This is a genomic window from Adlercreutzia rubneri (assembly GCF_009755265.1).
GTDB lineage: Bacteria > Actinomycetota > Coriobacteriia > Coriobacteriales > Eggerthellaceae > Adlercreutzia > Adlercreutzia rubneri.
Genome location: NZ_WPOO01000008.1, coordinates 1 through 57,671, shown reverse-complemented (window position 1 = coordinate 57,671; position 57,671 = coordinate 1). Strand labels below are relative to the sequence as shown.

Annotated in this window: 46 protein-coding genes and 1 pseudogene (1 of these 47 running past the window's edge); 35 read left to right on the top strand and 12 right to left on the bottom strand. The window is 64.3% G+C overall.

Features of this window, described 5'->3' with window-relative positions; genetic code table 11:
• The 6 genes in view from GO707_RS06260 to GO707_RS06235 are tightly spaced (at most 10 nt apart) and all read right to left on the bottom strand, a layout consistent with a single transcriptional unit that may run on beyond the window.
• Positions 1 to 368, bottom strand: partial view of a hypothetical protein gene (locus tag GO707_RS06260; protein ID WP_157012554.1) — the 5' portion only. 43 nt of this gene lie to the left of the window's left edge; the window shows 368 of its 411 coding nt (coding positions 1-368); its start codon is at positions 366 to 368; the stop codon falls past the left edge of the window.
• A gap of 9 nt (positions 369 to 377) precedes the next feature.
• Positions 378 to 3,281, bottom strand: coding sequence for a protein kinase domain-containing protein (locus GO707_RS06255; protein ID WP_198161031.1), 2,904 nt, complete (start codon positions 3,279 to 3,281; stop codon positions 378 to 380).
• Positions 3,271 to 5,154: an AAA family ATPase gene (locus GO707_RS06250; RefSeq protein ID WP_227070160.1), complete on the bottom strand. Its 1,884-nt coding sequence runs from the start codon at positions 5,152 to 5,154 to the stop codon at positions 3,271 to 3,273. Before GO707_RS06250 ends, GO707_RS06255 begins: the two co-directional genes overlap by 11 nt.
• 10 nt (positions 5,155 to 5,164) lie before the next feature.
• Positions 5,165 to 5,839 (bottom strand): 4Fe-4S single cluster domain-containing protein, encoded by a 675-nt coding sequence (locus tag GO707_RS06245; RefSeq protein ID WP_157012551.1) that lies wholly within the window; start codon positions 5,837 to 5,839, stop codon positions 5,165 to 5,167.
• Positions 5,840 to 5,845: 6 nt separating this feature from the next.
• Positions 5,846 to 6,448: an FHA domain-containing protein gene (locus GO707_RS06240; RefSeq protein WP_157012550.1), complete on the bottom strand. Its 603-nt coding sequence runs from the start codon at positions 6,446 to 6,448 to the stop codon at positions 5,846 to 5,848.
• Between the two features lies 1 nt (position 6,449).
• Positions 6,450 to 7,985: a hypothetical protein gene (locus GO707_RS06235; RefSeq protein ID WP_157012549.1), complete on the bottom strand. Its 1,536-nt coding sequence runs from the start codon at positions 7,983 to 7,985 to the stop codon at positions 6,450 to 6,452.
• 100 nt (positions 7,986 to 8,085) lie between these two features.
• Here GO707_RS06235 and GO707_RS06230 point away from each other — a divergent pair, with 100 nt between their 5' ends.
• The 11 genes and pseudogenes from GO707_RS06230 (at position 8,086) to GO707_RS06185 (ending at position 18,418) form a co-directional block, all read left to right on the top strand.
• Positions 8,086 to 8,742, top strand: a complete 657-nt coding sequence (locus tag GO707_RS06230; protein WP_173113999.1) for a carbonic anhydrase — start codon at positions 8,086 to 8,088, stop codon at positions 8,740 to 8,742.
• Positions 8,743 to 8,835: 93 nt separating this feature from the next.
• Entirely contained in the window at positions 8,836 to 9,816 is a 981-nt protein-coding gene (gene nrfD, locus GO707_RS06225; RefSeq protein WP_157012547.1) for an NrfD/PsrC family molybdoenzyme membrane anchor subunit, read from the top strand.
• 82 nt (positions 9,817 to 9,898) lie between these two features.
• Positions 9,899 to 10,873, top strand: a complete 975-nt coding sequence (locus tag GO707_RS06220; protein WP_157012546.1) for a slipin family protein — start codon at positions 9,899 to 9,901, stop codon at positions 10,871 to 10,873.
• A 36-nt stretch (positions 10,874 to 10,909) separates the two neighbouring features.
• A complete protein-coding gene (locus GO707_RS06215; protein WP_157012545.1) occupies positions 10,910 to 11,308 on the top strand; it encodes a GntR family transcriptional regulator in 399 nt (132 codons plus the stop codon).
• Between the two features lie 268 nt (positions 11,309 to 11,576).
• Positions 11,577 to 12,872 (top strand): radical SAM protein, encoded by a 1,296-nt coding sequence (locus GO707_RS06210; protein ID WP_173113996.1) that lies wholly within the window; start codon positions 11,577 to 11,579, stop codon positions 12,870 to 12,872.
• A 114-nt stretch (positions 12,873 to 12,986) separates the two neighbouring features.
• Positions 12,987 to 13,139, top strand: a pseudogene (locus GO707_RS12875) (twin-arginine translocation signal domain-containing protein); the annotation flags it as partial.
• A gap of 186 nt (positions 13,140 to 13,325) precedes the next feature.
• Complete coding sequence (locus GO707_RS06205; protein ID WP_227081070.1) at positions 13,326 to 15,593, top strand: molybdopterin-containing oxidoreductase family protein; 2,268 nt, start codon at positions 13,326 to 13,328, stop codon at positions 15,591 to 15,593.
• Positions 15,594 to 16,226, top strand: coding sequence for a 4Fe-4S dicluster domain-containing protein (locus GO707_RS06200; protein WP_114539213.1), 633 nt, complete (start codon positions 15,594 to 15,596; stop codon positions 16,224 to 16,226).
• Positions 16,227 to 16,243: 17 nt separating this feature from the next.
• A complete protein-coding gene (gene nrfD, locus GO707_RS06195) occupies positions 16,244 to 17,515 on the top strand; it encodes an NrfD/PsrC family molybdoenzyme membrane anchor subunit (protein WP_227070122.1) in 1,272 nt (423 codons plus the stop codon).
• A 112-nt stretch (positions 17,516 to 17,627) separates the two neighbouring features.
• The gene (locus tag GO707_RS06190) at positions 17,628 to 17,990 is read left to right on the top strand and encodes a hypothetical protein (RefSeq protein ID WP_114539212.1); all 363 of its coding nucleotides are present in this window, start codon (positions 17,628 to 17,630) and stop codon (positions 17,988 to 17,990) included.
• Positions 17,987 to 18,418 (top strand): DUF4405 domain-containing protein, encoded by a 432-nt coding sequence (locus GO707_RS06185; protein ID WP_157012542.1) that lies wholly within the window; start codon positions 17,987 to 17,989, stop codon positions 18,416 to 18,418. The genes GO707_RS06190 and GO707_RS06185 overlap by 4 nt, the downstream gene beginning before the upstream one ends.
• A gap of 98 nt (positions 18,419 to 18,516) precedes the next feature.
• Here GO707_RS06185 and GO707_RS06180 read toward each other — a convergent pair whose 3' ends face one another.
• Positions 18,517 to 19,893: an LCP family protein gene (locus GO707_RS06180; protein ID WP_157012541.1), complete on the bottom strand. Its 1,377-nt coding sequence runs from the start codon at positions 19,891 to 19,893 to the stop codon at positions 18,517 to 18,519.
• A gap of 182 nt (positions 19,894 to 20,075) precedes the next feature.
• Between GO707_RS06180 and GO707_RS06175 the strand changes: the two genes are divergently transcribed.
• A complete protein-coding gene (locus GO707_RS06175) occupies positions 20,076 to 20,831 on the top strand; it encodes a TetR/AcrR family transcriptional regulator (protein WP_371317474.1) in 756 nt (251 codons plus the stop codon).
• Positions 20,797 to 25,563 (top strand): 2-hydroxyacyl-CoA dehydratase, encoded by a 4,767-nt coding sequence (locus GO707_RS06170; RefSeq protein ID WP_157012540.1) that lies wholly within the window; start codon positions 20,797 to 20,799, stop codon positions 25,561 to 25,563. The genes GO707_RS06175 and GO707_RS06170 overlap by 35 nt, the downstream gene beginning before the upstream one ends.
• 216 nt (positions 25,564 to 25,779) lie before the next feature.
• Here the strand turns inward: GO707_RS06170 and GO707_RS06165 are convergent, their stop codons facing one another.
• Together GO707_RS06165 and GO707_RS06160 are read right to left on the bottom strand one after the other, a co-directional pair.
• A complete protein-coding gene (locus GO707_RS06165; protein ID WP_114539208.1) occupies positions 25,780 to 26,478 on the bottom strand; it encodes a response regulator transcription factor in 699 nt (232 codons plus the stop codon).
• The gene (locus GO707_RS06160) at positions 26,456 to 28,144 is read right to left on the bottom strand and encodes an ATP-binding protein (protein WP_157012539.1); all 1,689 of its coding nucleotides are present in this window, start codon (positions 28,142 to 28,144) and stop codon (positions 26,456 to 26,458) included. The genes GO707_RS06165 and GO707_RS06160 overlap by 23 nt, the downstream gene beginning before the upstream one ends.
• Before the next feature lie 266 nt (positions 28,145 to 28,410).
• Between GO707_RS06160 and GO707_RS06155 the strand changes: the two genes are divergently transcribed.
• The 8 genes from GO707_RS06155 to GO707_RS06120 all read left to right on the top strand — a co-directional run bounded on the left by GO707_RS06155 (position 28,411) and on the right by GO707_RS06120 (position 35,845).
• Positions 28,411 to 31,044 carry a molybdopterin-dependent oxidoreductase gene (locus GO707_RS06155; protein WP_198161030.1) on the top strand — a complete coding sequence of 878 codons (2,634 nt, stop codon included), beginning with the start codon at positions 28,411 to 28,413 and terminating at the stop codon, positions 31,042 to 31,044.
• Between the two features lie 9 nt (positions 31,045 to 31,053).
• Positions 31,054 to 31,614, top strand: coding sequence for a 4Fe-4S dicluster domain-containing protein (locus GO707_RS06150; RefSeq protein WP_114539205.1), 561 nt, complete (start codon positions 31,054 to 31,056; stop codon positions 31,612 to 31,614).
• Between the two features lie 127 nt (positions 31,615 to 31,741).
• On the top strand, positions 31,742 to 32,419 hold the full coding sequence (locus GO707_RS06145; protein WP_157012537.1) for a TorD/DmsD family molecular chaperone: 678 nt from the start codon (positions 31,742 to 31,744) through the stop codon (positions 32,417 to 32,419).
• A 171-nt stretch (positions 32,420 to 32,590) separates the two neighbouring features.
• Positions 32,591 to 32,956, top strand: a complete 366-nt coding sequence (locus tag GO707_RS06140) for a type II toxin-antitoxin system Phd/YefM family antitoxin (protein ID WP_157012536.1) — start codon at positions 32,591 to 32,593, stop codon at positions 32,954 to 32,956.
• The gene (locus tag GO707_RS06135; RefSeq protein ID WP_114539202.1) at positions 32,953 to 33,258 is read left to right on the top strand and encodes a type II toxin-antitoxin system RelE family toxin; all 306 of its coding nucleotides are present in this window, start codon (positions 32,953 to 32,955) and stop codon (positions 33,256 to 33,258) included. The genes GO707_RS06140 and GO707_RS06135 overlap by 4 nt, the downstream gene beginning before the upstream one ends.
• A gap of 29 nt (positions 33,259 to 33,287) precedes the next feature.
• Positions 33,288 to 34,151 (top strand): 16S rRNA (cytidine(1402)-2'-O)-methyltransferase, encoded by an 864-nt coding sequence (rsmI, locus tag GO707_RS06130; RefSeq protein ID WP_157012535.1) that lies wholly within the window; start codon positions 33,288 to 33,290, stop codon positions 34,149 to 34,151.
• A 43-nt stretch (positions 34,152 to 34,194) separates the two neighbouring features.
• A complete protein-coding gene (locus GO707_RS06125) occupies positions 34,195 to 34,776 on the top strand; it encodes a M48 family metallopeptidase (protein WP_232325650.1) in 582 nt (193 codons plus the stop codon).
• A 124-nt stretch (positions 34,777 to 34,900) separates the two neighbouring features.
• Complete coding sequence (locus tag GO707_RS06120) at positions 34,901 to 35,845, top strand: sortase domain-containing protein (protein ID WP_157012534.1); 945 nt, start codon at positions 34,901 to 34,903, stop codon at positions 35,843 to 35,845.
• A gap of 99 nt (positions 35,846 to 35,944) precedes the next feature.
• Here GO707_RS06120 and nifU read toward each other — a convergent pair whose 3' ends face one another.
• Complete coding sequence (gene nifU, locus GO707_RS06115; RefSeq protein WP_321203145.1) at positions 35,945 to 36,403, bottom strand: Fe-S cluster assembly scaffold protein NifU; 459 nt, start codon at positions 36,401 to 36,403, stop codon at positions 35,945 to 35,947.
• Positions 36,404 to 36,460: 57 nt separating this feature from the next.
• Positions 36,461 to 37,687 carry a cysteine desulfurase NifS gene (gene nifS, locus GO707_RS06110; protein ID WP_157012533.1) on the bottom strand — a complete coding sequence of 409 codons (1,227 nt, stop codon included), beginning with the start codon at positions 37,685 to 37,687 and terminating at the stop codon, positions 36,461 to 36,463.
• Positions 37,688 to 37,868: 181 nt separating this feature from the next.
• Between nifS and GO707_RS06105 the strand changes: the two genes are divergently transcribed.
• The 13 genes from GO707_RS06105 (at position 37,869) to GO707_RS06045 (ending at position 54,253) form a co-directional block, all read left to right on the top strand.
• Entirely contained in the window at positions 37,869 to 38,288 is a 420-nt protein-coding gene (locus GO707_RS06105; RefSeq protein WP_302223924.1) for an RrF2 family transcriptional regulator, read from the top strand.
• A gap of 64 nt (positions 38,289 to 38,352) precedes the next feature.
• Positions 38,353 to 40,953, top strand: coding sequence for a hybrid sensor histidine kinase/response regulator (locus GO707_RS12725; RefSeq protein WP_157012531.1), 2,601 nt, complete (start codon positions 38,353 to 38,355; stop codon positions 40,951 to 40,953).
• Positions 40,954 to 41,153: 200 nt separating this feature from the next.
• Complete coding sequence (gene metG, locus GO707_RS06095) at positions 41,154 to 42,731, top strand: methionine--tRNA ligase (protein ID WP_157012530.1); 1,578 nt, start codon at positions 41,154 to 41,156, stop codon at positions 42,729 to 42,731.
• A gap of 78 nt (positions 42,732 to 42,809) precedes the next feature.
• Positions 42,810 to 43,718 (top strand): TatD family hydrolase, encoded by a 909-nt coding sequence (locus tag GO707_RS06090; protein ID WP_157012583.1) that lies wholly within the window; start codon positions 42,810 to 42,812, stop codon positions 43,716 to 43,718.
• Positions 43,711 to 44,628, top strand: a complete 918-nt coding sequence (locus GO707_RS06085; RefSeq protein WP_157012529.1) for a flavodoxin family protein — start codon at positions 43,711 to 43,713, stop codon at positions 44,626 to 44,628. Before GO707_RS06090 ends, GO707_RS06085 begins: the two co-directional genes overlap by 8 nt.
• Positions 44,612 to 45,781, top strand: a complete 1,170-nt coding sequence (locus GO707_RS06080) for a ribosomal RNA small subunit methyltransferase A (RefSeq protein ID WP_227070090.1) — start codon at positions 44,612 to 44,614, stop codon at positions 45,779 to 45,781. The genes GO707_RS06085 and GO707_RS06080 overlap by 17 nt, the downstream gene beginning before the upstream one ends.
• Before the next feature lie 46 nt (positions 45,782 to 45,827).
• Entirely contained in the window at positions 45,828 to 46,688 is an 861-nt protein-coding gene (locus tag GO707_RS06075; RefSeq protein WP_157012527.1) for a hypothetical protein, read from the top strand.
• A gap of 2 nt (positions 46,689 to 46,690) precedes the next feature.
• A complete protein-coding gene (locus tag GO707_RS12720; protein ID WP_198161028.1) occupies positions 46,691 to 47,320 on the top strand; it encodes a helix-turn-helix domain-containing protein in 630 nt (209 codons plus the stop codon).
• A 45-nt stretch (positions 47,321 to 47,365) separates the two neighbouring features.
• Positions 47,366 to 48,910 carry a cellulase family glycosylhydrolase gene (locus GO707_RS06065; protein ID WP_157012525.1) on the top strand — a complete coding sequence of 515 codons (1,545 nt, stop codon included), beginning with the start codon at positions 47,366 to 47,368 and terminating at the stop codon, positions 48,908 to 48,910.
• 105 nt (positions 48,911 to 49,015) lie between these two features.
• Entirely contained in the window at positions 49,016 to 49,612 is a 597-nt protein-coding gene (locus tag GO707_RS06060) for a GNAT family N-acetyltransferase (protein WP_157012524.1), read from the top strand.
• Positions 49,613 to 49,793: 181 nt separating this feature from the next.
• On the top strand, positions 49,794 to 51,860 hold the full coding sequence (locus tag GO707_RS06055; protein WP_227070087.1) for a RecQ family ATP-dependent DNA helicase: 2,067 nt from the start codon (positions 49,794 to 49,796) through the stop codon (positions 51,858 to 51,860).
• Positions 51,861 to 52,085: 225 nt separating this feature from the next.
• Complete coding sequence (locus GO707_RS06050; RefSeq protein ID WP_114539190.1) at positions 52,086 to 53,288, top strand: NADP-dependent isocitrate dehydrogenase; 1,203 nt, start codon at positions 52,086 to 52,088, stop codon at positions 53,286 to 53,288.
• Between the two features lie 275 nt (positions 53,289 to 53,563).
• Complete coding sequence (locus GO707_RS06045) at positions 53,564 to 54,253, top strand: peptidylprolyl isomerase (RefSeq protein ID WP_114539189.1); 690 nt, start codon at positions 53,564 to 53,566, stop codon at positions 54,251 to 54,253.
• A gap of 232 nt (positions 54,254 to 54,485) precedes the next feature.
• Here GO707_RS06045 and GO707_RS06040 read toward each other — a convergent pair whose 3' ends face one another.
• Entirely contained in the window at positions 54,486 to 56,045 is a 1,560-nt protein-coding gene (locus GO707_RS06040) for a LuxR C-terminal-related transcriptional regulator (RefSeq protein WP_114539188.1), read from the bottom strand.
• A 591-nt stretch (positions 56,046 to 56,636) separates the two neighbouring features.
• Here GO707_RS06040 and GO707_RS06035 point away from each other — a divergent pair.
• On the top strand, positions 56,637 to 57,671 hold a 1,035-nt coding region (locus GO707_RS06035), incomplete at its 3' end, for an FAD-binding protein (RefSeq protein WP_157012523.1).

The window sequence follows — 57,671 nt, the reverse complement described above, 5'->3', positions numbered from 1 at the left end:
TCCGCAGCTTCGATGGCCCCTTCTTGGGCGGCGAGTTTCTCCAGCTCGGCGAGGAACTGGTCGGCCTCGGGGGCGTAGCTCAAATGCTCGGGGCGGGGAAGCGACCCGGCGGCGAAATCGCCCAGAGGGCCGCCGAAGCAGTCGTCCCAGTAGGCCTCGCCGAGCAGGTCGGCGGGAACGTCGGGCTCCAGCTCGATGAACGAGCACACCCAGCCCGGCACCGGCGTGAGGTTGAGCAGCAGCACAAGCGCCACGAGGGCGGCGAAGGTGGCGAGGATCTGCAGGTTCTGGCGACGGTGCACCAGGGTGGCCAGAGAGGCGGCGGAGCTTACGTCGGCAGTGTCGGTTGAAGGCGTATCGGTGCTCATGGGGCGCTCCTAGCGGCGGAAGAGGGAGAAGATGAAGTACAGGACGACGATGAAGATGCCGATGGTGCCTGCGAACAGGACGAGGAAGGGGATGACGCAGGCGATGGTCAGGAGCGTCAGCGTGACCATGGTGGGATGCTCGCGCCGCGCGACGGCGATGACGGCGAAGGAGAGGGCGGCCAGGCCGCAGTAGGCGATACCCCAGATGAGCTGGTCCTGCAGGAAGTACCAACCGGTCTCGCTGGCCAGGTCGGCCCAGGCGCCATAGCCCAGTCCCGAGGCGGTGACGATGGTGACGCCGGCCGCCGCGATGAGCGCCCCGCCCCAGAAAAACCCTTTGGAAAGGGCCGTGGCGGTGGCCTCGGGGTGCCGGCGCGCCCGGGTCTTCGCGATGAACGCGCTCGTGTCTCGGGCCACCGGGACGGGCCCTTCCTCGTTGCCGGTGATCCAGCAGGCGGCCTCGCCGCCGCCTTCCGCAATGCGGGCCGCCTCCTTGCGCAGGGCCGTGGCGCGCCGGCGCGTCTGCCCGCGGGTGCGCACGCCGCGGATGGCGAAGGCGGCGCTGGCGAACTTGGGGGCGAGCACGGTGGCGGCCGCCGCCAGAAAACCGAGGAGCGCCGCTCCGGTGAAGGTGGCCGTGGGCACGGCCGAGATGTCCCAGAGCGCGTCCGGGTACACCGAGCCTTCTCCCATGCCGGTAGGGGAGATGAGCACCGTGGCCGCTGTGATAAGCGGCTCGCCGGCATTCACGACGCCGCTCCGCCAGCTTCCGAAGGTGAAGCGGGGCGTGACGAAGCACACGAGAAGGACGAAGGCGACGGCCAGAATGAGCCGTCCGAAGAAGGCGGGTTTGGAAAGCCCGTCCACAGGGGCGTGCTTGCCCTCGGCATCGGCCAGCGCATCTATCTGGGAGGCGGCCTCCTCCAGAGCCGCGGTGGCATCCTCGGCAAGGGCGTCGCTGCGGGCACTGCGCAGATGCTTGCGGGCCCAGGCCACGGCGGCCTTATCGGCGGCGGAGGTTTCCATGAGCTCGGTGGCGAAGCCCCGGGGCACGGGGCGCCCGAACAGCTCGGCGGTGAAGTAGTCGGCGGCTGTGGCGGGCACCACCGTCTCGCTCTCGCGGATAATACCGAAGTGGTGGATGTGCGGGCTCCCCTCGGTGTGGGCGGCCATATCGTCGGCACGCTGAACCAAGCGCGCGCGGGCCTCGACGGTATCAGCCAGGGGTGCCGAGGTGTTCACGGTCGCGGAGCCCACGGCCCGGATAAGCCTATCGCCCGCGCCGGTGCGTCCGTGGTAGGCCTTCAGGTTCCGCTGCACCCAGAACGCCCAGCCGTCGCTTCCGTAGCGTGCGGCGAAGGAGCGCACGGCGCTTTTGTTGGCCGCCGTGGCCTCCAGTACCGCCAGCACGCGATCCACCTTCTCGCCCGCATTCGCGTCCTCGTGCTCGCGCAGCCACTTAAGTCCGGCGCGGGCCGGGCCCGAAAAGCCGGCCACGGCCACGATGCCCAGAAGGTCGCGCACCGCTTCCTCGTCGGCGATAAGGCGGTAGAAGCCGAGCGGCGTGGCCGAGGCTCGCGCAAACAGGGCATCTACGGCGGAGGCCCCGGGCACGACGGCCTCGCCCTTCCAGAAGACAGCGCCGCGCGCCGGGTCGATGAGCGTAAGCGCCCGGGAAAGCCCCAGATCCTCGTCGCCGTTCTCGTCCTCGGGCAGCGTGTCCGGATCGCGGTCGGTGATGTCGTTCAGGGCCACGGCCAGATCTGTCTCGCCGAGTTTGCGGAAGTAGTCTTCCAACCCGTGGGTGTACAGGTGGCGCTTGGCTTTCTCCCAATTATTCGCCAGCGCCGTGACCAGGGTGGCACGACTCTCGTAGACCTTGCCTTCGAACTGATAGCCCGCTGGCCCCGCCATGGCGGCGGCGTCCAGCGGGTCGCGGTAGCGAAACGCGTCCGGGTCGGCCAGCCAGCGCTGGATGTCCTCGTAACCGAGGCGCCCCTGGGGATGGGCGTAGGTGAGCCCGTAGATGAGCTGGCCCAGCGTCTCATGCTCGGGCGCGCGGGCCTCGAAGGCTACGGGACGGCCGCCGGCGAGCACCGCCGACAGGTCGTCGCCGTCGATGAGCGTCTGGTGCGGGTGACGGCCGCCGTTGTACAGCGTCCAGATGGTGTAGCCGAGCGCGTACCAGTCGTTCTCGCGCTGCACCACCGAGGAATGGGGCGAGTAGCCCGGCGTGCGGCGGTCCACCTTGGTGGCGCCGGTATCGCGGCCCTCTTCCAGCACCGAGGAGATGCCGAAGTCGCCGAGCACCACCTCGCCTTCTAGAAGATAGAGGTTCTTCGGCTTCACGTCGCGGTGCACAATGCCCTCGTCGTGCAGGTGCGCAAGCGCGCTGGCGGCCTGTGGAATGATCCTGTCGCGCAGCTCTTCGAAGGAGGCGCCGTCGCGGGTGAAGGCGTCGTCGCACAGGGGCATGACGACCACATCGTAGGTGGACTCGCCGAGCCCCGGCACCTCGTCGCTGATCTGGCCCGTGGCGTACAGGGGCATGAGGTGCGTCTCGCGGAAGTGCTCCTCACCGAGGGGGTGTTCGGCCATGAGGCGCCGCAGGTAGCCGAGCACGGCCCGGCGTGCGAGGCGGTCGCGCACGGCGTGGGGCTGGTAGGCGATCTTAGCGACGAAGGTGCGGCCCTCCTCATCGGTGGTGGCGACGACCGTGCCCTGGCCGCCGGCTCCGATGACGTCGGCGGTGTGCAGGGTGAAGGTGCGGTCTCCGTCGCCTTGGAAGGGAAGGTCGGCACCGGAGAGGACGGGGGCGGTGGAGTCGATGTCCACGAGCGTGGGAGCGGCGTCCACGATGGTGGGTGCCACGTCCTGCCGCGGCTCCCGCGAGATGTTCGGGCTAGCAGCCATCAGTGGCTCCGGCCCCCTCATCGGCCCTGCGGAACGTGACAGCGCCGGCGCTGGCGACGGCTTCTACGGCTTCGCCAGCTTCCACGTTTTCGTCGAAGATGAAGGTGGACAGCGGGTTCAGGTACGCATCCTCCACCAGGTTGCCGATGCCGCGGCCGCCGTTCTCGCGCACCTCGGGGGCTAGCGCGCGCTCGGCCAGAAGGTCGAGTGTGGCCTGGGCGGCGGCCACGGTGATGCCGCAGCGGTTCCGCACGTTTCCGTTGATCTTTCGGATCTGCGATTCCAGGATGAGGCGCGAGGCCTCAGGCGAGATGTAGTCGAACACGACGATGTTGTCGCCGATGCGGTTCAAGACCTCGGGCTTGAAGTGCGTGGCCATGGCCTGCTGGACCCGGGCGCAGATGACGTCGTAGGGCTCGCCGGGCTGCACGATGTTGCGGCGGCCGATGGTGCGCCCGTGCTCGTCGAGGAGCTCTTCGGAGATGCCGACGTTGCTCGTGAAGAAGATGAGGGTCTCGCCGAAGTACACCGTCTGGCCCTGGCCGTCGGTCATGCGGCCGTCCTCCAGGATTTGAAGGAACTTGTCCATGATGGAGGGATGGGCCTTCTCCACCTCGTCGAACAGGAGCACCGAGAAGGGGTTGGCGCGCACGGCGTTGGTGAGCTGGCCGCCGGCCTCGTAGCCCACGTAGCCCGGCGGGGCTCCGAAGAGCTTCTGGTCGGAGGCGTCGGCGGCGTACTCGGACATGTCGAAGCGCAGGTAGCTGCGCTCGTCGCCGAACAGAAGCTCGGTGACCGCCTTCACGATCTCCGTCTTGCCCGTGCCCGTAGGGCCGGCGAGGAAGAGCACGCCTTTGGGCTTGGTGCCCGATGAGTGCTGCATGCCGGAGAAGCCCAGCACCGAGCGCTTGAGCACCGAGACGATCTTGGCGATGGCGGGCTCTTGGCCCTTCACGCGGCGGCGCAGGGCGGCCGCGGGGTCGTCGCGCAGCTTGTCCATCATGGCGCTCCAGCGGTTCTCGCGGATGCCGTACTTGTAGAGGTCCACGAGCTCGGTGACATGCTCCGGCGCCGTGCCGCCGCGGGCGTACAGACGCCGCAGCTCGTCCAGCTCGGTGAGCAGCATGCGGTCGGTGGTGTCGACGAGTTTCTCGCGAGGACGGTCGAGCTCGGGCGCGGCAAGGTCGGGGAAGGCGATGTCGAGATAAGCCTCGCGGGCCGGGCGATCGGGGCTGGGCAGTGCGATGACGCGCACGTCGGGGTTGCCGCGCACAAGCCAGGAGGGCAGGTCGGTGGCCTTGTTGGCGACAAGGACGAGGGTGTTCACGTGCTCGCCGTCCCCGCGAATGGCGTCTTTCGCGCCGAGGAGCAGGTTCATGAACACGGCGTTCTCCTCGGGAGTGAGGTCCTCCGGCGAGGAGGCGAGCCGGCTCGCGAAGTCGAACACGCAGGCGACGGAGCGGGGTTCTTCCTCTCCGAGCCGCCGCGAGAGGGCCGCGCGCACGAGCAGGGAGTCGTGGACGAGGCGGTTGGCGGCAAAGGGCTGCTGGCGGCTCGCCGGGTCGGCGCCGGGGTTCAAGGCCTCGGCCTCGGCGGTGAGGCGTTCCGCTTCGCGCTGGGCCGCCTGGGCGAGCGCGCGCACCTCGCCGGTGCCGAGGGGATCGTGCACGCCCCGCAGCGGATCCACGTAGAGGAACCGGTAGGGCCGTGTGCCGTCCGGCGCGGCGAACAGCTCCGGCAGGATGTGGGCGAGGGGAAGGAACTGGGTCTGCCCTTCGCAGTCCCACGGGTAGAGGTCGGACACGTTGCCCTCCAGCACGAAGAGCGGCTTGATGCCGATGAAGTTCTCCAGCTCGCGCTGCCAGGTAGGCATGTTCACGGGGCTACTCCTTCTCGCGGGTCGTTTGGGGCCGGCCGTGGATGCCGATGGATATCGCCCGGCCGTCGAACACCGCGTTCTGCACCGAGCGCGGTTTCTGCATCTCCTCGTGATACAGGGTTTCCAGTGCCGGATTGAGCACGATGACCCGTTGGTTGGTGGAACCGCGCAGCGCGCAGACGCCGTCGTTTTCCGCCTCGACATAGGGCCCGTCGATGAGCACGTCGATGAGCGGCGCATCCTCCGGGTGCGCGCTGGGGGCGGCCCCGGCGCTTCCTTCGTTGGGAAGGCCGCCGCTGCTTGGTTGCGGGGAGGAGGGGAGGGGAAGCAGGCCTTTCGGTAATTTGGGCATGGCGGTGAGCTCCCCGAAGGTGTAGCCGGTGTAGATGAGGATGTCGTCGAAGGCGGAGCGGATAGCCGCGAGCACGGAGGCGAGGGCCGGCGCCTGTTCCAGCGGATCGCCGCCGGTGAAGGTGATGCGATGGGCACCGGTGCGCCCGGCAAGGTCGTTCAGAACGGCAGCGAGGCGCGCGGGCTCGATGGCGGCCTCGGGGCGCGTCTCCCACAGCTCGGGATTGGCGCAGCCGGGGCATCGCTTCGTGCAGCCACAGGTCCACACGACGACGCGCTCGCCGGGACCTAAGGTGGTGACGGGGAAGTAGATGCGGTCGACGAACATGGCGGCCTACCGGCCGGACATGGCCCGCGCCGCGACGCGCGCGATCTGCCGGGCATCCAGCGGATCCTTGCAGAACGTGCAGGCGGCAACGCGACCTTCGGGGCCTTCCACGGCATATTCGGTCCCGCACACGGGACATCGCACGGACCAGGCAGTTTCGGCGGGAGCGTTCTGCGCGTCCGATTCCACGGCGGCCCCGTCCGCCACGGCCGCCTGGGTGCCCACCTGCACGCGGAACACCATGTCGGCCAGCTTCAGCATCTCGCCGCCGAACAGCGGTTGGGGCGCGCCGCAGCGCAGATCCGACCAGACGCCACCACGCTCCACGGCCGACGCGTTGCGGCCCGTGTGCTCGATGGTCCAGCGCCCTTCGCTGTCGACGGCCACCACGGCATGGACGCCGGACACCCTCGGCGAGAAGAGGTCGGGCGAGAAGTCGCCGGCGCGCCCAAGGATGCCGCCTGGGGCCGGTATGCGGACGACCTCCCCGCTCCGCACGTCTTCCAAAAGCAGGGTATCACCTGCGCTTTCGTGCGAAAAAGCGCCTCCGCAAGCGGCGCAGCGCATCGCATCGTCGGGGTTGGCGAAGCCGCAGGAGCACAGGCGCATGCTATCTCATCTCCCTTGTCGCGTTGCCGCTGCGCCTGCGCTTCCGCGCTTCGCGCCTCGCCGCCGCATCTTCTCCGTAGGGGCTGACCTCGGTCAGCCCTGGCCCGCGAGATTCGTTGGAGGCGCGGATTCCGTCGCGCTCCGCCATTCCCGCCCGCGCCTCGACGTCTGCGACGGCTCGCATCTCGCGGCAGAAGGCGGTATCGGGTGCGGCCTTGTAGCGCACAGTGTTGGTGATGCCGAAGGCGGCCAGATCCTCCGCGATCTCGTCGTAGACGGCGCAGAAGTCGTGCTGGTCGGCGAGGAGTCGCTCGGTGCGCGCCCCGCCAGGAGCCGCCTCCATGGTCACGACCTCGCCGTCTTCCACTGCCTCGATGCCGCCAGGCAGCCCTGCCACCTGCAGCATGAGGTCGCCCGCATCCGACACGAAGGCGTGCAGCCCCTCGGTGGCGTCTTCTCGGCCGAAGAGCCGATGGGTGCCCATGAGGTCGCGCCCCATAGTGACCGAGCGGGCGATGGTGTAGCCGTGGCGTGCCATAACGGTGTCGATGCAGGCCTTCAGGTAGGCGTTGCGATCGACTTGAAGCTGGAGGGCCCGCAGCGTCTCCAGGCGGCCGACGGCCTCCTCCAAGGTAGCGAAGGTGCCGAACGCTTCCGCGAAGGGGACGCTCTGGGCGCGCAGGTCGGCCTCGGCGTCCTCGATGAGGGCGATAAGATCGGCCATGGCTGCGGCGTTCGATTCCATGGTGGGGAGCAGAAGCGCCAGCTGCGCGGCGGCCTGCGGGCCCAGCTCGCGCGTCGTTTCCAGGAGCAGGGCGCGATCGGCAGGTAGGGTGCAGGGGGAGGCGATGAGCGCGAGCGCCCGACGGGCGACCTCTTGCACATGGTTGCGGGCGATCAATGTCCCGCTTTCGTCCACAGCAGCGGGCGAGGGGCGACCGAGGTTGCCCCCTACGGGCTCAACCTGCATGGCCGTCCCCTCTGCAGCAGCCTTCTCCATAGGGGCGGATCTTGATCCGCCCTGGGCTTCGACGGCCGATGATTCCGACGGCAGACAATGCTCATCGGCCATGAAAGAGCGGGCGGCCTCCACAGCGGCCGCTGTGGCGCTCTCTTTGGCGGCCTTGGCCAGCACGGCGGTGAAGTCGCGTGCTTCGGACGCGGCTGCGGCTTGGGCGCGGGCTCGCTGGATGCGTTCGGCCAGGGGGTGCGCCTCGCGCTCGAAGGCATCAGCGATGGCTACGGCTCGCGACGAGCAGCGCTCGGTCCGGGCGACGGATTCCGCCATGGCCGTTGCCGGCGTAAAAGCGCATTCCGCTGTCAGCTGCGCGAGGGCCGCCTCGGCGAGCTGCCGCAGGGAGGCAGCGGCTTCCTCGGCTTCGGCACAACCTTCGGCCTCGTTCAGAAGCTCGTTCAGGAGCGCCGCGATGCGCCGCCGCGCCCGGGCCCGACTGTGATCCACGTCGGAGCGCAGCGCCTCAAGCTGCGCCCGGATCATCCGCTCGATTTCCAATTGACTCGTCTTCGGCCCGCTCATGGATGTGCCCCTTTGCCCAAATTCTCTCTTCGGGCCATTATAGAGCCATCAGAAAGAATCGCGCGGGAAGATGGGAGACGGTATGAGCGAGGATGAAGCTGTGAAATTGACGACGGCGGGCTATACCGCTGACGACTACGACGGGGATGCCCATGTGCCAGCCGAGGAGGCGCTGCGGCGGCTTGTGGAGGGCAACCGCATCTACGTGGAGGCGCTCGACCATGAGCGCGATCTGTCCCAGGAGCGCATTGCCGACCTGTTCGAGAACGGTCAGCGCCCCTTCGCCTGCGTCATCACGTGCGCCGACTCGCGGGTGGTGCCCGAGCACGTCTTCATGACCGGGTTGGGCGAGCTGTTCGTCATCCGCGTGGCGGGCAATGTGGTGGGGCCCATCGAACTGGCCAGCGCCGTGTATGCCTGCGAACACTTGCACACCCGTCTTCTGCTGGTGCTGGGGCACACCCACTGCGGCGCCATCAAGGCGGCCCTCGATGGGGAAGCGGGGCCGGTGGCCGCCATCACCGAGCGCATCGTCGCGGCCCTGGGCGACGTGCGCGACCCCTACGAGGCCAGCGTGGCGAACGCCCGGGCCGCGGCAGCCGAGCTGGCCGCCTCGCCGGAGCTGGCGCGCCTTGCCGCCGAGCACGACCTGGACATCCGCGTCGCCATCTACCACACCCACTGCGGCGTCGTCGACTTTCTGCAGCGCGGCTCTGAGATCCTGACGTTTGACGGGGAGATTCCGCTCTTGAAATGATTATCGTAATAACTTGCGATAAAGTGATTGAGGGGATACACTTGCACGTGATGATTCGCGAAATGTAGGGGCGGCGTTGGAAGGCAGGGGAGAATGTTGTTCAGCGAACTTGCCGTAGCCTACTTGTTTTTCGGGGGAGCGGGGGCTGGCACCTGTGCTGTTATGGGCGTATTGGAATGCGCCAATTTAGGACGCTACGGTACGAGAGCGACCTATCGCACTACAAAGAAATCGCAGCCCCGTTTGATTCGGTGGGTGCGAAGAAACTTGCGAGTGCCCCATGAGCTGTTATCCCGCGGCTGGGTGCTCTGCCTGGTGCTGCTGGCGGTGGGATCGCTTTGCCTCATGGCCGATGCCGGCCGTCCCGAGCGGGTGCTCTCTCTGTGGCTGGCCCCTCGCTTCACGGTCGTGACGGTGGGTGCGTGGGCACTTTTGGCCTCGGGCGCTTTGGCGACTTTCTTCGCTCTTGCCTCGAATGGTATTGGCGCGCGATTGCCTCTCTTCGTAGTGCTCGTCGCCTCCGTTGCCGCTGTGATCGCAGGAGTTATCACAGCGGTCTACACGGGAGTGCTCCTCATGCAGCTGCCCTCGGTTGTCGCCTTTGGGTCGTGGCTTGTGCCGGCACTCTTTTGTCTCTCGTCGCTGTCATGCGGGGTGGCCGTGGCCTTCGGCGTTGCGTCTTTCGTTGATTCTCGCGTGCCGTTCGGTTCAGCGCTGCGATGCTTAAGCCACATGGACCGTGCGATAATCATCGCAGAGGCAGTGGCTCTGGCCCTCTTTGCGACGTTTTTGCTGACTGATATCCGAACAGAGGCGGGGGGCCGCGCCCTTCTGACGGGTGATGAGGCGATTATGTTTTGGGTGGTGCTCGTGCTAGCCGGTTTGGTCGCGCCCTTTATCTTGGAGTGTCGTTACCCTGGAGGAGATCGGCGCACAAAGGGCCTCTGGATTGCCGTCTGTGTGCTCCTTGGCGGGGCGGCCCTGAGGGTCTGCGTGACAGGGCTCGCCTCTTTCGACGTTTCCCAGAACCCCGAGCTCGCGATGCGTATGGCGTTCGCGGTAGCTGGAGGCTGAGCTGTGCCCTCGCAGCGGGAACGCTGGAATACGATGAACAATAAGGCAACTTGCTAAGCAAGATGAGAGGAAGGATCGACCGATGACGAAAAGCGCAAGGGGTCGCAAAGCGCGCCGCACTGAATGGGAAGCTGCGCCGGGCCCGTGGAGCGACAGCGAAGCGGAAATGCTGGCGGCAACCTCCTATGTGCCCAAGAAATCGTCGCGCAACGGCGCTCTCGTATTCAGCGTCGCCGTGTTCATGGCCGCGGCCGCTGCGGCGCTTGTCTGCGATCTTCTTTTGGAGGGGCGCATCTCGCTCGTGGGCATTCTTGCGGCTCTGCTCGCGGCACTTGCGGCCTCTTCTTCGTTGCATATTGCTCTGGGGTGGGAAAAGGTGGTCGTGCTGCGGCTCGGCAAGTTGAACCGCGTGGTGGGACCTGGTTTCTATGCCACCATTCCCATTTTGGAGCATGGGACCATTCGCGTCGATCAGCGCATTATCGCCACCCCCTTCCGTGCTGAGCGTACGTTGACGGCCGATCTTGTGCCTGTGAACATCGACGCGGTGCTGTTCTGGGTGGTGTGGGATGCGGAAAAGGCCTGCGTGGAAGTGGAGGACTATTACGCGGCCATATCGTATCTTGCTCAGACGTCGCTGCGCGAGGCAGTGGGGCGCTCAACGGTAGGGGAGGTGGCCTTGCGTCGCGATCAGCTGGATGAGGAGATCAAGGCCGATATCGAGAAAGAGGCCTCGGGGTGGGGCGTTGACATCATCTCCGTAAAGGTCCGCGACATCGTGATCCCGGCGGAGTTGCAAAACGTCATGTCCTTGGAGGCTCAGGCCGACCGCGAACGCAATGCTCGCATGACGGTGGCGAGTGTCGAAGCCGATTTGGCGGAGATGCTTTCTGAGGCTGCCCGCATCTACGGGGATGAGGACGCGGCCCTGAAGCTGCGTACCATGCTCATGCAATACGAGACGGTGAAGGGATCCGGTAGCGCTGTTGTCACGGTGCCCACGGCCGTAAGCGATGGTTTTGCTGAAGGCGTCCAACGCGAGGGGCGAGGGCTCTGATAGGATATAAGTACCGTTTCGCGAGAAAGAAGCATCATGGGCGTCCTTGAATCTTTCGCTATAGACCACAACTCCGGCCTTCCGGTGTGGATACAGATTAAGAACCGCATTGCCTATCTTATTGGCTCGGGAGCCTTTGTCCCCGGCGATAGGCTTCCTACGGTGCGCGCCTTGGCGGTGGATCTGGATATCAGCTACAACACGGTGAATCGCGCCTATATGGATTTGGAACGCGAGGGCTACATTTCTACTCGCAAGGGGCGGGGCACTTTCGTGGCCGAGCGCCACGATTTGGGTGCTCATACGGCTTCAGATTCTCCCATCGAGCTAGTAATCGACGACATGATCCGCGTATGTTCGAACGCAGGGCTCGCCGATGACGACATTGTCGCCATGGTACAGGCTCGCCTTGCTCACCGGGATTTCATGCGATAGGCCCCATTTGCCTTCAGGGGCCAGGGCGCGGAACGGCGCGTCAACGTGCGCAGGAAACATGCCTGGGCAAAGAGGGACAAGTCAAGTCTTTATTGTCGCAAGATATTGTGATAATGTGACACTGTGACGTTAAGACGACTACATCGAGCTTTCGTATCGATGCTATCCAGGGGGAAAGATGGCGGTCGGGAAGGAAACCGAAAAGGGAGCGGGCGACGAGGGGCGCCGTTCGGCCCTCGCCCTGTACGAGGACATCGAGGCCGAGCACATGGCCGCCCTGGAGGCGACTGGCATAGCGTTCGCCCCGTACGATAGCGAACGACTTGAACGCGAGGGACTGCTTCGCCAGTTGCGCGAGCGGGGGGCTCGCATCCGCAATGGAGGAGCGAGTGTGGCCATCGGCCCCATGAGCGTTGCCTGCGAGGCGTGCACCGGCTCCTGCGTGAGCCGCAGTTTTGCCTTGACGAACAACTGCCATCGCGACTGTTTCTTCTGCTTCAATCCCAATCAGGAGGATTTTGCCTACTGGTGCGAGCGACCTTTTCCATGGCGTCGCCAGCTGGACGATTTGGCTGCAGAGCCCGGCTCCCCGGCCTGCATTGCGCTTACTGGCGGTGAGCCTCTTTTGATGGCAGACGAGGCTGTGGCTTTCTTCTCCCGTGCCTCCGAGCTGTTTCCCGCGGCTCATCTGCGCCTGTACACGTCCGGGGACCTGCTGAGCCGCGAGCTGATCGATCGTCTCGTGCGGGCGGGCCTTCATGAGATTCGATTCTCTGTCAAGCAGGATGACAAGCCGGAGCTTTTGGAAAAGGTGCTGGAACGTATGGCTTGGGCGCGCGAGCAAGTGCCCACGGTCATGGTGGAGATGCCCGTCATTCCGGGAACCGACTCGTTCATGAAAGAGCTTTTGGCGAAGCTCGATGCCCTAGGCGTTGACGGCGTTAATTTGCTGGAGTTTGCCTATGCCATGTGGAACTGGCCCGTGTTTGAGTCCTTGGGCCTTACGCTGCGCAACCCTCCCCAGCAGGTGATGTTCGACTACACCTATGCGGGTGCTTTGGCGGTGCAGGATAGCGAGGAGGACTGCTTGCGTCTGATGCTGTGGGCGCGCGAGCAAGGCTTGGGACTGGCGCTGCATTATTGCTCATTGGAGAACAAGCATCGAGCTCAAGTGCGAAACATGAACGAGCCCTTCGCCGACATTCACGCCTGCTATGCCTTCGACTACGACGACTTCTTCCTAAAGACCGCGCTGGCTTTCGACGGCGATCGCGATCTGGTGAGACGAGCCCTAGAGAGGGAGGGCTGCCGCCAGGTTCTCGAAGACGCCGAAGGGGGGTCGTTGGCCTTTCATCCTCGCTGGCTCTCCGTTGCTCGTCGTGCTGTGCCGGAACCCGGGCGGCTGTGCGTGTCTTTCAACGTCGCGGTGGACGAGGGGCGTTCCCTGCGGGAGCTGAAAGTGGTACCCGCAGGCGAACTTTCTGTGCAGCTTACCGACAGTACAGGATCTGCCGATGCGTGTGAGCCTTGCCTCCAGGGGTTTGAAAAGAGCTGGAATCGCTAAACAGAGAAAATAGGCTCAAATTTATTGTCACAATGTATTGCGACAAAGTAACAAAGGGTTTATACTGCGCACTGAGAGCGGGGAGGGGCCGACCCCGCGCGAGGGCGGGCGCTTATGCATGGCGCCCGAATGGAGAGCGGAGAGATTCCGCTGCATTTGGAGATAGGAGGAGAAATGTCGGAACTGAACGTACCGGTCAAAGGCATTTCGCGCCGAAGCTTTCTCAAAACTACAGCTGCTGTAGCCGGAGCCGCTGCAGTGAGCGGAGCCACGATGACGGCTCTTGCTGCAACCGATGAGGAGACTGCGGGCGACGAGGAGCATGAGGTCGTTTGCGTCTGCGGTTGCAACTGCCAAGGCAATTGTTCGATGGTTGCCACGGTTCGCGAAGGCAAAATGGTAAACATACGATCTAATGAGGATCTTCCGTATCCCGCTTACGAGCGAATCTGTATGCGTGGTTTTAGCCATGCGAACCGCATGTACGACTTCAACCGCGTGCTGTATCCCATGAAGCGGAAGACGTGGAGCTTGGAAGAGCCCCATGTCGAGAACCGCGGCACCGACGAGTGGGAGCGCCTGTCGTGGGACGAGGCTACCCAGCTTGTCGCCGATACGCTCACCTACAACACGGAGAACTACGGCGTGCGCTCGAACTGCGTGCTTGTGTCTGCCGGCAACTCTTTCGCCGCCTACGGCGGCTTGATCGCCGGTCTTGGTTTCGCGAATGCCTTTGGGTTCCAGGGGCTTGACGTGTGCCTGGACTACGGCGATCTGGTCGGCATCGGAGAGGTGACCGGCAGCGGTTGGGACTTCAACCAGCGTAACATGGCTGGCGACTACCGTTTTGCCAAAACGCTTTTGATCTGGGATACGAACCCGCCCAACTCCCAGCCCCATAGCTGGCACTTCTGCATGGAGGCCAAGGACGCTGGCGCCAATCTGGTCGTCATCGACCCTACCTACACCATCGCGGCCCAACAGGCCACAAAATGGGTGCCCATCAAACCCGGTACCGATCCGGCGCTCGGCATGGCTATGCTCAACGCTATCATCGCCAACGAATGGTACGACCTGGACTTCATGCGCGAGAAGACCTGCGCTCCCCTGCTCGTGCGCGAGGACAACGGCCATTTCCTCCGCGCGACGGATTTCGGCGAGGAGGGCCCGGCACAGCTGCCCGAGTACCCGTTCTTCGGCACACTGCTACTCCAGGGCGTGAAGGCCGGCAAGGTGCCCACGTTGGAGGAGTCGGCCCACTATGTGGTATGGGACGCCGACAAGGACGCCTGGGGCCTCATCAATGACGTGGCCAACCCCGCACTCGAGGGCAGCTTCGAGGTAAACGGCGTGAAAGTTACCACGGCCTGGTCGCTGTTCAAGGAGCATATGGCCGAGTGCACGCCAGAGTGGGCTGAGGGCATCACCGAGGTGTCGGCGGATACCATCGTGGAGCTTGCCCGCATGTACTCCCAGGACACGCCCTCGACCATCTATGCGGGCTACCACCTGTACGATAACTGCGAGGAGATGGGCATGACCTGGGCCTGCCTCGCCGCCCTTACGGGCAATATCGGCAAGCGCGGCGCCTCTATTGGGCATTTGGGGAAGAGCAAGCCGACGATCAACATGGCCGGCCTCGCCTTCCCGGCGGGACTCAAGGGCCTTCACGACGAGCTGCCGTGGCTTCATCTGCCCGAGGTCTTGGAAACGGGCAAGCTGAAGGGCGAGGATTTCCCCGTGCGCCTTCTCTACAACATAGGGGCGAACCCGGTCGGCAGCTATGCGGCCCAGCGCAAGACCATCGAGGAGATCTTGCCGAAGATCCCCTGCATCGTGACGAACGACATGGAGTTCTCCGAAACCTGCGAGTACAGCGACATTGTGCTGCCCTGCGCCCACTACTTCGAGTACGACTGGATTCAGGCCAGCTCGCACACTCCCTTCCTGTACATGGCGAACAAGGTGGCCGACCCCATCGGTGAGGCGAAGGAGGACGTGGAGATCTTCCGGGCCATTGCCGAGCGCATGGACAACGAGGCGGCCAAGGCGTTCTACGCCAAGTCCAACGAGGAAATGATGCGCATGGTGGTCGATACCGAGAAGGGCGAGCCGGTGGGCATTACCTTCGACAACCTCAAGGAGAAGGGCGTGCTGGCCGACCGAGACGAGAACTGGATTCACTGGGAAGAACAGCGCTGGCCTACGCTTTCCGGCCGTCTGGAATTCTACGTGGAGAATCCCGGCGCTCGCATCGACATCGGCAAGCCCATCGACAAGGACTTTTACCATATGCCCACCTACCATACGCCCTTCGAGGCCTACGATGAGAGCGAGCAGCACGAAAAATATCCCCTGTACCATTATTGCGAGCGCACAAGATGGCACTTGCATACCCAGTACAACCATGCTCCTGTGCTGCGCGAGCTTGATCCGGAGCCCTATTTGCGCATGAACCCCGTTGATGCCGAAGCGCGCGGCATCGCTGAGGGCGACTACGTCGAGGCCTACAACGATCGGGGCCACTGCGTGTGCAAGGCGAAATTCGATATGGGCGTCAGGCCGGGCATGGTCTCCTCGCCCAAGGGATGGCACCGGGGAGCCTATGTGGCGGGCAGCTATCAAGAGCTGACCTGCGACCATTTGAATCTGCTTCATATGAACACGTCGTTCGACGACACGCTCGTCGAAGTGCGCAAGTACGAGGGAGAGGTGAGATAAATGACCCGTTATGGAATGGTGATCGACACTAAGAAGTGCATTGGCTGCCACGTATGTGCCATGGCGTGCAAAACGGAGAACAACTTGCCCAACGATGTATGGTGGAACCGCATCTTCACCGATAACGGTGGCGAGATGGGGTTCGACATGGTGGGCGGCTCGTATCCTGACAATTTGCAGTTCGGCTATATCCCCGTCGCCTGCCAGCATTGCGAGAATCCCGCCTGCGTGAAGGTATGCCCGGTGGGAGCGACCTACAAGGATCCCGAAACGGGAGTGGTGCGCCAGGATTACGACAAGTGCATCGGCTGCCGCATGTGCATGAGTGCTTGCCCTTACAACGGTGTGCGTTCTTTCAACTGGGAAGAGCCCGTATTCCACATGGACTATGCCATGGGCAGCAAGGATGCGCCCGAACATCAGCAGCACGTCGTGGAGAAGTGCACGTTCTGCTACCACCGCACGTCTCAAGGCATTGAGCCGGCTTGCATGCACCTTTGCGTGGGTCGAGCACGTTTTTGGGGCGACTTAGATGACCCGACTTCTGAGGTAAGCCGTCTTCTTGCGGAACGGTCGCACAAGCGGCTCTTGGAAGATCGTGGCACGGAGCCTTCAACTTACTATCTCGTCTAGCAGAGGGGAGTGACATTATGTCCGAGTATATGCAGGGTGGAGCCCTTGCCAGCGATGACCTCGATTTCTCAGCGTCCAGCGATCGAGGGCGTGCTAGTGAGCACGCGTCGACGGCCGTCAAGAGTCCTGCTCTCAATGTTGCCATCGGCGTGAGCGCCGTGGTGATGGTGGTCGGCTTGGTGCTGTGGTTTATGCAGCTGTCGGGCGGCATGGTGCAGACCGCCATGCGCAACCTCGACAGCTGGGGCCTCTACATCACGGGCTTCATGTTTTTCGTGGGCCTGTCGGCCGGCGGTCTTATCATCTCGTCGGTGCCCAAGGCCCTCGGCATCCGCGGCTTCGGCGGTATCTCGAAAGTGGCGGTGTTCTCATCCATCGCCTGCACGGTGGTCGCCATCGGTCTTGTAGTGGTGGATATGGGCCAGCCCTTCCGCGTGTGGGAGCTGTTCGTTTACTCCAATCTGGGCAGCCCGCTTATGTGGGATATCATTGTCCTTTCCACCTACCTCATCCTGTCGTGCGTATACCTGTGGGCCCAGATTCAGGCCGAGCGCGGCAAGGTCAGCGCTGTGGCCTTGCGCGTCATCTCGGTGATCGCTCTCGTTACCGCCGTGCTCGTCCATTCGGTAACTGCCTGGATCTTCAGTCTTCAGCAGGGGCACGAGATGTGGCATACAGCCCTTCTGGCTCCTTGGTTCGTGTCCTCCGCTCTGGTGTGTGGTACGGCGCTCGTGATGGCTGTTGTCATTGGATTGCGCCGTGCCGGTTACCTCAACGTGGAGCAAGACAACATCGTGCGTCTCGCCAAGCTGCTCGGAGCCTTTGTGCTGGTGGATTTGTACTTCTTTGGCTGTGATCTGCTTACCGAAGGGTTCCCGGGTGGCGCAGGGGCAGAGGTAGTGGCCATGCTGACCCAAGGTCCTCTGGCCCCCTACTTCTGGTTCGAGATCATCGGCTGTGTCGCGTGCGCCGTCATCTGCCTGACTCCTGCCCTGCGTCGCAACGGTCTTCTGGTGACGGCTTCGTTGCTGGCCATCGCCGGCATCTTCTGCAAGCGCGTTCAGCTGCTGGTGGGCGGATTCCAAATCACTAACCTGGCCGACATGGCACCTGCAGTGAATTCCATGAGCATCACCTACGCCGATGGCACGCTTGCCGATGCCTATGCGAACCTCGTCTACTGGCCGACGCCGCTGGAGGCGGGCGTGACGCTGGGCGTCGTGGCCCTTGGGTTCCTCGTGTTCTTCTTGGGGCTCAAGTTTCTCCCGTTGCGTCCCTCCGAGAAGTAGTCAGTTGCGCGGACGCGAGCCGAGCCCTCCAATCAGCCCTGCGTCTTTCTGACATGCGGGCCGCCTGCCGCAGGGCGGGCGGCCCTTCTCTTTCGGAGGAGGAAGGAGTCCTATGAAAAAGATCGCCGTGACGGCGGCGGTGTTTCTGCTGGCCGCAGTCTGTTCGGTCGGTGCTGTGATGCTTGTTCAGCCTGAGGCGTTGAGTGTGCGACCCATTACGGAGACTTCACCCTGTCCTGTGGTGGGATGCGCTTCAGGAAGCTGCCACGGTTTCGACGACGTGCCCGAGCCGGATGGCGTGCACGAGATGACGTGCCCGGAAGCTTCCTGCGCATCGGTGGAGTGCCATGGTTGGGAAACTCTCGGCTCGCGCTACCACCAGGCATCGGATGCGAGCTTGAACCTGTGGATACTTATGCCGGTGGCCCTTGTGGTGGCGCTTGTCGGCATCGTGCGGAAGGTGGGACGCTCATGAGAGTGCTCGTTGTTGATGCGCTGGCGCTGGTTTTGTATATCGTGGTGTCGCTGCCTGCGATGACGGGCGTTGGCGCGCACGAGTGGCTGGGGCTTGGTATCGGGTTGGTCCTGCTTGTGCACGGGGCCCAGCATGTTGATTTTGCCGGCCACCTTTTGACGAGTCGGGGCGCCTGGCGAGCAAAGGGACGAATTTTGCTCGATGCTGCGCTGGTGCTTTCCGTTGCAGTTGTTGTCCTGTCGGGTCTCATGGAATCGGGAACAGTTCTGCCTGCCTTTGGCTTTTATGCCGAGGGCTATTACTTTTGGGGGCCGCTGCATGCTGCTTCCGCCAAGGTGCTTCTCGCGCTTCTTGTTGTGCATGGGGCGCTCAATCTCGGCTCGGCGTGGCGTCTGGCCCAACGCGCCCGTGCGAAGGAAGATGAATGAACTTTCGGCAGCTATTTGACGGTTGCCTTTGATCTTGCAAAAAAGAGCGGCCCGGGCGAGTGTCCGGGCCGCTCGGCGTTTCTGGTGCGGATTCGTGCCTACTCCACGTCCACGACGTCGTCGGTGGTGAGGGCGTCGGCCATGAGGTCGCGGTACTCGGCGGGGGAGGCGGCGTTGGTGGCGGCGCCCAGTTCGGTATCGCTTGCCTGGGGCTCGGGGATTTCCGCGGAGGTGTCGGTTGGATCAAGCCCTGCGTCTACCCGGCGCATCATGTCCTGCCACTCGGCGTACTGGGTGCCCACGTAGCTGATGCCGTCCTGGTTCAGGGTGTAGCTGGGGCAGGCGGCCGAGTACATGGTGAGTCCCTTGTCCTTGAAGGTGAGCGCGAGGGACACCAGATCGGTCACGGAGTAGTCGGTGGTCACGCAGCGGGCGAGGGATTCCACGGTACCGGGGATCTCGGTGATGGACTTCGAGAGCACCTTCTCCACGATGGCCTCGATGATCATGCGCTGGGCCTGGGCGCGGGAGAAGTCACCGGCGCGGGTGGCGTGGCGCTCGCGGGCGAAGGCGAGGGCCTGGTCGCCGTCGAGGGTCTGCTCGCCGGCCTCAAGGGAGATGCCGCTCGTGTCGGAATAGAAGCTCTCGGGCACGTTCACCTGAATACCGCCGAGTTCGTTCACAACGTCCTTCAGCTCCTCGAAGTGCACCTCCACGTAGTGGGTGATGGGCACGCCGGCGAAGGTGGAGAGCGTTTTCACGGCCTCGGACGGGCCGCCGAAGGCATAGGCGGCGTTGATCTTCTGGGTGCCGTGACCCTCGATATTGATCATGGTGTCGCGGGGCACCGAGATGAGATCGCCCACGCCCTTGTCGGGATCGATGCGGGCGAGCATGGTCACGTCCGAGCGGCTGGCTGTCTCGCCCTTGCGGGCGTCGCTGCCGAAGATGCCCACGTAATAGGAGCCGTCGGCCTTGGCCGGGGCCAGCTGCTCGCCGAGCTCCTTGAACTCGGCGTCATCGAGGCCGCCCTGGATGGTGGCGTTGATGCCGTTCAGGTAGAGCGCGAGCGCCGTGCCGGCACCGGCGAGGATGACGACGAGGGCCGCGGCGATGCCGAGAGCGATCTTCTTACCGCGCGACTTCTTGCGAGCCGCTTTGGCGTGGGCAAGGCTGTCCGTGGCAGCGAAGCTTTGGGAGCCGCCCGCGGCGGAAACGGGGCTTGCGGTCGGCGCGAAGCCGGTGCCCTCGAAGGAGGAGCGGGCGCGGGAGGCGCGAGGCGTCCGCGAGGCGTCCGCCTGGGCGCTGCGAGAACGGGCGGCCTGGGCGCTCCGGGTGCTGCGGCCGGCGCTCGTTACGGGGGCGGAGTGGGAACCGCGGCGTCCCTGCGTGGAGCCGAGCGGCGCCGAGTGGGCGCCCCGGCGCGAGGTGCCGGAGTTGAGCGGAGCGGAATGCTTGCCAGGTCTGTTTGCCATAGGGTTCGGCGCGCAGGCGCCTGCCTCCTCGATAAACGCGGTGGTACGAATGCGAAACCCCAAGATACCAGGAAAAGAGCAACTGCGGGCCGCCTTCGACAAGAAAACAGGCTTTTGGAAGGGTGGTGGAAGGGGAAGGAAGGGGTTGCCGAAAAGGGCGGCGCTCTCTATAATGCGAGCTATTGAACAGTGTGTCCAATTTTGGCCGTTCTGTCGAAATCCGACCGCTGTATCGCAACCGAACGAAGGAGACCGTCATAGCCACGGCAACCTGCGCGCCGGCCGCCCCCTGCGAGGATCGGCGCATCGCGAAATCGAGGCGGGCCCTGCGCGGCGCCCTCATCGAGCTCATGGAGGAGCGCGGCTACGATGCGCTCACCGTGAACGATCTGTGCGAGCGGGCCGATACGTCCCGTGGCACCTTCTACAACCACTTCCGCGACAAGGACGGGCTGCTCGCCGTGCTGGAGGACGAGGTCATGGCCGACCTCGATGCCCTGCAGGGACGCATGCAGTCCATCACCTTGGCGGATATGCTGGCCTTCCGCGCGACGGGCCGGCCGCTGCCGTTTCTCGTGGAGCTCTTCGACTACCTGCGCGAGCAGAGCGATTTTTTGCACGCGGTGCTCGGCCCCGGGGGCGATGTGCGCTTCGGGCCGCGGCTGCGCGAGGCGGTCTGCGAGAACCTGGTGCAGAACATCCTGCATGAGAAGTATCGCGACAACCCTACGGTTTTCGTGGAGTACTATGTGGCCTTCTACGCCGCCGCCTACCTGGGCATCATCGCCCACTGGATCGAGCGCGGCTGCCCCGAATCCTCTGAGACCATGGCGCGCATCGCCATGCGCCTTCTGTTCATCAAACCCGGCGAATCCATCGAGCTGCAAGTTGGGAGAAAGTCCGATGAAGAAAAACACCAAGAACAGCAAGTACACTGAGATCATCACCGAGGCCTCAACCTCGGCGAAAGAGCTGGCATCTGCGGCGTGCGCCTCTTGCGCGCCGCGGGTGACCACGGTGGAGACGGCCCAGACTTCCGCCGAGGCCAGCGCCGCTGCGGAGGCGTGCCCCTTCCATATCGGCATCGACGTGGGATCGACCACGGTGAAGCTGGCGGTGCTGAACAACGACAACGAAATCCTGTGGGCGGTGTACCGCCGCCATCACGCCGACGTGCGCGCCACCATCGTGGAGGTGCTGCGCGAGGCCGCCGCGGCCTATCCGGACGAGACCATGACCATCGCCATCACCGGATCGGGCGGCCTGCTTCTGTCCCAGTGGCTCGATGTCACTTTCGTGCAGGAGGTCATCGCGTCGAAGACGGCGGTGGAGACCTTCATCCCCAAAACCGACGTCGCCATCGAGTTGGGCGGCGAGGACGCGAAGATCATCTACTTCGACAACGGTATCGAGCAGCGCATGAACGGCACCTGCGCCGGCGGCACGGGCGCCTTCATCGACCAGATGGCGGCCCTTCTGGACACGGATGCCGGCGGCCTGAACGAGCTGGCGGCCGATCATGAGACCATCTACCCCATCGCGAGCCGCTGCGGCGTGTTCGCCAAGACCGATGTTCAGCCGCTTCTGAACGAGGGCGCGCGCAAGGAGGACATCGCCGCCTCCATCTTCCAGTCGGTGGTGACTCAGACCATCTCCGGTCTCGCCTGCGGCCGGCCCATCCGGGGGCATGTGGCCTTCCTCGGCGGCCCCTTGCAGTACCTGCCCGAACTGCGCAAGCGCTTCTACGAAATCTTGGAATTGACCGACGAGGCCATCATCGTGCCCGAGAACGCGCACCTGTTCGTGGCTGCCGGCTGCGCCATCGCCGGTGTGGCAGAGGGCGCGCGGCCCGAGAAGCTTTTCGATGTGCTGACGCGCCTGGAGGGCCTGGGCGACATGCAGGGCTCGGAGGTGGTACGCCTGGCGCCGCTGTTCGCCGACGAGGCGGAGCTGGCGGAGTTCCACGCTCGCCACGACGCCGAGCGCGTGCGTCGCGCGTCGCTTGAGGACTACCGGGGCGTGGCCTTCCTCGGCATCGACGCCGGCTCCACCACGTTCAAGGCGGCGCTCATCGGCGAGGACGGGGCGCTTCTGTGGTCCACCTACGCCTCGAACAAGGGCGACGTGCTGGGCTGCGCCAAGGCGGCCGTGGCCGAGCTGTACCAGGCGCTGCCCCGCGACCCGGAAACGGATGAGCCGCTCGTGCAGATAGGCCACGCCACGGTGACCGGCTACGGCGAGGGGCTTCTGCTGGAGGCCCTGCGGGTCGACTCCGGCGAGATTGAGACGGTGGCCCATTTGCGCGGCGCCCAGGAGATGCTGCCCGGCGTGGAGTTCATCCTGGACATCGGCGGCCAGGACATGAAGTGCTTGCGCGTGAAGGACGGCGTCATCGACCACATCATGCTGAACGAGGCCTGTTCCTCGGGCTGCGGCAGCTTCATCGAGTCCTTCGCGAGCGGCCTGAACCTGGACGTGGCCGAGTTCGCCGCCACGGCCATCTCCGCCGAGAACCCGGTGGATCTGGGCAGCCGCTGCACCGTGTTCATGAACAGCCGCGTGAAACAGGCCCAGAAGGAGGGCGCCACCGTAGGCGACATCGCCGCGGGTCTGGCGATTTCCGTTATCAAGAACGCCCTGTTCAAGGTCATCAAGATTCGCGACCCGCACGATGTGGGCACGAAGGTCATCGTGCAGGGCGGCACCTTCTTGAACGATGCGGTGCTGCGCGCCTTCGAGCAGCTCTCCGAAGTGAACGCCATCCGTCCCGACATCGCCGGCAACATGGGCGCCTTCGGCGCGGCATTGTTGGCCCGCGACCGCTTTGAGGAGACGCGTCGGCGCACCGAGAACGTGCCGCTGTCGCCGGATCTGGGCCCGAAGGTGCCCCTGAGTGGGCTTTTGTCCCTTGAGGAGATCGAGGCGCTCGCGCCGACGCATCGCACCGTGCGCTGCAAGGGCTGCTCGAACGCCTGCCTGCTCACAGTGAACGATTTCGGCATCGATGCGGCGACGGGCAAGCACCGCCGCTTCATCACCGGCAACCGCTGCGAGAAGGGCGAGAGTTTGGGCACCGGCACCGAGAAGTCGGCCGTGCCGAACCTGTTCGAGTACAAGGCCGAGCGCACCTTCGGCTACGAGCCCCTGGCGCCCGAGGAGGCGCCCCGCGGCACCGTGGGCATCCCGCGCGCGCTCAACATGTACGAGAACTACCCGTTCTGGTTCACCTTCTTCACGAAGCTGGGGTACCGGGTGGTGCTGTCCGACCCGTCCACGAAGAAGACCTACGAGGCCGGCATCGAATCGATGCCCTCCGAGAGCGTGTGCTATCCGGCGAAGCTTTCGCACGGCCACATCATGAACCTGCTCGACAAGCACCCGGACTTCATCTGGATGCCGTGTTCGAAGTGGGAGCGCCAGGAGGACGAGACCGCCGGCAACCACTTCAACTGCCCCATTGTGGCGAGTTACCCCGAGGCGCTGCGCCTGAACATCGACGAGCTGCGCGAGACCGATGTGGCCTTCGTGTCGCCGTGGGTGCCCTACCACGACAAGGACAAGCTGGCCGAGCGCCTGGTGGTGGAGCTGACCGAGAACTTTGCGAAAGAGACGAACGGGTGCGGCCCCGCGCTCACGGCTGACGAGATCCGGGCGGCGGTGGAGGCGGCCTGGGCCGAGGACGAGGCGTTCAAACGCGATATTCGCACGAAGGGTGTGGAAACCCTCGCGTGGATGGAGAAGACCGGCACGCGCGGCATCGTGTTGGCCGGGCGCCCCTACCATCAGGATCCCGAGATCAACCACGCCATCCCCGAGCTGCTCACGAGCTTCGGTTTGGCCGTGCTCACCGAGGACTCCGTGGCGCACTTGGGCCAGCTGGAGCGGCCCATTCGCGTGGTGGATCAGTGGATGTACCACACGCGCCTGTACGCGGCGGCCAAGGTGGTCACCCAGCGTAAGGATCTCGATCTCATTCAGCTGAACTCCTTCGGATGCGGCCTGGATGCCCTCACCACCGATCAGGTGCAGGAGGTGTTGGAAGCGGCCGGCAAGGTGTACACGGTGCTGAAGATCGACGAGGTGTCGAACTTGGGCGCGGCGCGCATTCGCGTGCGCAGTCTTTTGGCGGCCTTGAAGGACCAGGCCGACCGCGAGGCCGAGGCGGAAGCCGACGCCGCCGCCGAGAAGAGGGGCTGTCCGGCTGCGTGCATCGACTTGGACAACCTGGATAAGCTCGTGCCCGCCAGCTTCACCGAGAAGGCCGATGGCGTGGTGGCCGCGGCCGAGATCGAGCAGCGCGAGGGCGCCTCCACCGAGTTCGCGCGCCCCCAGTTCACCGAGCAGATGCGCGATGGGGGCTGGACGATTCTGGCGCCCCAGATGGCCCCCTACCACTTCGAGCTTCTGGTGCCCATCTTCAAGCGCGCCGGCTACAACGTGGCGCTTCTGCCCTCGGTGGACCACGGCGCGGTGGACGCGGGCCTGAAGTACGTGAACAACGACATCTGCTACCCGTCCATCCTGGTCACGGGCCAGATTATGGAAGCGGTGCTGTCGGGCAAGTACGACACCGACAAGCTGGCCGTGCTCATCACCCAGACCGGCGGCGGCTGCCGCGCCACCAACTACATCTCGCTCATCCGCAAGGCGCTGAAGTCCGTGGGGCTCGGGCACATCCCGGTCATCGCCATCTCCTTCAAGGACCTGGGCGAGGAGAACCCTGGCTTCAAGATCACGCCGAAGATGCTCTACCAGGCCATTTACGCGCTGCAGTACGGCGATTTGCTCATGATGTGCTTGTATCGCACGCGCCCCTACGAGGTGGAGCCGGGCAGCGCGAACCGCCTGTTCCAGTACTGGATGGACGCCTGCAAGCACCAGCTCGAGCGCGGCGTGCGCCAGTCGGAGTTCCGCCGCACGGTGCGCCGCATCGTGGAGGACTTCGACGCGCTGCCCCTGGCCGGCGAGGGCACGAAACCCCGCGTGGGCGTGGTGGGCGAGATCCTCGTGAAGTTCCACCCGACGGCCAACAACCAGATCGTGGACGTCATCGAGCGCGAGGGCTGCGAGGCCGTGGTGCCCGGGCTTATCGAGTTCTTCCTGTTCGGCATCGCCGGCGGCATCTTCCAGCAGCCTATCGGCAAGTCGAAGAAGAGCGCGCTCGGGAGCAAGATCGGCCTGGCCGCCATCAAGAAGCTGCGCAAGCCCGTGAACGACGCGCTGGAGAAGTCGAGTCGCTTCCACCCGCCGGCGGACATCTACGAGCTGGCCGACTACGCGAGCGAGATCCTTTCCCTGTGCAACTCCATGGGCGAGGGGTGGCTGCTCACCGCTGAGATGGTGGAGCTCATTCGCTCCGGCTGCCCGAACGTGGTGTGCACCCAGCCCTTCGCCTGTTTGCCGAACCACGTGGTGGGCAAGGCCACCATTAAGGAGCTGCGCCGCCGCTACCCGGAGAGCAACATCGTGGCCGTGGACTACGACCCCGGTGCGAGCGAGGTGAACCAGCTCAACCGCATCAAGCTCATGATCGCCGTGGCCAAGGCGAATTTGGCCGAGAAGGAGGCCGAGGCCCGTGCCGCCCGGGCGGTGGCCCGCGACGGAGCGCCTGAGGAACCCGAGACCGTGGCGGCATCCGTAGAGGTGGAGACCACCGAGGTCGTGGGGTAGGCGGCCGCTTCTTTCCTGAATTGCTTTCAAGAGAGGTGAGCTTCCCCGACAAATGTCAGGGAAGCTCTTTTTTTAATCATGTAGAGGATCGGGAGGAGCGCGACAGCGTTTCGTCGAAAATGCTGTCGACACACACGACGTCATCCCTGTGCGGGGCGGGATATGTCCTTTACGGTCGCCTTTCGACGTTGCGTCTTTCGAGAGCGAGGCGCAGCGTTAGACCAGCCGGTAGCCGATCCTCCATACGGTGAGAAGGTGGACGGGATTAGAAGGGTCGTCTTCGATTTTCTCCCTTATGCGGCGAACGAGCACGGTAATCGAGTCGAGGCTGAGCGGGTTCGATTCGTTCCAAAGGTGCTCGTAGATCTGCTCCTTGCTGAAAACATCCCCCAGGCTCGAGGAGAGCAAGTGCAGTATCTCGAATTCCTTGGCGGTAAGGCCAACGTTCTCGCCATGTTTCTCTACGAGGTATTGGCTCGGTTTCAGCACTAAATCGCCGAGAACCACATCTTGCTTGTTTTCCTTTGGGGGCTCGGGCTTTGCCTTCTGCGATCCCGTTCGGCGGAGCACGGCGGATATCCTCATGAACAGCTCCTCGGATTGGAAGGGCTTGGTCATGTAGTCATCGCCTCCGGCTTCGAAGCCGATGCTCTTGTCGACGATATCGCTTTTCGCCGTGAGGAATATAACCGGGGTGTCGCAGCCGGCTTCTCGGATCTTCCGACACAGGGCGAATCCGTTGGATTGGGGCAGCATCACGTCGAGGATGATAATATCGGCACCGCAGCTCTGCGCCATTGATAGCCCGGAGAGACCGTCGTAGGCCGAGAGGAGGCTGTAGCCGTGAGCTGCGGCAATCGGCCGGAGAGAATTGTGAATTTCTCGATTGTCGTCAATAAGCAGTATGTTGTTCACTGGGAGCCCCTTCTGGATGAGTGGGAAGTGCGAGGAAAAACGCAGACCCTTTTCCAAGCTCGCTTTCAACGGCTACCTCTCCGCCGAGGAGCTGTGCGTACTCTTTCACGATATAGAGTCCCAAGCCGCTTCCGTCTGGATTCGCGTTTCCCCAGTGACTCGTCTGGGAGAACCGATCGAAAATGGAGTCGAGATCTTCCCGCGCAATGCCGATCCCGTGATCCGTTACGGCGATCTGCACGTGTTTGCCGTCTTCGCAGATCCGTGCCGCCAATTCGACGATGCCCCCTTCGTGCGAGAATTTGGTGGCATTGCTCATCAGGTTGAGCAAAACGTGACGCAATTTGCCCCAGTCTGAGTAGATGAGGGGGCAGGCCGGGTCTGCTTTCCGCACAATGGTCACGTTTCTGCGCCGGGCGAGGGGGAGCGTTTCTTGCAGAAGGTACTCGGTAAAGTCGAGTACATCGATCACTTCCCAGTTCATCTTCTCCTTGATGTCTTTGGATCTGCTGGTTTCAAGGATATTGTTGATGATTAGCAGCAGCTCTTTGCTGCTGGCCTCGGCGCTTGAGGCCAGTTGCTTTTCCTCGTCTGATAAGTTGAATTGCTTCGATTGCAGCGCTTCCAGATAGGAGATAGTGGCAGTAAGGGGGGTTTTCAACTCGTGGCTCATGGTCGCGAGGAAGTCGGACTTGTAGGCCGATTCCTGCTGCAGGCGTTCGTTGACCTTCTTTATCTCCTCCCTCTGGGCGATGGCCTGCTCGCTTAGTTTCTGCAGCCTCTCGGTTCGGTCGGCAACTTGCTGCTCCAGATTGCCGTAGAGATCGTCCAGCTCGTCGGTCATAGTGTTGAACGCGTTGATCATGGTCGACATCTCTTTGGTCGACTGGCTGTTGTTCAGCTTCATGTCGATACGCCCTCGGCCCACTTCGCCCAAACTCTCAACGACCGAGTGCAAAGGCTTGGTGACGAGGTGGCGTACGGCGAAGAAAAGGATGGCCAAGGCGGCGCACATTGCCAAGGTGTAATAGACGAGATCTCGCGCAAGTGCGGCGTTGTAGGATTCGATGTATCGTTCCGCGGGGATGCTGATGCTCAGGGCGCCCGCGATATCGCCCATGCTCCATCCTTCCTTTGCATAGCCGGTGATATCTATCTCGCCCTTGGGCGCTCCGTGACACGACAGGCACCCCTCTTCCACGGTGAGCGGCGTGCAATAGCGGAGGCTCATCGCCTCATCGTTTTCCACGAGTTGGTAGTACTCTCCAATGGCGGGATCTTCCTCGAAGGAGGCCAGAGCGCCTTGTTCCCACTCATCAGGGGCATCTCCGGGGTTTCTCGGATCGGTGCGCGTGAACTTAACCACGTAGTCGGTGCTCCTGTTGAACAGCTGGGCTACCGCTTTTGCCGCAACTGAGCAGTGCAGTCCCTTGAATTCGTATATGCCGTCCGAAGTGTAATTGATGCGGTTTTGATTGGCGTCGACGAAAGTCCACACGGCATCCATCTGCTGGGCGAAACCTCGGGCTTGCTCAACGAGTTCCTGCCTCAGCTGCTGCTCGTGGGTTTTGGCCGACCAGAGGCCGACAACGGCAATAATGAGGGTGATGAGGACGGCGCTGAGCACAACGAGCTTCACATCGATGCGAAGTTCCTTCCCGCCCACAGTGCCCCCTTTCGTTCTCTAAGGAATTCTAGCATCTCGAGATGCACGTTGCCTCTGCTGACCTTCGTGTTGTAATTTGTTAAGGATTCATTGATCTGCCGTCTATTGAAGCCGTTTTCCCGCGATTCCATAATCCTTCCCGTAAGGCAACGAGGGCGGGTGAGCCGGCCTGAAGCGATGGCACATTCCCGAGTTCGTTGCATGGGAGCGAGAAAGAGGAGATGGGAATGCTGGAACGACGTGCATTTCTAGGAGCGGCTTCGCTATTGGCAAGCTCGCTTGCCCTATCGGGATGCGTTGGCGGCGATGTTGAGCCCACCAAGACGCCGAAAACGGGAGAGGATACGGGTATTCAGCGGCAGCCAATCGACGTCCTGCCGGAGGGCGGTCAGTGGATGACGCTTTCCTGCTGGCAGTCCTGCGGCGGACGTTGCCTGAACAAGGGCTATGTGGTCGACGGTGTGATTGTTCGCCAGAAGACCGACGATACTCATGATGATTCCCAGGATTACCCTCAGCAGCGCAGCTGTCCGCGCGGCAAAACGCTGTCCTCCACGTGGTTGGGGGAGGATCGCATCAAGTATCCCATGAAGCGCAAGCATTGGCAGCCGGGCGGGGTGGACTACCATCCCGAGCTGCGCGGGCAGGACGAATGGGAGCGCATCTCCTGGGACGAGGCGGTCGGGTACGTGGCCGACGAGGTTAAGCGGGTGTTCGAGCAGTTTGGTTCGCGTTCGTTTCTGGGCGTGTCGTGGGACGGGCTGCCCTATGCCAGCTATTTGGGCGGCAGCGTGGGCATCATGGCCACGGGATCCCGCGGCAGCGCGCGTTTGGCGCCGGCCCACCTGGGCGCGGAGCACGATGGCTGCGATGTGAAGCGCGGCCAGGCCAATGATCGCTTCGACTTAATGTACAACGCGGAGAACGTGGTGCTCTACAGCTTCAATCCTGCATGGAACGCCATGGGTTCTCCCATGTGGCACTTCATGAAAGCGAAGGAGAACGGCGCTACTTTCACCGTGGTGGGTCCCGACTACAATATGACGGCCAGCATGCTCGAGGCCGACTGGATTCCCGTTCGTCCGGGCACCGATACGGCTTTCCTGTTAGCCGTCGCCTACGAGATGCTGCGCTTGGATGAAGAGGGCGGCAACGTCGTGGACTGGGACTTCCTCCACAAGTACACCGTGGGATTCGACGCCGAATCGATGCCGGCCAATGCGGCGAGCGCCGAGAACTTCCTCGGCTATGTCAAGGGGGAATACGACGGCGTTCCGAAAACACCGGAGTGGGCCACGAAGATCTGCGGCACGCCGGTGGAGGCAATCACCAAGTTCGCCACATTGCTGTCGAAGGAAAACAAGGTCATGACGTTCAATGCCTTCGGCTGCATGCGCCATACCGCTACGGAGAACTTGGAGCAGCTCATGATCGCCGTCAACTCCATGGGCGGCCATTACGGCAAACCGGGGCAGTGCTGGGGCGGCTACTACTTCGATGGCGGAAGCGATGCGCCGTGCAACCTTATTTTGACGGGCAGCTCGGGAGTCGACGAGGCCAAGGAAAAGTTGGGAATCGCCCCGAAGAAGATGCTCGGCGAGCCGTGCGACGACGTGGTGAGCGCCGCACAGGTGTGGGATGCGATTTTCAACAAGAAGTACCATTTCACCGGAGACATTCGCAACGACGCTCCCGAGAGCGCCTGCGAGGAGCGCGACCTGGACGTCCGCTTTATGGATTTCGGCACGTGGTCTGCCATGCGCTCCTACCCCGATACCGTGAAAGCGGTGCGGGCCCTGCGCGAGGGCGGCATCGAATGCGTAGTGGGCCGCGGAATCCTTCCGAAGCTGGACATCCAGTTCTGCGATATCGTCGTTCCGGTCATCAGCGACTTGGAGAAGGAGGCCATCCTGGAGACGGGCGAGGGCGGCCGCGAAATTGTGTACCACTACGATAAAGTGTGCGATCCCCTGTACGAAGCGCGCACGAACCGGGAATTCGAGAGCGCCATCCTCACGGCGCTGGGGGAAGACCCCGCCGGCATGTATCCGCTTTCCGAAGAGCAGAAGCTGTACAACATCATGGCGGGCACCACGGTCATCTGCGACGACGGTGTGACCTATGAGCCCCTGCTTACCATAACCCAGGAAGATATTGACGCCATGGGCGTGGAGGGCCAGCCGCAACAGGGGCGCATCACGCTGCAGGAGTTCAAGGAAAAGGGCGTCTACCAGGTAGAGCGCAAGCAGGGCGACAATTTTGGCTTCATTGCGTACAAGGACTTCGTGGACGATCCCGTTGCCCACCCGCTGGCCACCGATTCCGGGAAATTCGAGATCTACTGCCAGTACAAGGCCGATATCCTCAACCAGGCGAAGCTTCGTGCAGGCGACGAGTGGAAGCCCTATCCCACCTACGTGACGCCCGTGGAGGGCATCGAGACCACTTACGCGGATTTCGAAGACCAGGTGAAGGGCGACTTTCCCTACCTGATGTACAACACGCATTACCCTCGTTTCGGCAACGGCGTATACGGCAACACCAAGTCTCTGGGCGAGGCGTTTGCCACACCGGTGTTCATGGGAGAGAAGGTGGCGAAGGAGAACGGTATCGCCACGGGCGACACGGTTCTGGTGGAGAGTCCTCACGGAAGCGTGCTTCGCATAGCGTGCGTCAGCCCCACCTATATGGACGACGTGCTGGCACTTCCCAATGGCGGTTGGTCGCAGTTCAATGAGGAGGGCATTGACGTCATGGGCGGCGTCAGCACCCTGAACGGCACCCTCATGCAGGGTATGGGGTGCACCTCGTTCAATTCGAATAACGTGCGCGTGAGCAAATATGCGGGCGATCCGCTGGGAAGCGACAGCAGTCGTCAGGTCGTTCTGAGCGCGGAATAGGAGAAGATCATGGGAAAGAAGGGCTTTCATTTCAACCAGAGTCTGTGCTCGGGGTGCCACAGCTGCATGATGGTGTGCAAGGAGAACCATCATCTTCCCGAAGGGGCGTTCTTCCGTCGGGTGAGCAGCTTCGTGAGCGAGAACGGTTCCAAACCGGGCGTCTTCCACCTGTCACTCGCCTGCAACCACTGCATGGATCCCGCCTGCGTGGCGAACTGTCCCGTAGGGGCCATGTACGTTGACGAAGAGGATGGAACCGTGCAGCATGATGACAGCGCGTGCATCGGCTGCCAGTCCTGCGTGAAAAGCTGCCCCTATGGGGCTCCCCAGTATCGCGTCGATCTGAACATCACGCAGAAATGCGATGGTTGCTATGATCTGCGCGCGAAGGGCATAGAGCCAGATTGCGTCCAGGCGTGCCTTATGAGAGCGCTCACGTTCGGCGATATGGAAGAGACGGGGACGAATTTGGGCAAAGTGGCCTGTGCGCCGGAATCGACCACCTCTCCTGCCACGTATGTCGACGAGAGCGCCTATGCAGCCAGCTCGTTTCGGGATTGGCTGATGTAGGAACTGAAGTCATCCAGCTGTTGTCGAGGTTGCACGAGTGGCCCTCCCGTATCCGCCGCGCTCCCAGGGGGCGCGGCGGTTTCTCAAAACAGGAGATTGGCCGTATGGCGAAGAAGGGGCTGTTGAGATGAACCAAGTTCAGAGTGATGCTCTTGATGAGGTGCTGGTCGCCCGGGCGGCAATGTACGGGTTGCTGCAGCGCGTGTTCTCGGATGTGCCCGACCGGGCTCTCGCGGAAAATGAATCCTGTGAGGTTATGGACCAGTGCTTCGAGGTTTTAGGCGAGGCCTGGGGCCTTCGGGATTGCCGTACTTGCAAGGTTGGCGAAGGCGCCGGCCCGAAAGTGCCTGAGCAGGATATTGATGCGGTGCCGCTTACCTTGGAAGGGGAGTACAACCGCCTCTTCGTGGGTGTGGGCAAGCCGGCGGTGTGTATGTGGGAATCTATCTACGCTACGGGGATCAATGCGCTCTTTCAGCCGAATACTCTCGAAGTTCGAAACGTGTATCTGCGCAACGGCTTTAAACCTCTCGGCATGGGCAAGGTCGCAGATGATCACATGGCCATCGAATTGGCCTTTATGCGGGAGTTGGCTCTTGAAACAACGAGGGCCGGCGAGGCTCAAAGGGCGTCGCTGCTGACGGAGCAGCGACTGTTTCTGGAGGAGCACCTACTTCGTTGGGTCGATGCCTTCGCAGAACGGGTCGTGGAGCACGACAGAAGCGGATACTATCGCGACTATGCCCGTTTGCTTGCCGATTTCGTGGACAAGGATGCCGCTTTCCTGCCGGGAGCCTCTGCTTAAGCGGTTCTGCAGGCGCAGATAGTCCAAGACCAGCTAGTACTCTGCGAAGGCGGGGGCCACAATGAGATAGGGACTTCGGGACAACTATTCGCTGCCTACCCATTTTCCGTGTTACAATACGCATAAAAATACGGTGTTAAAGTAGATTGCATACGCATAAGGAGCGAAATCATGGTTGTCGTCGCCGATGGGAAGCTGGCTTTCAGCAAGGATCGGGTGGTGAGCGCCACCCAGGCCTCTAAGAACTTCGGAGAGTGCCGCCGCCGTGCGAAGCGGGAGCCGCTGTTCGTGACCGATCGCAATGCCAGCATCGAGACGGTCATCGTGGACTACGACGAGTTCGAGGCCATGGCGGTGGAACTGGAGCAGCTGCGCCTCCAGCGCCTCTACGATGTCGCGGCGCAGCGGTTGGCCGCCATCGATCGCGATCCCTCGGGGGAGACCGTGCCGTTCAGCGAGATACTGGGCGACGAGGGCTATGATGCCTTCTTGGCCCTTGATCCCGATGACCTTCCTGATGGGGGGCTTTTCGCATGAGCGGTTACGAGCTCGTCTTCTCCCGTGGGGCCCGCAAGGAGTACGAGGCGCTCGACGGCTCGGTTCGCTCGATGCTCAACAAAGGGCTTGCCCGACTCCGCGTTCGTCCCGCGGAGATAGGCAAGGCGCTCAGCGGAGCTTTGGCCGGATGCCGGGAGTTGAAGTTTCGGGCCGACGGCCTTCGTGTGATCTACCGTATTCGCGACGGGCAAGTTCAGATCGTGGACATCCTCGCCATCGGGGCCCGCGATCATGACCGCGCGTTTCGCGATGCCGAACGACGCTTGGGCGACGAGGGCTAAGTGGCCGCCTCCTCATATATAATGTACCTATGAGCACTTCAGGAAAACTCGTCATCGTGCCGACGCCCATTGGGAATTTGGGCGATATGACGCTGCGCTCGCTGGAGGCGCTGCGCGAGGCCGACGTGGTGTGCGCCGAGGACACCCGGGTAACGGGGAAGCTGCTCGCGCACTTCGGGATCGAGAAGCGGCTCGCGCGGCTGGACGAGGCGATGATCGGCTCGCGGGCTGCGGGCGTGGTGGAGCGCGTGGCGGCCGGCGAGGTGGTGGCCTACTGCTCGGACGCCGGCATGCCCGGCGTGTCCGACCCGGGGCTGCGACTTGTGGCCGCCGCGCGCGAGGCCGGCGTTGCTGTGGAGGTGCTGCCCGGCGCCTCGGCGGCGGCCTGCGCCTACGTGGCCTCGGGAACGGTGTGCTCGCGCTTCTACTTCGGCGGCTTCTTCCCACGCAAGGCGACCGAGCAACGGACGGTGCTCGCAGAGCTTTCCGGGCTGGACGCGGCTCTCGTGTTCTACGAGAGCCCGAACCGGCTGGTGGCGGCGCTTTCGGTCATCGCCGAGGTGCTGCCGTGGCGCGAGGTGGCGGTCTGCCGCGAGCTGACGAAGCTGCACGAGGAGGTGGCCCGGGGGAGTGCCGCCGAGCTGCGCGAGCGGTTCGCGGCCCGTGCCGAGGAGCCCGGCGGCGTTCGCGGCGAGATCGTGCTCGTGATAGACGCCCCGGGCGAGACGGAGGCGGCCGTCGGTGCCGAGGAGGCCGCGGCATCGGCTGCCGAGCGCGCTGTCGAGCTGGTGGCGGAGGGCCTGCGCACCAAGGAGGTCACCAAGCACCTTGTCGCCGAGTTCGGCATTTCCCGCAACGACGCCTACAACCTGGCCATGGAGGCCGCGCGATGACTTCGGTGTCATTCTGAGCGAGCGAAGCGAGTCGAATAATTTCATGGCAGCAGCGAGAAAGCGTCCGGCAAAAATGATGCCTCCCGAGCTCGTCTTCATCGACGGGCTGGAGGTCTGGCTCACCCGCAAGGCCATCAAGAATATGCACCTGCGGGTAAAGCCTCCCGACGGGCGCATCGAGGTGTCGGCGCCCCTGCACTTGCCGCTCGCCACCATCCGGAAGTTCGTGGGGGAGAAGCGCGACTGGATAGAGCGCCAGCAGCAGGAGATCGCGCAATCGCCCCGTGTCGAGGCCGCCGCGGCCACGCCTACGGAAGTGGCCCAGTGGAAAGCGGTCGTTGCGGCCTGCGTGCCGGCGCTCATCGAGGCGTGGGAGCCCGTCATGGGCGTGAAGGCGGGCAAGATCGCCTACCGCAACATGACGAGTCGCTGGGGCAGCTGCCAGCCCTCGACCGGCCGCATCTGCATCAACGTGCGCTTGGCCCTCTACCCGCCGGAGTGCTTGGAATACGTGGTCGTCCACGAGCTGTGCCACCTGCTTGAGCGCGGCCACGGCCCTCGCTTCCACGCGCTTATGGGCACTTTCATGCCTGACTGGAAAGAGCGGCGCGCCAAGCTGCGCTAGCGTCGGGATTCGGCACTGCGAAATTGAAGCGAACTTTTGTACTAAAAGGGCTTTTCATTGGGCTTGTATTACATTACAATGCGAACAAACATTCGGTTTTGAGAGCGAAAGGCCTGGTGAGAGCATGGGAGAGGTTGTTGGACGCAAAAAGAAGGCTGTGGTGACAGGAGCGCTGGCGCTTACCTTGGGCGCCGGCCTGGGGCTTGGCGCGGTAGCTTGGGGAAGTGAGGGGTCCGTGCCTGAGGAAAGTGTGAGAGCCGGGGACGCTTGGGCTCCGTTGGTGGGCCAGAAGTTGGAGGAGAAGGTGGCCGCTGCGGCCCGTTCCCATCGCGCCGAAGTGCGGCAGGCGCTTGCGGCCTATAGGGTAACGGACGCGGCGGCGCGGGAAGCTGCCACGGAAGCAGGGGAGCAAACGCCGGCCGAAGCCGCCGGGGCGCAGGACGCTCATCTTTCTGCCGAGGGTCCAGGTGCCTCATCGGGCGAGGCTGCGGGTGCGTGTTCGGAAGAGGCGGATCGGGCGGACGAACAGCGCGGCGGCCAGGAGGCGTCGAAGGGGTCCGGAAGTGCGGCGGAAGGCGGGGGATTCGCCTCTCAGCCGAGCGCGCCCGGGCCCGAACCTTCGGTGGAAGCATCGGCGGAAGGCGACTCTTCCGCTTCCGAAGAGGTGCCATCTGATGAGGGATCGAACGTCGATGGAACGCTCAAGCCTGGCACGCTGGTGGTAGACGGTACCGCCATTCCCTACCGCGATGTGCGCGGCGGCACGACGCCGAGCTCCGGGGGAGGTCTGTGGTTGGGGTCGGACGCGGTGGATGACGGCAGCTGGGGCTATTTCGTCGGACATAACCCCGGCTCGTTCGCACCGGTGCGTTCGCTGTCCTCGGGCGATGCCGTCGTCGTGTGCGACCGCTCGGGAGGGCAGCGCACTTATACGGTGAGGGATGTGTTCCAGGTGGAGGAGACGGCCACGTGGAAGACCATCGCTTCGCGGGTAACCGGTTACGGCGAGTCGGTGGTGCTGCAAACCTGCGCGGGCGACGGCATGAACGTCATCGTCGTCGCAGCGTAGGGGTGGGCGACTTTGCGGCACGCGCCGGCTTGAAAAGAGAAGAGCCCGGAAGCCCTTGGGCTTCCGGGTCGAACCAGCGGCTTGTCGGAGAGCCAGCGGCTACTCGTCGTCCTCGTCGCCGTGGCCGTGGTCGTGCTCGGAGATGTCGCTCACGGGCTTCTCCAGGCCCTCGATGACGATGCCGTTCTTCTCGGCGTAGTCCCACAGCGCCGCATGGATGGCCTCTTCGGCCAGCAGCGAGCAGTGCACCTTCACCGGGGGCAGCCCGTCTAAGGCCTCCATGACGGCCTTGTTCGTGACCTCCAGCGCCTCCTGCACTGTCTTGCCCTTCACGAGCACGGTGGCCATAGAGCTCGTGGCGATAGCGGCCCCGCAGCCGAAGGTCTTGAACTTCGCGTCGCGGATGACGTTGTTCTCGTCGATGTCGAGGTACACGCGCATGATGTCGCCGCACACCGCGTTGCCCACGGTGCCGCAGCCGCTCGCGTTCTCGATCTCGCCGACGTTCTGGGGGTTGGTGAAGTGCTCCATCACTTTATCGGAGTAGTTCATGGCCATGAGGGATTCTCTCTTTCTATGGGTGGGGAGGACGATGAAGGAGGTGATAGGGTGATGTTAGTTCGCGTAGGGGAAGCCGTCGGCCTTGAAGCGCTCGATGACCGATTCCACCTTGCCCTGCTGGAAGTCCTCGTACAGGGGGCTCATCATGCGCAGGTGCTGCAGCGTGGCCTTAAGCGAGTCCACGGCGAAGTCGATGTCGGCCAGGGTGGTGTCGCGGCCCAGCGTCAAGCGCAGCGAGCCGTGGGCGATCTCGTGGGGAAGGCCGATGGCCAAAAGCACGTGGCTCGGGTCCAGCGAGCCGGAGGTGCAGGCGGAGCCGGAGGACACGCAGATGCCCCGGGCGGCCAGCTGCAGCAGCATGCCTTCGCCCTCGATGAACTCGAAGGAGAAGTTCACGTTGTTGGCCAGGCGGCTCTCCCAGCTGCCGTTGAGCTTCGCCGAGGGGATCTCCTCCAGGATGCGGCGGATGGCGTGGTCGCGCAGGGCCAGCTGACGGTCGTGCTCGGGGGCGATTTCCTCGGCGGCCAATTCGGTCGCGCGGGTGAAGCCGACGATGCCGGGCACGTTCTCCGTGGAGCCGCGCCGCCCGCGTTCCTGCTGGCCGCCGTCGAGGAGGTTCTGGAGCTTCACGCCCTTGCGCACGTACAGGAGGCCGACGCCCTTAGGCCCGTAGATCTTGTGGGAGGAGGCCGACAGCATATCGATGCCCAGCTCGTTCACGTCGATGGGCTCGTGCCCGAAGGCCTGCACCGCGTCGGTGTGGAAAACGACGTTGGCATCATGGGCAGCTGCCGTCAGCTCAGCGATAGGCTCGATGGTGCCGATTTCGTTGTTGGCGAACATAATGGAGGCCAGGATGGTGTCCGGGCGGATGGCCGCCTTGAAGTCCTCAACGCTCACGAGCCCGTGCTCGTCCACGGGCAGGTAGGTCACTTCGAAGCCCTCGCGCTCCAGCGCCTGGCAGGTGTGCAGCACCGCGTGGTGCTCGATGGCGCTCGTGATAAGGTGGCGCCCCTTGGCGGCGTTGGCCCGGGCGAACCCCTTGAGGGCCCAGTTGTCCGATTCGGTGCCGCCGCTCGTGAAGAAGATCTCGCGCGGCGTTGCGCCGATAAGGCCGGCCAGGCTCTCGCGGGCGGCGGCCACGGCATCGGAGGCCTCCTGGCCCAAAGGATAGATGGAGGAGGGGTTGCCGAAATGCTCGGTGAAATAGGGGGTCATGGCCTCCACTACTTCGGGACGGACAGGCGTCGTGGACGCATGGTCAAGGTAGATCTGGCTCATGATGCTCCTGCTTCCGCGTTGGGGATGGGTTCGCCCGGCACGGTTCAGGGCCGTGATCGAGCTTCTCCATCTAAGTCTAGTAATTTGCTAGAGATTAATATAGACGGGTTGCGGAGATTGTCAAGAACCTCCTATGATTGTTACCATATTCCCGACGATTTACCCAGAAAGGCGACCTCCGGTGAAGATTTCGACGAAGACCCGTTACGGCATGCGCTTCATGATCGACCTGGCCCAAAGCCAGGGGGAGGGCCGTGTGGCCTTGAAGGACGTCGCCGATCGCCAGGGGCTTTCCAAGAAGTACCTCGAGCAGGTCGTCGCGCCGCTTGCCAGCGCGGGGCTGCTCGATGTGACCCGCGGCAACCAGGGCGGCTACCGCTTGGCCCGTGAGGCGGCCTCCATCACGCTGGCCGACATTGTCGCCGCCTCCGAGGACGGCCTGGAGCTGCTCGATTGTATGGGGTCGCTCTCCACTTGCGAGCGCGCCGAGGGCTGTCCGTCCCGCCGCGTGTGGGGCGGTCTTCAGGCGGCCATCGGGGACTACCTCTCGGGGCTGACTCTCGCCGACGTCGCCGCTCCCGCCGCTGGTTCCAACTTGTAATCTCTCAGCTGCCCTCTTTCGCGTATCATGTGTAATTACCTGTGCCGCGACGAGAGAGGACGCTGTGGAAGACGAGGGGAAAAAGTACTGGCTCTCCATAGCTGCTTTCGTTCTCGTGTTCATCGCGGTCGTCGTCACGCTGTCCACCTTCATGCAGCAGACGAGCAACCGCATCGTTGCCCAGGCGAACCAGTACGTCTCTGATGCCACGGCCCAATCCTGCGTGCTGGTCTCCACCCTCATGGAGAACACGCAGAAAGACATCGAGACTATCGCCGCCCTTGCCTCGGAGTCGGCGGATGTGACCGACATCGTCACCAGCGAGGAATGGCTCATCAGCGTGGAGGAGACCTCGCCTTTCGACACCATCGACTTCGTTGATGTCGACGGCATGCAGCACTCGCCCCAGCACGAGCCGGTGAACGTGTCGGATCGCTCTTACTTCAAGCGGGCCATGGCGGGCGAATCTGGCATCGAGGCCGTATTCAACACCCGCATGACCCACGAGAACCTCGTGTACTTCTTCGCACCGGTTCGCGAGGGCGCGGACGGCCCGGTCGTGGGCTTGCTTCTGGCCCACTACAGCGAGAACCGGCTCGCCGATCTTCTGTCAGGCGATTTCTTCGGCTACGCGTCCCAGGTGATGCTGTGCTTGCCCACCGGGGAGGTGGTGGCCGCCACGGATTCCTCCTATGTTGGCAGGAACCTTATCCAAGAGGCGCAGGCCGACCCCTCTGCCACCTCTGGCGCCCGCGATCTGGAGCGCGCTTTTGCCAATCACGAGACGGTCACGTACAGCTACCAGGCTGAGCGCGGCACGGGCTCGGTGTGCCTTCGCGAGGTGCCGGGTCTCGGCTGGATGATGCTGGAGACGTTCCCGGCCGCCGCTACCGAGCAGATGATCAACGAGGCCAATGAAGGCGGTTGGAACGCCCTGTTCGTCATCGTGGTGGTATTCGTCCTCGTCATTGCCGGCATTATCTTCTACAACAACCGCCGCCACCGCTCGCTCACCCGCTCGATGCGCGATCGGGAGGACGTGCAGCGCGGGGTGGCCAAGCTGACCGAGCGGCTGGTGCTCATGGATTTGGATGCCGATCGGTTCCGCTACATGAGCGGCCCGGTCACGCCGAGTGACCCCTACGAGTTGGAAGGCCCCTACACCGCCATGATAGAGCGCCTGCAGGGCCTGGTCGTGGGCGACGAGGCCAAGGCGGAGGTGGCCAAGCTCTACGACAAGCACACGATCATCGATCTCATGCCGCCCGGCTCCGACGAGATCCGCTTCGAGTACCAGATGAATCGCGGGGGAGACGTCAAACGGGAGGACATCAACCTCATCTGCGTGCAGCGCGACGCGGCGGGGATGCCGACGCGGCTTCTCTACACAACCCAGGACGTCACGGCGCTCAAGCAGCGCGAGAAGCAGCTCCAGCTGGCCATGGAGGACTCCTATCGCGCGGCGGTTGCCGCCAACAACGCCAAGAGCGACTTCCTCTCGCGCATGAGCCACGATATCCGCACGCCGATGAACGCCATCATCGGCATGACGGAGCTCGCGCGCATGAACGAGGGGCATCCGGAGAAAGTGGATGACTGCCTGGCGAAGATCACGCTGTCGAGCAACCATTTGCTCGCGCTGATCAACGAGGTTCTCGATCTCTCCATGATCGAGAACGGGCGCCTGGTGCTTACCGTGGGAGAGGTGGATCTGCGAGCGTTGGCTCTCGAGATGGAGACGATGTTCTCGCAGCGCTGCGAAGAATCGGGCATCGCCTTCGTGATTGAATTCGAAGGGCTCGCCCATCCGCTGGTAGAGGGCGACGGGCTTCGCTTGCAACAGGTGTTCATGAACATGCTCGGCAATGCGGTGAAGTTCACGCCGGCGGGCGGCTCGGTGTCGCTGCGGGTTGTCGAGCACGCCTCTCGCGTCGAGGGGACGAGCGACTACGAGTTCGTCTTCGCCGACACCGGCTGCGGCATGGCGCCTGAGTTTCTGGCGCACGTCTTCGAGCCCTTCGCGCGTGAGCACGACTCGCGCACCGAGTCCGTGGAGGGCACGGGGCTGGGGCTTTCCATCGCCCAGTCCGTCGTCTCGCTGATGGGCGGCACGATTGATGTGGAAAGCGAGCCGGGTCGCGGCACGGTGTTCACGGTGCGGGTGAGCATGCGCTATGTGGAAAGGGACGCGAAAGGCTCCCTCGAGGAAAGCGACGACGCCGACGCCCTGTGCGATGTTTCGCAGGGGGATGCGCCCGCGCCGAGGGGCGCCGATTTGAGCGGCGTGCGCGTGCTGCTTGTGGAGGACAACGAGCTTAACAGCGAGATCGCCGTGGCGCTGCTGGAGTCCCTCGGCGCGGCGGCCGAGACGGCGGCCAACGGCCAGGAGGCCCTCGATGCGCTGGACGCGAGCGAGCCGGGCCATTTCGACGTGGTGCTCATGGATATCCAGATGCCCGTCATGAACGGCCTCGAGGCCACGCGCCGCATCCGCGAGAGCGAGCGCGATGATTTGCGCGCGCTGCCCGTCGTGGTGCTCTCGGCCAACGCGTTCACCGAGGATGTGCAGGAATCGAAGCGCGCCGGCGCCGACGACCATCTCTCCAAGCCCATCAGCGTAAAGGATCTTGCGGCAACGTTGGGTGGAATCCTCGGGCGCTCCTGATCCTTGCGGCGCTCGCGTCCCTCGCGACCCTTGCCGCCCTGGTTCCTCACGGCCCCGCGCCATCACGCGCCTACGGCGCAGCGCGGAGTCGAAGGATCGTGCGGCCCTTCCCTGTGTTAAGATAGCCTGCACGCAACAACCCTAAAGGGGAGCGGCGGTGTCATCGGCCGCCTGCGCCCGGAAAAGGAGTCTTACCCGCTATGCCTAAGGGAACCTTCGGCGTCACCACGCCCATCTACTACATCAACGCCGCGCCGCATCTGGGCACCGCCTACACCACGGTGGCCGCCGACACCATCGCGCGCTACGAGCGCATGAACGGCTACGACGTGTCGTTCGTCACCGGCACCGACGAGCACGGCCAGAAGATCGCCGAGACCGCCGAAAAGAACGGCATGACCCCGCAAGCCTGGTGCGACTCACTGGCCCCGGCCTTCACCGATGCGTGGAAGACGCTGGATATCGACTACACCAACTTCGTGCGCACCACCGAGGATCGCCAGACCCGTGCCGTGCAGAAGTTCTGGCAGGGGCTCTACGACGCGGGCTGGCTGTACAAGAGCGCCTACGAGGGCTGGTACTGCGTCCATGAGGAGACCTACTACGCTGAGAGCGACTTGGAGAAGAACGAGGACGGCGAGTTCGTGTGCCCCGACTGCAAGCGCCCGGTGCGCTACGAGTCCTCGGGCGAGGAGAACTGGTTCTTCAAGCTCTCCGAGTTCCAGGACAAACTCCTCGCCTTCTATGACGAGCATCCGGACTTCATCCGGCCGGTCAGCCGTCGCAACGAGATCGTCTCCTTCGTGAAGGGCGGCTTGCAGGATCTGTCCATCTCCCGTTCCAGCTTCGACTGGGGCGTCCCCGTGCCGTGGGATGAGGGCCACGTGTTCTACGTGTGGGCCGACGCGCTCATCGCGTACCTCACGGGCATCGGCTACGGCGACCCCGAGCGCGAGGCCGAGTTCGATCGCCGCTGGCCCATTCAGTACCACTTTGTGGGCAAGGACATCACCCGCTTCCACTGCGTCATCTGGCCCGCGATGCTCATGGCCGCTGGCATGCCCATCACCCACACGGTGTTCGGCCACGGCTTTCTGCTCACCAAGGGCGAGAAGATGTCGAAGTCGAAGGGCAACGGGCTTATGCCGGCCGACCTGGTGCGCGTGTTCGGGGTGGACGCCTACCGCTATTACTTCATGAGCGACGTGCAGTTCGGCCACGACGGCTCCATCTCCATGGAGCGCATGGTGCAGGTGTACAACGCCGATCTGGCCAATACCTGGGGCAACCTCGTCTCCCGCGTGACGAACATGACCACGAAGTACTTCGAGGGCCGCGTGCCCGAGGCGCCTGCCGGTTCCGAGGACAACCCCCTGCGCGAGATCGCCGACACCCTGTACGCGGAATACGACGCCTGCATGGCCGAGGTGGACTTCACCGGGGCCGCGGCGGCGGTGCAGAAGCTGGCGAGCCGCGTGAACCTGTACGTGGAGGAGAGCGCCCCCTGGACGCTGGCGAAAGATCCCGCCCGCGCCGATGAGCTGGCCGGCGTCATCTACAACTGTCTGGAGGCCATCCGCATCATCGCCCTGTACATGGCGCCGTTCATGCCGAACACCTCGGCCGAGGTGTTCCGTCGCCTGGGCCTGGGAGAGATCGCCGACACCACCGACATCCAGGAGGCCACGGCCTGGGGCCAGCTGCCCGCTAGCGTCGCCGTGGAGGTGGGCGACCCCCTCTTCCCGCGCCTGGATGTGGATAATCTGCCCGAGCTGTAGGCGATCATGAGAGACCAAGATCCCGTTTTTTATGATGCGCTGTTTCGGCAGAAGCGCAAAGGGGGGAAGTGGCGTGTGATGCCCTCGCCGGTGCTGGAAGGCCCGGTGGCCGACACCCATGCGCATCTGCAGATGCTGGCCGACCCGGCTTGCGAGCTGGCCCGTGCCGGCGCTCACGGCGTCGCCTTCGTGGAGACCATCGTCGATCCGGCCGAGGACGGCTTCGCCACCTTCGACGTCCTGCCTCTCTGGCTCATGGAGGCCGCGCGCGATCTGAAGGTCATGGAAGAAGAGGACGACGGGGCGGCCGGCATTGTCGCCGCTCCGGCGGTGCCCCACGTGCGCATCGCGGCCGGCGTGCACCCGCACAACGCCAAGGAGTGGGCGCCGGAGCTTAAGGCCGCCCTGCGCGAGCGTTTGCGCGACCGTCGCGTGAGCGCGGTGGGGGAGATCGGGCTCGACTACCACTACGACCTGTCGCCGCGCGAGACGCAGCGCGAGGTCTTCCGCGCTCAGATTCGCCTGGCCAAGGAAGCGGGACTGCCCATCGCGCTGCATATGCGTGAGGCTCACGACGACGGCTTCGCCATCCTGGAAGAGGAGGGCTTTCCCGAGGCGGGAACCCTTCTGCACTGCTTCAACCTGGACGCCGCCGAGCTGTTCCGCTGGGTGGAGGCCGGCTGCTACATCGCCTTCGGGGGGCCGCTCACCTTTAAGCACGCCGACGAGGTGCGCGAGGCCGCCAAGCTGGTTCCGGCCGACCGCCTGCTCACCGAGACGGACTCGCCCTACATGACCCCCGAGCCCCTGCGCGGCACCGACTGCGGCCCCGCCCACACCATCTACACCGCCGACGTGCTCTGCGAGGTGCGCGGCGCCGACACCCCCGAGGCCCGTGCCGCCCTGCTCGCCCAGCTCTACGAGAACGCACAGCGCCTCCTCAACCGCAAGCCCACCCCGTGGCAGAAAGGTAGCAGCAATGCATAGAGTGATTTTGCACGGGTCGTGTCGGGCCGATGGGCGCAGTGCCGCGCTGGCCGACGAGCTGTTCAATGCCTGCATCGAGGAGTGCCCGGAGGACGGGGTGTCCATCGTGTCGGTGTCGTCCACCGAGGTGCGGCCGTGTATCGGCTGCGATGAGTGCCGCGCCGTCGCCGAGGAGCCCATCCACGTGTTCGAGGAGGGCGATCCGCTGCTGCCTCAAGAGACGGTGGCGGAATCCGGTGCTCTGTTCCACCATTGCGTCATCGACGACGACATGAACGAGGTGCGCAAGCACCTGGATGCGGCCGATGAGCTCATCGTGGTGTGCCCGGTGTACTTCGCCAGCGTGCCGGCTCAGATGAAGGCGCTGCTCGACCGCCTGCAGCCCTACTACTTCACCGACCTGCGCACGCGGCCCAAGCGCTCTGCGGTCATCCACGTGGTAGGAGCCGGCGGCGATCCCCACGGCTTCGAGCCGCTCATCGGCACGGTGCGCTCGGCGCTGTCCGTGGCCGGCTTTGCCGTAGAGCTCGTGCTCGACTGGGTGGGGAAGATCCGCGCTGACGGCGAGATCACGGCCGACGCCGAGGAGTACCCGCTGCCCCCCGTGGGCGGCTTCGGCGCCCTGGGCCTCGACTTCGATGACGACTATGAGGTTGTGGAAGTGGAGGGCGTGGAAGAAATCGAGGAAGTCGAAGAGGAGGAGGACAACGACGGGACGACCGAAGCTGCCGAGCACCGCCCGAAGGATCGCGCGAAGCTGTCCGTAAGCCAGAAGGCGCCCGCCCCTAAGCAGGATGCCCCGAAGTCGGGCTCCCGCGGCCCGCGCAAGTCCTCCGGCAAGGGCGGCGGCCCGGCCTACGGGAAGAAGAACACCAAGAAGAAGGGCAACGGCCGTGGCGGCCACCGATAGCTATGCCGGCGGCGACGGGCGCCTGTCGCCGCTCTCCACGCCGAGTGCCACCCGCGCGGTGCTCGAGGCCCACGGCATCGGCACCAAGTATACCCTGGGCCAAAACTTCCTTGTGAACGACGACGTGCTGAAGAAGATCATCGTCCTGGCCGAGGTGGGCGAGGCCGACCGCATTTTGGAAGTGGGCCCCGGCATCGGCACGCTCACCATCGCGCTCCTGAAGCACGCCGCCAGCGTCGTCGCCATCGAGCGCGACCCCGACCTGCCCGCCGTCCTCGCCGACACCCTGCACCCCTGGCGCGACAAGTTCGCCCTCATCGAAAAAGACGCCCTCGACGTAACCGGGGATGACATTGTTGCGGCTATGGCCGGGATCGGCGCAGACACGGGGTGCCTTGACCGAGCGAGTTCCGCAGCGAACGAAACAGCCCAGTGGGCTGTTTCGCAGAGCGAGGACTGTCTGAGCGAATCAAGGTACCGCGTGGCTGTGCCTCAGGAGGAGCCTCAGCTGAGTCTTCCCAACAAGCTGGTCGCGAACCTCCCTTACGCCGTCGCCGCTACGGTCGTGCTCGACTATTTCGAAAACTTCCCCTTCCTGGACTCTGCCACCGTCATGGTGCAGAAGGAGGTGGCCGACCGCATGGCGGCCGCCGTGGGCACGAAGAACTACGGCGCTTACACCGTGAAGCTCGGCTTGCACGCCGAGCCGGCCGGCCGCTTTCCCGTGGGCCCGGGCAACTTTTTCCCGCCGCCCCGGGTCGATTCCGCCGTCATCCGCCTGAACCGTCGCGTGCCGCTCATGGCCGATGGGGCACCTGCCACGCCGGAGGTCATCGCTGCTGCGGCTCTCGTAGCCGACGCCGCCTTCGCCAACCGCCGCAAGACCATCGCCAACTCCTGCAAGACCTACTTCTCCGGCCGCGGCTCGCTCTTGCTGGGAGCCTCGGGTTCGTCGGCTGGGCTAAGGGCCGTGGATGGCGCCCTGTCTGGTGGTGTTGGGGGCGCCTTCGTCCTCGACGGAGCCGACATCGTCGACCACCTTCCCGCCATCTTCGATGCCGCCGCCATCGACCCCCGCCGCCGCGGCGAAACCCTGACCCAGCAGGAATTCCTCGCCCTCGGCGCTGCACTGCTGAAAGAGGCGACCGTCTGATCTCTTTCTGTGATATGATGCAAAAATCATATTGAAGGGAGGGGCTATGGACGATCTGGTTGCGGAGCTGCAGGATTTCCGCCACCTGCGCTGGGACGAGCGCACGACAACCTCGGGAACGAGCGGCACCTTCCCGAAGGCGCGGGCCGGCGAGGGGAGGGCGCGCCGCTACTACAAGCTCTCCTGCTACGACAGCTACCGGGGCATTTACGGCCATGAGTGTGTCAACGAGCTTCTGGCCGCCCGCGTGATGGAGCACCTGGGCATTCCCCATGCACGCTATCGGCTCATCCACGGGCTCGTGGTCATCGACGGCGAAGAGCGCGAGACGTGGCTCAACGAGTCGCCGAGCTTCCGCGCGCCCGACGAGCGCAAGATGGCCTTCGATTTATTCTACGACTTGAACCGGCGCCCCGGGGAGTCGCCGTTCGACCTTGCGCGGCGCTACGGTTGGGGCCCGCAGGTGGCGGCCCTCATCATTGCTGATTATCTCATCGCCAATCGGGATCGCCACGGCGCAAACATAGAGGTGATACGCAGCCCCGAAGGCTCGGTGCGCCTCGCGCCGCTGTTCGATAGCGGCTTGTCCTTCGTGTTCTCTTGCTACGGGGATGAGGAGCGCGTGCGCGCCTTCGACCCCTTAAGCGACGTGAACGCCAACAATTACCTGGGGACGCGCTCGTTGGAAGAGAACTTGCGCTTCGTGGGCGAGCTGGTGGAGACGCCCCTGCCAATGCCGCCTCTCGGCGAGGGGCGCATACGGGCCTTGACCGATGGCATCGGCCACGCGGTATCCGATGCCCATGTTGCGAAGATGCGCGAGATGCTTGCACGGCGCTGGGAGCATCTGCTCGCGGGGGGCACCGTCGTCGAGAGCCGGTCGGACGGCCTGTCGAGGGAGGGGTAGTCGTGTTCGCCTTCGACATCATCGACGGCCGCGCCCGCAATGCCGTTCCCTGCGGCCGTCTCTTCTACGACGCCGAACGCGACGAATGGGGCATCCAGATAGCGGAGGGCGCAGGCCCCGAAGAGGTGCCGTTCCTTTTCTCCTCGTTCGTCGAAAGGGGGGAGCGCGCGATAGGGCCTGCGTGGGCGCGTCGCTGGGTGGCCGAGCGCGTGGTGCCTCCGGGACGGCAGAACCTGGGAGAGGTCTTGAGGGCGAATGGCCTCCGGGAATACAGCGAGTTCGCCCTGCTCGCTATTGGGAAGGGGGCCTGTTCGCAGGATTATTTCGTGCTGCGCGGGCCGTTTCCCGTCGATGACGATGGCGAGATACTGGACGACCGGCGCCAGTTGCGCCAGTCCATCGGGTGCGCGGTGGCCGAGGCGCGCCGCGAGCAGGGTATGACGCAGAAACAGCTGGCCGAGAGGGCCCTGGTGGATCAGGCCGTCGTCAGCCGCGTGGAGCGAGGTCGCGCCAACATCACCTCCGATCTTCTGGCGGATGTGGCCTGCGCCTTGGGAATGTGTGTGGAAGTGACGCTGGCGCCGGCGGCGGTGTACAATGGCGAGCCTGACGAAGGACGATCGGGCCTCTAGGTCCTGGAAGTGAGCGGGCCGATAGGCCCTGGAAGCGAGGGTGCCATGGGAAAGACGGCGGGACGGGCAAGGTTCGCGCGCATCGGCATCGCGGTGGCGGTGCTCGTGGCGCTGGCGGGCGTCGGCGTGGCCCTGGCCATGACGGTGGGCGGCTTGGCCCCGGCCGGGGGCTCGAATGCCCTGGTGGTGGAAGAGCCCGCGAGCCGTCCCCAGGACACCTTGGAGGCAGAGCCGGCGGCCCCGGCCGATGCCGCCGCGGGAGAGGCCCCGTCCGAGGAGGCCGCGCCCCCCGCGCCCACCCCTTCCACGACCGGCGCGCTTAAAGTCGTCGGCGCCCAGCTCACCGATGCCTCCGGCGAGCCGGTGCAGCTGCGCGGCGTCTCCACCCACGGTCTGGCCTGGTACCCGCAGTACGTGAACCAGGAGTTTTTCACCGAGCTTGCCGACGTGTGGGGCGCCAACGTTGTGCGCCTGGCCACCTACTCGGCGGAAGAGGGCGGCTACGCCACGGAGACGGGCGACCGCGCGGCGCTGAACGACCTGGTGGTGCGCGGCGTCCAGTACGCCCAGGCCGCCGACTTGTACGCGGTGGTCGACTGGCACACCCTGTCGGATGCGAACCCCGCCACGAACCAGTGGGCCGCCGAGGAGTTCTTCCGTTCCGTGTCCGGCGCCCTGGGGGACGCGGACAACGTCATCTACGAGATCTGCAACGAGCCCAACGGCGGCACCACGTGGGCTGATATCAAGGCCTACGCTGAGGCGATCATCCCCATCATTCGCGCCAACGACCCGGACGCGGTCATCGTCGTGGGCACGCCCACCTGGTCCCAGGATCTCGCCGCCGCGGCGGCCGACCCGCTGCCCGACGCCAACGTCATGTACGCGCTGCACTTCTACGCCGCCACTCATGAAGATGACCTGCGCCGTGCGCTTTCCACGGCGGTGGCCGGCGGCCTGCCCGTGTTCGTGACCGAGTTCGGCATTTGCGAGGCAAGCGGTGCCGGCGAGATCGACTACGCTTCGGCGAACCTGTGGGTACGCCTCATGAACGAGCTGGACGTGAGTTACATCTGCTGGAACCTGTCGAATAAGGACGAGACGGCGGCCCTGTTCAAGCCCGGCTGCGCGAAGACCTCCGGCTTCACCCTGGACGACCTCACTGACGAGGGCCTATGGCTCGTCGACACCCTGAAGAGCCCCGGCTTTTCCCGCGAGGAGGTGGCGCTGGCCCGGGCCGAGGTGAAGGACAACAGCGCCGGAGCCCAGATGCTCGTCTCCGCCGACGACACCCTGCAGTGGACCTTCCAGGTGGCCGACCGTTGGGAGGAGGGCGGCCGCACCTTCTTCCGCTACGAGATGGCCGGCTCGAACTACAGCGCCGGCGTGAAGAGCTGGTCGGTCGTGGTGCCCTTCAACGGCGAGGTGACCTTGGAGGACGCGTGGAACTGCAAGGCTTCGGCCTCAGGCACGCGGCTCACTGTCGCCAACGGCGCCCACAACGGGAACGTTCCCGCCGGCGGTTTTGTGCGCGACGTAGGCTTCATCGTGAGCGGCCCGGCGGATCTGGCCGTGGTGGAGTACGAGTAGCGCGCGGCTTCCCCTCCGCTCGCCAGTTCGCCTTTTGACGGCGATGGGTGCGAGCATACAATAGTTGTCACGGCGTCACGCAGGCGATTCAAAGGAGGTTCGGTTGTGCGCACGGTAAGACTGGCGACGGAGGCAGACGCGGCAGGCATTCTGGCCGTGTACGCGCCCTACATTCGCGATACGGCGATCACGTTCGAAACCGAGACCCCCTCTTTGGACGCCTTCCGCTGTCGCATGGCCTCTATTATCGGCGACTATCCCTATCTGGTGGTGGAAGAGGACGGCTCCATCGTCGGGTTCGCCTACGCGCACCGGCTGGGGGAGCGCGCCGCCTATGCGTGGAACGCCGAACTGTCCATCTACTTCGCGCCGGGCTACACCTCCCGAGGGTGGGGCAGCGTGCTGTTCTGGGCGCTCATCGACCTTCTGGCCCTGCAGGGCGTGCGCAACGCCTACAGCCTCATCACGGTGCCCAACGAGGTGAGCCTGGCTCTGCACGAGAAGCTGGGTTTTACGCTCATGGGCGTTCAGAAGGAGGCCGGCTACAAGCTCGGCGCCTGGCACGATGTGGCGTGGCTGCGCATGGCCATCGGCGACTTCTCAGCGGCTCCCGAACCCCGCGTGCCGCTTTCCGCCATGGATCCCGATCAGGTGGCCGAGGTGCTCACCGCTGCTGAGGACGCGCTGGCGCGGTTGGGGTAGCGGCGCTGCGTGTCGGCGCGATTCGGCTGAGGCGGACGCAATGGCGACGCCGCAGCGGTCGGTGTGGGAAAGCGCCGGGAACCGATGACGGTTTTGGGACGGCTTTGCCGCGACCACGGTAGAGCCGATACCCGCTATACTGGCTTGCAAAAGACGAGGCGACCGAAGGCGGGGAACGTTCATGGATCAGAAGATGGAGCAGGCACGGGCTGTGCTGGCGAGCCGTTTCGGCTACGACGCGTTCCGTCCGGGGCAGGAGGCAGTGGTCTCGGCGCTCCTTTCCGGTCGCGATGTGCTGGCAGTCATGCCCACCGGTGCCGGCAAGTCGGTGTGCTACCAGGTGCCGGCCGTCGTCATGGAGGGCATGGCGCTCGTCGTGAGCCCGCTCGTGTCGCTCATGGCCGACCAGGTTCGGGCCGTGCAGGAAGCGGGCATCCGCGGGGCGTACCTGAATTCCACGCTGGCGCCCGGACAGCAGGCCGAGGTGCTGCGCCGGGCGGCCGAGGGCGCCTACGACCTCATGTACGTGGCTCCCGAGCGCCTGGCCGATCCGCGCTTCGCCGAGTTCGCCCGTACGGCGCGGCTCGCGCTGATCGCCGTGGACGAGGCCCACTGCGTGTCCCAATGGGGTCAGGACTTCCGCCCCTCGTACCTCTCCATCGGCCAGTTCATCGCTGAGCTGCCCGTCCGCCCTCCCGTGGCGGCGCTCACGGCCACGGCCACCGATCTGGTGCGCCGCGACATCGTGCGCCTTCTGGGCCTGCGCGACGCGGCCTGCACGGTCACGGGCTTCGACCGGCCCAACCTGCGTTTCGCGGTGGAGCGGCGCGAGCCCAAGCAGAAGCTGGCGTGCCTGGATGCCTTCATCGACGAGCGACGGGCCGAGTCGGGCATCGTCTACTGCGCCAAGCGGGCGACGGTGGAGGAGGTGTGCGACCACTTGCGCGAGCGCGGCATCGCGGCCACCCGCTACCACGCGGGGCTCACCGCCGAGGAGCGCGAGCGCAACCAGCGGGCCTTCGTGAACGATACGGCCCCGGTCATGGTGGCCACCAACGCCTTCGGCATGGGCATCGACAAGTCCAACGTCAGCTACGTGGTGCACTACAACATGCCCGGGTCGGTGGAGGCCTACTACCAGGAGGCCGGCCGCGCCGGGCGCGACGGAAGCCCGGCCGAATGCCTACTTCTGTGGTGCGACGGCGACATCGCCACGGGCCGTTTCTTCATCGAGCAGGAATCGACCCACGAGGGGCTCACGGCCGAGGAGGCCGAGGTGGTGCGCGCGAGCCGCCGCCGCATGCTGGAGTCCATGGTCGGCTACTGCTACACCACCGGTTGCCTGCGCGCGTACATTCTCCGCTACTTCGGGGAAGGTGGTCATGACGAGGCACTCCCGTCGCAGGGAGGGGCGACCGAGGTCGCCCCCTACGGTGGGGCGGGTGCCGGCGGCGCAAACCTGCTTGACGGTGCTGCCTGCGCCCCAGACTCCCGCGATGGCCATGCCGCCTGCGACCCCACCCTCCGTAGGGGTGGATCTTGGTCCGCCCTCCCGACCGAGGAAAATTCTGCAAGCTCGTCGGCGAAGCGGTGCTGCTCGAACTGCGACGGGGAATTCGAGGCCGTGGACGTCACCGCCGAGGCTCGCGCCATCATGCGCTGCGTGCAGGCTCTGCGCGGCCGCTTCGGCAAGACGACGGTGGTGGACGTGCTGCGCGGCGCCGACACCGAGAATCTGCGCCAGTGGGGCCTGGTGAACCTGCCGGTCTACGGCACCTCCGAGGCTCGGCGCGCCCTGCTCATGGAAGTGGTGGAGCTCTTGGCTGCCGACGGGTATCTCGCCATCACCGAGGGGAAGTTCCCGCTTGTGGGCTTCGGCCCCCGCTACCGTGAGGCCGCTGAGCCCGATTTTGCGCTGCGCATCAAGCAGACGCCGAAGGTGCGCAAGGGGAGCGCGGCCAAACCGCCGAAGGCTGCCCGTCCTGGCGCCGCCGATCTCACCGAGGCGGACGTCGAGCTCTTTGAGCGCCTGCGCGCCCTGCGCCTGCGCCTGGCCCAGGAGGCCGCCGTGCCGCCCTACGTCATCTTCCACGACGCCACCCTGGCCGCCATGGCCGCCGCCCGCCCCGTCACAGAAGAGGAGCTGCTGGCCCTCCCCGGCATCGGCGAGAAAAAACTCGCCACCTACGGCAAAGCCTTCCTGGAAGAGATCATGGCTGCGCCATCTGAATCAGCAGAGGCAGAGTAGGGTTCGAGCGGGCGGAGGTGGCCCGCGCGCAGGTTGCGCAGCGAACGGAACAGCCCAGTGGGCTGTTCCGCCGAGCGAGCCATTGCTTGAGCACGGGTCATCTCCGCCCGCTCGAACCCGGACAGCCCCTGCCCGTTACAACCTTGTTTCTAGGCGAATTGCGGGGCGAATTGCTCACATTTCGCGGTAGCATGGTCGCAACCGATTTCTGTCGTTAGGAGCACCATGACCAAGATTCAAATGACCACGCCGCTCGTGGAGATGGACGGCGACGAGATGACCCGCATCATCTGGCAGATGATCAAAGACGAGCTGATCTGTCCCTTCGTCGACTTGAAGACCGAGTACTACGACTTGGGCCTCGAGAACCGCAACGCCACCGACGATATGGTCACCTTCGAGTCCGCCGAGGCCACCAAGCGCTTGGGCGTGGCCGTGAAGTGCGCCACCATCACGCCGAACGCGGCGCGCGTGGAGGAGTACGACCTGAAGCAGATGTGGAAGAGCCCCAACGGCACCATCCGCGCGATGCTCGACGGCACGGTGTTCCGCACGCCCATTATCGTGAAGGGCATCGAGCCCTGCGTGCGCAACTGGGTGAAACCCATCACCATCGCCCGTCATGCCTATGGTGACGTGTACAAGAACGCCGAGATCCGCGTGCCCGGTCCCGGCAAGGTTGAGCTGGTGTACACGGGCGAGGACGGCACCGAGATCCGCGAGCTCGTGCACGAGTACGACGGCGCCGGCGTGGCTCAGGGCATGCACAACCTGGACGCCTCCATCGCGAGTTTCGCCATGAGCTGCTTCGAGTTCGCCCTGGACACCAAGCAGGACCTGTGGTTCGCCACCAAGGACACCATCTCCAAGAAGTACGACCACCGCTTCAAGGACATCTTCCAGGAGATCTACGACGATAAGTACGCGGCCCGCTTCGAGGAGGCCGGCATCGAGTACTTCTACACGCTCATCGACGACGCCGTGGCCCGGGTCATGAAGGCCGAGGGCGGCTTCATCTGGGCCTGCAAGAACTACGACGGCGACGTGATGAGCGACATGGTGTCGAGCGCCTTCGGGTCGCTGGCCATGATGACCTCGGTGCTCGTGAGCCCGGCGGGCGTCTACGAGTACGAGGCGGCTCACGGCACGGTGCAGCGTCACTACTACAAGCATTTGGAAGGCAAGGAGACCTCCACGAACTCCGTAGCCACCATCTTCGCCTGGTCCGGCGCCCTGCGCAAGCGCGGCGAATTGGACGAGCTGCCCGACCTCGTGGCTTTCGCCGACCGCTTGGAAGCGGCTACCCTGGCCACCATTGAGGCCGGCGAGATGACCGGCGACCTCGCCCGCATCACGACGCTGCCGAACCCCGTGACCCTTTCCACGGGCGAGTTCATCAGCGCCATCGCCAAGCGCCTCGCCGCCTAGGTAACTTCGGCTGCTCGCTGCAGATTTCGCGCCGCCTCATTCCCTTTCGGCCCGACCGCTTCCAGCCCGCGGTCGGGCCTTCTCGGTTCTTGAAAACTCGAGTTGCGGCCTCTTTGCAGCAAAATAGGATGCTCCATCGGACGCGCATACGCCCCGCCTGTCTTAAGATGGGAGGGCTTTTTATTAGAAGTTGCGAGCGCGGCGTCTGAGAGGCGCGGCGTTCGGATGGGCGCGGCGCCGAGGCGGGTGCGCTCTTGCAGGGAAGGGGAGCGTTTATGGCACGCATCGAACTGGAAATATACACCCCGGGCTATAAGCCCAACGGCCGCGAAGTCGCCGTCATTGAAACATCGCGTGGCACCGTTCGCGCGGAGCTATTCGGATGCGAGGCTCCCGTCACCGTGGGCAACTTCATCGAGCTGGCCGCGAAGGGCTTTTACGATAGTCTGAAGTTCCACGCGAAGAAGCCCGGATCGGTGGTGCTCGGCGGCTGTCCCACCACGCGCACCATGGGACCGGCCCAGGTGCTCGCCGCCGCTCAAGGGGCCATTCGCGGGATGCATCCGGGCACGGGGGACGCGCGCTACACCATCATCGACGAGTGGGAGGACAACCCGCGAAACGCCCATCGGCTCGGCAGCCTGTGCATGGCTCATAAGTCCGCGCCCAACTCCGGCAGCTGCCAGTTCTATTTCTCGCTGGACGAACAGCCCGAGTTCGACGATAAGTACACGGTGTTCGGCCAGGCGACGGAAGGGCTCGAGGTGATCGAGCAGCTGGCCATCGGCGACGCCATCAAGGGCATCGTCATCGAGGGAGCCGACGAGGAGGCTCTGGCCGAGGCCATCGCCCAGGACACGCCGCGCCCTCCCACGCCCCAGGAGGCCTTGGCCGCCATCGAGGCCGAGCGGGCCGAGCGCGCTGCTGCCAAGGCCGCAGTCGAGGCTGCGGAGGTCGCGGAGTAGCCACGGACAGCAGAAGCCCCCAAAATCCGTTGTCGCGCGGAATTCAGGGGGCTTCTGGTCAAAAAACTCGTAAGGTGGCAAATTATAGTGCCCTTTTCGGCGATTCTCCCTGTCGAGCAGGCCTTAAACGCTCGAAACTTCTCTCCAACTCGGGAGAAGTTCTCCCTGTGATCCTGATAGGCTGCCGCTTTACGCGTTTTTTGACCAGACGATTGCCGAATTCCGCGCGCCCTTAGCTCTCGTGGTTCTCCACCAAATCGATGAGCTCTTGCTGCTTGTGCACGTCCAGCTTGCGGTAGATGTTCTCGATATGGGTACGGGCTGTGCCTTGGGCGATGTGCAAATCGCGAGCGATGATGGCCAGCGTGCGTCCGTAGGCCAGAAGCACGATGACCTCGCTCTCGCGCGGAGTGAGCCCGAAGTCGCGGGCCACGGCGGCGCAGTGCCGCTCAATGCGATCCGCCGTGGAGGCACCTTCGGCTTGATTGCTCGACGCGGCACCGTCTCCTGCCTCCGATTCGCCGAGAACGCCGCTTTCGGTCGCGCGCGCTGCCCCGCGTTCCGCGTGCCCTTCGCGGCGGGAAAGCTGCGCCACAGTTCCCTCGGGCAGGACGAGGAACGCTACGATCACCAGGCACAGGATGGCGGCCATGGCCACGACGTTGGCTTGCACGTTTCCGCTGGACACCAGGGTGTCTAAGATGTGGCTCGCCGCATTGCCGAGCGCCATGCCGCAGAACATGAAAGCCACGCCCAGTCCGAAGATGTACAGGGCGTTCTCGTTGCGGCGCCGGGAGGCGTCGACGAACAGCACCCACGTGAGGATGTCGAAGAACTCGTAGCCCACGTTGATGATGAGCAGCGAAATGGCGGCGTGGCTGTCAAACAACAGGGCGATGGCCACATAACCCGCCACCATGATGGGGAGAGACAGACGGTAGATGAGGGTGGGGTTGAACCGCTCTCCCGCCTTCGCCACGATGGCGATGAAGGCCGCGCCTACCACGACGAGGGCGAAGATCGGACTGCCGCCGAGGAACGCCAAGGGATCCACGCCGCGGTTCATGGTGTCGAACATGCGGCAGAGCAGCGAGAACGTCATGATAGAGAACATGAGCTTGCCCACGCCGAGGGGTACGCGGCTGCCGGCCCTGAAGCCTGTCGGTTGCGCCCTCGCCGCCTCGGCAGGTTCCGCGACCGCGCTCTGAGGCGCGCTGTCCCGCGAGGAGTCGAGATCGCTCTTGCCGACCAGTTCGCGCCAGGGGTGCCCGGTGCGATCCGCATGGAAGACGAGCAGACCGAAGGACAGAAGCGGCACGACGATGAACCCCATGAAGCTCGTCTGGCTCGCCGAGAGCGCGGCCACGCTTGCCGTGACGATGGCGGCCGCCGGGGAGGCGAAGGCGGCGAACTGCACCGAGTGGTGCGAGAAGCGATCGCCCCAAAGCACCTGCAATGGCCCCGCGCCGATGCCGCCGACCACAAAGCCGCATGCCATGAGCAGCTCGCTGTTGGCTCGTATCGCCAAGGGGATAAGGATGCCGCTGGCCAGAAGCGCGAAGGGCGTTATTCGGAAGAGCAGCCGGCGCATGAGGGCGATCGTGTTTCCTCCCGCGCGGCAGACGAGGGCCACAACGGCCGCGCACAGCGCCCCGCTGGCGAGGTAGATCCAATGAGTCGGGGAGGCGGCGGGAAAGACGAGCGGCGCTCCCAGGCAGAAGACGATCCAGGCGCGGCACAGGCCGAATCCCAGCACGACGATGAGGAAATTCAGGAGGGCGGAATCCGTCACTGTGGCGCGTGCTGAACGTTCCGCGTCCGGGGCGTCGCCCTGTCCTGCGCCCCGGACGCCTCTCGACCCCTTCTCGGCCGCCGCGCCGTCGCCACTTGTTGCGGGCTCCGCTCCATCACCCTGTCCGAGGTGCGGAGCTTTTCTCTCTTCGGTTGCGTTTTCGATAGGTTCGCGCGCATGCGTGGTTGCTGACACGGGCTTCCCCTCCCCAGGCTGTGCCTCTGTGCGATGCCGATTATTCTAGCCGATTCGTCCACATAGAGCTTCAAATCATAGCCTATCAGGGGATTTGCGCCTATCGGATTGATAATCCTAGATGCGTTGATCTGGGAAAACGTCTTTGCTCTACGAAAGATTCTTTTCGAAAATCCGACGGATGCTCAGATGTGCGGGCGAGCGGTTCTGCGTAATCTTGGGTCTTGCAAACGCGGATGAGAGCCGCAAGGGGAGGGGCCCGCCAAGGGAGCGGGCGGCCTTCGAGAGTGTTTTCTGGAAGCTTCGCGAGTTCGCTGAAACGCGAAATCCCAGGGAGCGCGAAGCCTCTCGGGGGACCCTTGGGCGTCCGCACGACATGAGGAGGAAGGATCTTTCATGAAGAAAGACGAACAACTCGGCGTGTCCCGTCGCTCGTTTCTGAAGGGCGCGGGCCTGGCCGCAGCGGCCATGGCGGGCACGGCGGCGCTGGCCGGCTGCGCGAATGAAAGCGCGGGCGGCGCCGACACCCTCGCCAACACCGGCGACTGGCTGCCCCAGACCTGGGACTACGAGTGCGACCTGCTCGTCATCGGCTACGGCGGCGCGGGCATGTGGGCGTCGCTCATCGGCGCCGACGAGTGCGGCCAGCAGGTGCTCGTGCTGGAGAAGGCTCCCGAGCGCGGTGGCGGAAACAGCTCCATCAACAACGGCGAGTGGACCATTGTGGAGGAGTCCGAGAAGGAGCGCTTCAAGGACTACATCCGCGCCTTCACTAAGGGCAAGACCCCGGACGCCATGATCGAGGCCTGGGTCGAGGAGTGCGCCCGCAACACCGAGTACGCCGACAAGTACGGCATGACCTACGAGGTGGTGGAGCAGGCGCTGGCCGGTGCCATCCCCGAGTACTTCTTCCTGGACGACAACGCCTACGAGGGCTCCTGCAAGCTGTCCTCGGTCGACGGCTTCGGCATGCTGTCCTTCCACGAGCTGGATGCCCAGCGCGAGGCCTTGGGCGTGGAGGTACTGTTCGACTGCCATGACGAGCGTCTCATCCAGAATCCCCAGACCAAGGAGATCGTGGGCGCCTACACCATGATCGGCAACGAGGAGAAGACGGTGAAGGCCCGCAAGGCCGTCATCATGACGCTGGGCGGTTTCGAGTTCAACGAGGAGCTGAAGAACCAGTACCTCAAGTGCTCTCCCTTCAAGTTCGAGGGCTGGCGCTTCAACACCGGCGACGGTATCAAGATGGTCGAGGACGTGGGAGCGAAGCTGTGGCACATGGACATGGCCATCTCCATGTATGTTAGCGCTACCGCAAAATCAGCCGAACGCGCCACTCTATCCCGCCGGCGGCGCCCCCGGTTCCCGGCCGGGGGCGCTACCGCACTTTGGCCGCCCGCGCTACCTCGGGCCGCCGCCCAGGGCGCG

What these genes read in the sequence shown, in the direction of transcription:
- GO707_RS06120 (WP_157012534.1), top strand. Translation starts at nt 34,901, where the DNA reads ATGGGAGAGGTTGTTGGACGCAAAAAGAAGGCTGTGGTGACAGGAGCG.
- nifS (WP_157012533.1), bottom strand. Translation starts at nt 37,687, where the DNA reads ATGAGCCAGATCTACCTTGACCATGCGTCCACGACGCCTGTCCGTCCC.
- metG (WP_157012530.1), top strand. Translation starts at nt 41,154, where the DNA reads ATGCCTAAGGGAACCTTCGGCGTCACCACGCCCATCTACTACATCAAC.
- GO707_RS06200 (WP_114539213.1), top strand. Translation starts at nt 15,594, where the DNA reads ATGACCCGTTATGGAATGGTGATCGACACTAAGAAGTGCATTGGCTGC.
- GO707_RS06255 (WP_198161031.1), bottom strand. Translation starts at nt 3,281, where the DNA reads ATGGCTGCTAGCCCGAACATCTCGCGGGAGCCGCGGCAGGACGTGGCA.
- GO707_RS06250 (WP_227070160.1), bottom strand. Translation starts at nt 5,154, where the DNA reads ATGCCTACCTGGCAGCGCGAGCTGGAGAACTTCATCGGCATCAAGCCG.
- GO707_RS06085 (WP_157012529.1), top strand. Translation starts at nt 43,711, where the DNA reads ATGCATAGAGTGATTTTGCACGGGTCGTGTCGGGCCGATGGGCGCAGT.
- GO707_RS06045 (WP_114539189.1), top strand. Translation starts at nt 53,564, where the DNA reads ATGGCACGCATCGAACTGGAAATATACACCCCGGGCTATAAGCCCAAC.
- GO707_RS06210 (WP_173113996.1), top strand. Translation starts at nt 11,577, where the DNA reads ATGGCCGCCCTGGAGGCGACTGGCATAGCGTTCGCCCCGTACGATAGC.
- nrfD (WP_227070122.1), top strand. Translation starts at nt 16,244, where the DNA reads ATGTCCGAGTATATGCAGGGTGGAGCCCTTGCCAGCGATGACCTCGAT.
- GO707_RS06150 (WP_114539205.1), top strand. Translation starts at nt 31,054, where the DNA reads ATGGGAAAGAAGGGCTTTCATTTCAACCAGAGTCTGTGCTCGGGGTGC.
- GO707_RS06075 (WP_157012527.1), top strand. Translation starts at nt 45,828, where the DNA reads ATGGACGATCTGGTTGCGGAGCTGCAGGATTTCCGCCACCTGCGCTGG.
- GO707_RS06220 (WP_157012546.1), top strand. Translation starts at nt 9,899, where the DNA reads ATGACGAAAAGCGCAAGGGGTCGCAAAGCGCGCCGCACTGAATGGGAA.
- GO707_RS06170 (WP_157012540.1), top strand. Translation starts at nt 20,797, where the DNA reads ATGAAGAAAAACACCAAGAACAGCAAGTACACTGAGATCATCACCGAG.
- GO707_RS06135 (WP_114539202.1), top strand. Translation starts at nt 32,953, where the DNA reads ATGAGCGGTTACGAGCTCGTCTTCTCCCGTGGGGCCCGCAAGGAGTAC.
- GO707_RS06125 (WP_232325650.1), top strand. Translation starts at nt 34,195, where the DNA reads ATGGCAGCAGCGAGAAAGCGTCCGGCAAAAATGATGCCTCCCGAGCTC.
- GO707_RS06180 (WP_157012541.1), bottom strand. Translation starts at nt 19,893, where the DNA reads ATGGCAAACAGACCTGGCAAGCATTCCGCTCCGCTCAACTCCGGCACC.
- nrfD (WP_157012547.1), top strand. Translation starts at nt 8,836, where the DNA reads ATGTTGTTCAGCGAACTTGCCGTAGCCTACTTGTTTTTCGGGGGAGCG.
- GO707_RS06235 (WP_157012549.1), bottom strand. Translation starts at nt 7,985, where the DNA reads ATGAGCGGGCCGAAGACGAGTCAATTGGAAATCGAGCGGATGATCCGG.
- GO707_RS06185 (WP_157012542.1), top strand. Translation starts at nt 17,987, where the DNA reads ATGAGAGTGCTCGTTGTTGATGCGCTGGCGCTGGTTTTGTATATCGTG.
- nifU (WP_321203145.1), bottom strand. Translation starts at nt 36,403, where the DNA reads ATGGCCATGAACTACTCCGATAAAGTGATGGAGCACTTCACCAACCCC.
- GO707_RS06240 (WP_157012550.1), bottom strand. Translation starts at nt 6,448, where the DNA reads ATGCGCCTGTGCTCCTGCGGCTTCGCCAACCCCGACGATGCGATGCGC.
- GO707_RS06145 (WP_157012537.1), top strand. Translation starts at nt 31,742, where the DNA reads ATGAACCAAGTTCAGAGTGATGCTCTTGATGAGGTGCTGGTCGCCCGG.
- GO707_RS06205 (WP_227081070.1), top strand. Translation starts at nt 13,326, where the DNA reads ATGCGTGGTTTTAGCCATGCGAACCGCATGTACGACTTCAACCGCGTG.
- GO707_RS06140 (WP_157012536.1), top strand. Translation starts at nt 32,591, where the DNA reads ATGGTTGTCGTCGCCGATGGGAAGCTGGCTTTCAGCAAGGATCGGGTG.
- GO707_RS06190 (WP_114539212.1), top strand. Translation starts at nt 17,628, where the DNA reads ATGAAAAAGATCGCCGTGACGGCGGCGGTGTTTCTGCTGGCCGCAGTC.
- GO707_RS06215 (WP_157012545.1), top strand. Translation starts at nt 10,910, where the DNA reads ATGGGCGTCCTTGAATCTTTCGCTATAGACCACAACTCCGGCCTTCCG.
- GO707_RS06055 (WP_227070087.1), top strand. Translation starts at nt 49,794, where the DNA reads ATGGATCAGAAGATGGAGCAGGCACGGGCTGTGCTGGCGAGCCGTTTC.
- GO707_RS06245 (WP_157012551.1), bottom strand. Translation starts at nt 5,839, where the DNA reads ATGTTCGTCGACCGCATCTACTTCCCCGTCACCACCTTAGGTCCCGGC.
- GO707_RS06090 (WP_157012583.1), top strand. Translation starts at nt 42,810, where the DNA reads ATGCCCTCGCCGGTGCTGGAAGGCCCGGTGGCCGACACCCATGCGCAT.
- GO707_RS06050 (WP_114539190.1), top strand. Translation starts at nt 52,086, where the DNA reads ATGACCAAGATTCAAATGACCACGCCGCTCGTGGAGATGGACGGCGAC.
- rsmI (WP_157012535.1), top strand. Translation starts at nt 33,288, where the DNA reads ATGAGCACTTCAGGAAAACTCGTCATCGTGCCGACGCCCATTGGGAAT.
- GO707_RS06065 (WP_157012525.1), top strand. Translation starts at nt 47,366, where the DNA reads ATGGGAAAGACGGCGGGACGGGCAAGGTTCGCGCGCATCGGCATCGCG.